Consider the following 57,671-nt stretch of genomic DNA (forward strand, 5'->3'; position numbering starts at 1 on the left):
CGTACGGGTCCGCACCGAGCAGCTCGCACAGGTCCATGAACTCGTGCGTGCCGAACGCGTTGTCCTCCACCACGTCGCCCCAGTGCGAGTTGACCATCCGCGGGCGGTTCTCGCGCGGGCCGATGCCGTCACGCCAGTGGTAATCGTCGGCGAAGCAGCCGCCCGGCCAACGCAGGTTCGGGATCGAAATCGCCCGCAACGCCTCGACCACGTCCGACCGGATGCCCCGCACGTTCGCGATCGGCGAGTCCTCACCCACCCAGAACCCGCCGTAGATGCAGCGCCCCAGGTGCTCGGCGAAGTGCCCGTACAAATGCCGGCTGATCGTGGCGCCGGGGAGGTCGAGATCGATCACTGCGGTCGTGGTTGTCGTCATTGTCTTCCCATCAATTGCGTGTTCCGTCATTGCAGGCCTCCAAGTACCTGCGCTCTCCCGTCAGCCGGTACAGCTCCACCAGGGCCGTTTCGATCTCGGAGCTGGCGGAAGTTGTCGAGGGCACCGGAGACCTCCAGCTGCTCGATGCAGTGCGGAATGGTGGCCTCGCCGTTGCGCTGCTGCCAGGCTGCCGGCGGACCACCGACAAGGCTCACGGACGGGATCGGCAGCGGCCGTGCCCGCATCCCGGCGATCGGGGATGCGGGCACGGCCCGCAAGGCGGACGTGCGCGCAGGGGCGTTCACAGCGTGGTCTCCTTCGACCGATTCGGGCTGGAGGGGCGCGGCGTTCCGCGCGCGAGCGCACGGCCCTACGCGCCACCGCGGGTGGAGCCACGCACCACGAGACGGACGGGCGCGACGACGTGCTCGGCCGGGCCTGTCCAGCCCTCCATCTGCCGGCGCAGCAGACCCACCGCGGTCTCGGCGACACCTTCATGGTTCGCATCAACGGAGGTGAGGCCGGGCGGGACGAAGCTCGCCATGTCGAGGTTGTCGAACCCGGCGAGCTGGACATCGACGGGCACACGAAGCCCGCTCTCTGCCAGGGCCGCGACGGCGCCGAGCGCGATGATGTCGGTGACGGCGAAGACGCCGTCGAAGGGCAGACCGGACGCGATGACGTCGAGCAGGGCATAGCGTGCATCCGCCGACGTGTAGTCGGAGACGGGCACCACATAGCGTGCGTCGACGTCTAGGCCGGCATCGCGAAGTGCGCGCTCCCAGCCAATGCGGCGGTCCGACGTCATCATGTGCGCGGTGTCGAACGTGCAGCCCAGCGCAAGGATGCGCCGCGAGCCGTGCTCGATCATGTGCGCCGTCGCGAGGCGGGCGCCCTCTTCGTTCGCCAGCCGCACATGGTTGAAGCGGTCGGGCACGTCACGCTCGCCGAGCAGCACGATCGGCTTGGACGTGCGCACGCGGTCCAGCTGGTCGCGGTCGAGGCCGGCGACCGACAGCAGGACGCCGTCGTAGAACCGGAGTCGCGCGACGCTCAGCGCCGCCATCTCATTCTCCGGGCTGGCGCTCGTCCGCTCAAGGACGAGGTGCCGCCCCCCGGCCTCGATCAGCGGCGCGATCTTGTCGGCGATCTCACCGAAGTAGTCGTGGAAGCTGGGCACGATGAAGGCGACGGTGTCGGTCCGTCCCGCGCGCAGGTGTCGCGCAGCTAGGTTGACCTCGTACCCCAGAGCCTCGACGGCGGCCATGACACGGGCACGCGTCGGTTTGCCGACCGGGAGGCGCTCGTTGAGGACGTTCGACACGGTCATGACCGAGACGCCCGCCTCACGGGCGACGTCCGCCATCGTCACCATGTGCATCATCCTTTCCGCGAGGTTCTGCCAGCCCAGCAACCTCTGACTAGAGGCTCGCGGCCAGGCCACACCGCGGGGTGCCGTCATATTATCGATAAAATACGGCTTGGCAAGTGAGGCCAACCAGCCTGACGGGGCGAGCGAAGGTACCCAGCCGGGTACGGCTGAACGTACCCAGCTTCTGCATGATCCAGAGTCGACTGCCGTGACGCTGGGTGGGGCATGCCCGCCTGTCGGCGTCGGGTAGCTCGTCGTCCGTCGGAAGAGTCGGGCGGCGGGCTCGAACCAGCGCGGCTGGCCGGCCGCTTCGCGCACGCCGCGCCGGGCAGCTGTCAGGTCCCTGGACCTGGCCGCCATCGAGGTACGGCCCGGGGGCCTGCTGTCACCGGCTGACTATGCCCGCTCTGGAAGGCCGACGACGGCGTATCCCTCGATCGAGCCCATCCCCTTTCGCCGTGACCTCGGCCTACCACCGCCACCGCCGAAGTGGCCAAAGTGAACGGGCAGTCACGCAGCGTGTCCACGCCAACCTGTACGCCGACAGGGCGTCGTTCTGGAGGGTGTGGGCGCATGCGGCTCCTTGCGTGTGGACCGGGACGTCACGGCGGAGTCTCGGTTCGTGCGCGGGGCTTGACGGAACCCGATCGCCTCTTTATTTTATCGCTAAAATTTATCGCTAAAATCACGCCGGGATTAAGACGTGAGCCGAATTCGCGTCCGCAGCGCACAGCTTCCGGTCAAACATTCGCCCGGACAGTTTTCTCACAGCAGAGACGTCCGGACAGGTCTCGTAAGGAGATACATGAAGCGCACCCTTAGACTCGGCGACCTGCGCCGGGCCGGGCGGCGGCTCACCGTGGCCGCCACGGCCATGGCACTGATCGCCCTGGCTGCCTGCACGGAGACCGAGAGCGCGGACAAGTCGGACCCGCTGAGCCCCAGCAACCCGACGACGCTCTCGGTCTGGATCACGTCGGCCCAGCAGGCCCCGGCACCCGACAACAAGATCACCAAGCTGCTCAAGGACAAGCTTGGTGTCACCCTCACGTACGAGATCGTCACGCCGGACAACGAGGACCAGAAGATCGGTGTCATGCTCGCGGGCGGTCAGTACCCCGACCTCATCGGCACCGGCGACCTGAAGCAGCGTTTCCTGGAGGGCGGCGCTCTCCGGCGCTTGGACGACATGCTGAAGACTGGGGCCTACCCCAACCTCGCCGCGCACGTCAAGGACGACATCAAGAAGATGAGTTACTCGGGCGATGAGGTGGACAAGGGCCTGTACATCTTCCCGAACTACAACCGCTTCTACGGCGACGTCACCGGCGGCACCTACTACGGTCCCGCGTTCTGGATCCAGAAGCGTGTGCTCGCGGACGCCGGCTACCCGGACCTCGGCAACATGACGCTCGACCGCTACTTCCAGCTCATTTCGAACTACAAGGCGAAGTACCCCCAGACCAACGGCGCCCCGACCGTCGGCTTCGAGATTCTGGCGTCCAAGGGCCGTGAGTGGGGCATGACCAACCCGCCGGCGCTGCTGGCAGGCTCCCCGAACAACGGTGGCGTCATCGTCGACGGCAACAACCACGCGTCGATCTACGCCGACAAGGACATATCGAAGAACTTCTACAAGGTCCTCAACCAGCAGTACAACGCAGGTCTCGTCGACCCCGAGTCCTTCACCCTGACGTACGACCAGTACACCGCGAAGCTGGCCGGCGGCGCCGTCCTCGGCATGCACGACCAGGGCTGGGACTTCGGGACCGCCACCCAGTCGCTCCAGAGCGCCCACAAGGACGAGCACACCTACGTGCCCGTCATGCCCGTCTACGACGGGGTGACGGCCTGGTTCGCCGACCGCCCCGTCATGAACATCAACCAGGGGTTTGGCGTCTCGGTCTCCAGCAAGCAGCCGCAGAAGGCACTGAAGTTCCTCGACACCATGCTCAGCGAGGAGTGGCAGAAGACGCTCTCCTGGGGCATCGCCGGCGAGGACTACCAGGTCGGCGCCGACGGCGTCTTCTCCCGCACGGATGAGCAGCGCAAGAACTACAAGGACATCACCTGGCGTTCCCACAACCGTCTCGACGCGCTGCTCGACATGCTGCCCAAGCACCAGGGCAAGTTCTCCGACGGCAACGCCTACAGCCCCGACGACCAGCCCGCCGAGTTCTACGCGACGCTGAGCGACTACGACAAGAACTTCATGGCGAAGTACGGCAAGAAGACCTGGCTTGACTTCATGAACAAGGCGCCGGAGAACCCCAAGTACTACCCGGCGTGGAACATCAAGCTCTCCGACAACGCCAGCCAGGTCAACCAGCAGCTGACCGACACCAGCGTGCAGAACCTGCCGAAGATCATCGCCGGCAAGCCCGCCGACTTCGACAAGAACTGGCAGGCCTACGTCGACTCCATCCACAAGGTCGACGTCAAGGTGTACGAGGACGCAGTCAACGCTGGCGTCAAGAACCGTCTGGCCAACTGGTAACAGTCTGCGAGCAGTCGTGGTGGGCGGCGTGCGCCCCCCACCACGACGCGTTCTCGATTACCACCCACTGCTCCTGACGAGGTTGGACAGATGACGGACACCACGGTCAGCACCCCTGTGACCGCCACCGGGCTCGAACCGGCCCTGGAGCCCGCGAGCAGCTCGCGTGCCCAGAAGCGCAAGGCCCGAAAGAAGGCGGCGAAGGATCCCAAGCGCAAGATCACCTGGGACAGGGTCTGGGCGCAGCGAGCCCTGCTCGCGATGTCCGTCCCGCTGCTGATGTACCAGATCCTGTTCAAGTACGTCCCGGTCTACGGCTGGGCGATCGCCTTCCAGCGCTACAAGCCGGGTCGCGGCAGCATCTGGAACCAGCAGTGGGTGGGCCTCCAAAACTTCCACAACCTGTTCACCGGTGTGAACGGTGAGCGGTTCCGCCAGGTCGTGGTCAACACGATGGGACAGTCGGTCCTGACCCTGATCGTCGGGACCTTCGGGGCCATCGTCCTGGCGCTGCTGCTGAACGAGGTCAAGAACCTGCCGTTCAAGCGGATCCTGCAGAACATCACGTACATGCCCCACTTCCTCAGCTGGGTGATCGTGGCGAGCCTGGCATCGGTGGCGCTCTCGCTGCCCTCCTCCGGCGGGTTCATCAACCAGGGCCTCATGAGCCTGCACCTCGTCGACCATCCGGTCCTGTTCCTGACCCAGCCGAACTACTTCTGGGAGATCGTCGCCGGGACGAACCTGTGGAAGGAGCTGGGCTGGAACACCATCCTCTACCTGGCCGCGATCACTGCTATCGACCCGGGCCTGTACGAGGCCGCCGAGGTCGACGGAGCAGGCCGCTATCGCAAGATGTTCAGCATCACGCTCCCGAGCATCAAGCCCACGATCGTCGTGCTGCTCATCATCAACAGCGGCTGGATCCTGTCCACGAACTTCGAGCTGCCGTACTTCCTCGGCAACGGCCTGGTGTCCGAGAAGTCCGAGACCATCGACGTCTTCGTGCTGCGCTATGGCTACCAGCTGGGCAACTACAGCCTCGCCGTCGTCGCGGGCATCTTCAAGACCATCGTCGCCGTCATCCTGGTGGGCTCGGCGAACCTAGCGGCCAAGCGCCTCAACCAAGAGACGCTGGTCTAGGAGGACTTCATGTCACTCACCACTGTCGCGAAGCCTCTGGCGCGGCGCGCATCACGAGGCGGGTCACGGCGTCGCAAGCGGACGGTCGAGCAGATCATCTTCACGACGCTCAACACGACCTTCCTGCTGGCCCTCGCGGCGCTCATGATCTACCCGCTGCTGAACACGCTCGCCATCTCCCTGAACGACGGCAACGACGCCGTCCGTGGCGGGATCGGCATCTGGCCTCGGGTCTTCTCGCTGCAGAACTACAACGTCGTGTTCAACATGACCACGATCTACCAGGCGTTCTTCATGAGCGTCCTGAAGACGGTAGTGGTGGTGGCGACAAACCTGTTCTTCACCTCAATGCTCGCCTACGTGCTCAGCCGCAATGAGTTCATCTTCCGCCGCTCGATCACCCTGATCTTCGTGCTGACGCTGTACTTCGACGCCGGGCTGATCCCCAACTACCTGCTCATCAGGGACCTGGGCATGCTGAACAGCTTCCAGGCCTACTGGGTGCCGACGATCATCAGCGCGTTCAACCTGATCGTCCTGCGCACGTACATGAAGTCGATCCCCGACGAGATCATCGAGTCGGCACGGACCGACGGCGCGGGCGACTTCCGCATGTGGTGGCAGATCGTGATGCCGCTGTGCAAGCCCGCGCTGGCCGTGGTGGGTCTGTTCGTGGCCGTGGGCAGCTGGAACTCCTGGCTGGACACCCTGCTCTACAACTCGGGCGATCAGGCGTTGTCCACCCTGCAGTACGAGTTGCAGAAGCTACTGGCGAGCTCGATGAACGCCGGCATGAACTCCGTGGCCGCCACGGGCAACGCGCAGTCTGGCGGGCAGGTCACCACACCGATCGCGCTGCGGTCGACGATCACCATGGTGGCGGCCGTCCCCATCCTGTTCGTCTACCCGTTCCTGCAGAAGCACTTCGTGTCCGGTCTCGTGATCGGCTCCGTGAAGGGCTGATGGCGCCGACCTCCCGCCCACCGCGGCAGGCCGACCCCGTCCTCAGCGACCCACAACTCCGCACACTGAAAGGGCCCGACCATCTTCCGTTACAACCCCGCGTCGCAACTGTGGCGCATCCTGGACTCGCTCGGCTCCGTCATCTTGATCAGCCTGTTCTGGCTCGTGAGCCTCGGCCTTGTCGTGACGGCGGGAGCGGGAACGGTGGTCGCCTACGAGGTGTGCCGCCGGTACGTCCTGGGCAAGGACGCGGGCCCCTGGGCCATCGCCACGAAGGCCTTGCGGCAGAGCTGGAGGCAGGCGACCGTCATCGGCCTGCTGGCCGTCCCGGTCGCGGCCGTGGGCATCCTCACGCTCTCCTACCTGCCCACTCTCGGGCTGGCCGAGGTCTGGGTGCCGCTCATTGTCGTCGGACTTTTCCTCCTGCTCCTGGTCTTCTGGTGCCTCCCCCTCGCAGCCCGCTTCACCAACCCCACCTGGCGCCAGGTGCGCAACGGGCTCACGTTGGGGCTGACGACGCCCAGCCTGACGTTCCTGCTCGGGATCGCCGTAGTCCTCGGGGGCGTCGCCATCTGGAACTTCATGCCCGCGGTGTTCGTGGCGCCCGGCCTGATCCTCCTGTGGTGGTGCTACCTGCTCGAGCGGTTCTTCGTCGCCCGGGGGTACGTGCAACCGGAGCCGAAGGAGGCGGAGGTCTGACGCTCTCCAGCCATGGACCTAAGTTGTCTCGGGGCGAGGCTCCGTCCTCTTCCCGCAGTCGCACTTCCTGTTCATCTACCCGTTCGTGCACCGGCACTTCGTGTCGGGAGTGATGCTCGGCTCCGTCAAGGGGTAACCGTAGGCGCGGACAGCCGTGCGGCAGTCCGTCGTTGGCCTTCGTGCGCTCAATCGCGGCCACCGCTGGGTGCTACTTCGACAGGGTCTTTGAAAGGAGTAGTTGTGGAGGTCCTGAAGGATTACGTCCAGCGGAACGGAGGCACTGTCGCCACGCTCACCCTCCGATAGAAACCTTTAGAAATCGAGATCATCAATGGCCAGCAGCGCTCTTACTCTCCCCGTCCCCGAGGCTGAGGTTACCGGCGTGGAGCTGCACGTCGCGAAGTCTGGTTCCGACACCGCCGCCGGAACCGCGCGGGCCCCCCTGCTCACGATCGGTGCTGCCGCGGCGCTGGCTCAGCCGGGGGACACCGTCGTCGTGCACGAAGGCGTGTACCGCGAGTGGGTGAACCCGCCGCGCGGCGGTACGGCTGCTGCGCCGATCACCTACCAGGCTGCGCTGGGCGCGGATGGCCTGTTCGAGAAGGTGACGATCTCGGGTGCTGAGGTGATCGCCGACTGGCATCCGCACGCCGGCTCGGCTGGCCGGGTCTGGGTGGCGACAGTGCCGAACTCCCTGTTCGGGTCGCGCAACCCCTACCTCGAGCGCATCGGTGGGGACTGGTTCTTCGACCAGGTCAACACCTGGCACACGGGCGAGGTGTATCTCGACGGCAAGTCGTTGTACGAGTCGCTGACCATGGCCGGCGTCGAGCACCCCGAGGTCACCGTGGACTCGTTCGACCAGGCGGGCTCGCTGCTGACCTGGTACTGCGAGGTGGGCGACGACGTCACCACGATCTGGGCGAACTTCGGGGGCGCCGACCCGGCGGGGCACCAGATCGAGATCAACGCGCGCAAGTTCGTCTTCTGGCCCGCCGCCACGGGCATTGACTACATTACGGTGCGCGGCTTCACCTTGACGAAGGCCGCCACACAGTGGGCCCCGCCCACGGCGCTGCAAGAGGGCCTGATCGGCCCGCACTGGTCGAAGGGCTGGGTGATCGAGGACAACACGATCACCGACTCGAAGAACGTCGGCGTCTCGCTGGGCAAAGAGGCCAGCACCGGGCAGAACGAGGCCGCCGCAGGGCCGAAGGGCGCCAAGGGCGGCACACAGCGCGAGCGCGAGGTGATCCAGCGGGCGCTCGCCCTGCGCGGACCCGCCGCGGGCGAGCCGCACCCGTGGGACCGGGATCACGTCGGCTCCCACACGGTGCGCCGCAACACGATCCGGGACTGCGAGCAGGCCGGCATCGTCGGGCACCTGGGGGCGGCGTTCTCGACCATCAGCGACAACCACATCTCCCGCATCCACGTGAAGCGTCAGTGGCACGGCGCCGAGGTGGCCGGCATCAAGCTGCATGCCGCGATCGACACCGTGATCAGCGGGAACACCATCCATCACACGCACCGTGCCCTGTGGCTCGACTGGCAGGCCCAGGGCACCCTGGTGCGGCGCAATGTCTTCTACGCCTCCACCGCCGAAGACTTCATGGTCGAGGTCTGCCACGGCCCGTACCTCGTGGACTCGAACCTGTTCCTGTCACCGTGGGCGGTCAAGGACATGTCCAGCGGCGGCGCCTACGTGCACAACTACATCGCCGGTCGCATCGCGAACTGTACCGAGCACCAGCGGTACACCCCGTACCACCTCCCGCACTCCACGGCCGTCTACGGAGTCTCGAACATCCTCGGTGGAGACAACCGGTTCTACAACAACGTCTTCGTCGGCGACGGCGCGTGCGCCGAGCACACCGAACCGCAGTCGGAACCGACGCTCGCGAGCTTCTGGTCCGGCGCGATCGACATGGACGGCGTGCCCGGGCAGGCCACCTTCATGCCCACCCCGGTGGGCACCTCGCAGTACGACGCCTACCCGACGGCGCAGGAGTACCCGAACGAGCACGGCAGCGCGCTGGCCGGGCCACGCCTCCCGGTCTGGATCGAGGGCAACCTCTACGCGGAGGGCGCCGAGCCGTTCCGCGCGGAACCCACGGCCATCATCACAGGCGCATCACCCGTGCGAGTCGAGGTGCTCGACACCGCAGCCGGCACCCTCCGCGTCGAGGTGACCCACCCGGGCACCCACGTGGTCGCCCCGGTGACCAGCGAGCGCCTCGGGACCAGCTACCAAGCCGAGATGGGCTATACCAACCCCGACGGGTCTGACCTGGACCTGAGCGCCGACCTCTGTGGGATCCTCCGAGGTGAGGTTGTGCCCGGGCCTTTCGCCGCATCGGCGCCCGTCACCCGGATACTCGCCGCGCCAGAACCGGCGGGCCGGCGCTAGGCAGGTCAGAGCTGCTGTGTGGCGCCTCTCGCGGCTGGTTCGAGCGAGGGGCGCCCTTGCTCGATGGCGCACCCTGTGGCGTGAGCTGCATGCTCGGGCGGTGGCGCCAGCCGATGTGGACTTCCGTTGGGACGGCCGACCGGGCGAGGTGTGGGCCGAGACCTCGGTGGTAGCCGAACGACAGGATCATGACCGAAGGCATGCCGCCAGCCATCGATCTCAGGCCGGACAAAGACGACACATCAGCACCTGTAACCGAGTTTCGGAACGGTACATGGCCGATCGTCAGATCGACGCGGCGGGACCCGGCAGCGGAGCGAGGATGAATTGCATTCTCTTTACCCAGACAATTGAGATCCTCCAGGTCAGTTCTCGAACCCGGAATGGAAATCCAACTCTTCTTCTGGGACGTCGAGACCTCGCAGCTCGAACTCGGCCAACGCGGTTCCAGCGAGGCGTGGAAGAAATTCGCCATTGACATTCCCCGTGACGGCGGAATCGCCGACCTCCTTGCTGGGCATACCGCTGATCGCCGCCGATGAACCCATCATCCGCTCCGGTCGGACCGGCAAGATTGAGCGGAACGCTGCCCTGACACTGTTGCGGCGGACGAAGCAGGGCGTCGCCGAGTGTTACGTGCTGGAAATGCTGGAGAAGTCCCGCAACGGCATAGAGATTCATACCGGCCAAGGATTCAACGTTGGCAAGCCTTGCTACGGCTACATCGCCGAGAAAATCAAGCATCCCGTCCCGGCGAAGCGGGCACAAGGCAAGCACAAGACAAAGCTGACCCCCGACCCGATCCGCTGGCGAACCGTGCCCCAGATCTTCGACCTGCGATTGAAGGACGTCCTGTCGTACCGAGCCATCGCCGGATACCTGAACCAGGACTTGGAAACTTGGCCACCACCACAGCCGGTCGATCCCGAGCGCGCCGTCGGACGCTGGACACCTGGTGCTGTACGCGAAATCCTTGTAAACCCCAAATACACCGGCTTTATGGTCTGGAACCGCCGTGCTACCAAAGATAAACGCCACCCCGGCAAGAACAATCCCAAAGACCAATGGGTCATCTCAGGTGTTCCTACACATCCAGCCCGCGTGAACGTGGCACCTTCCGCGCCGCGCAGGAACTCATGGCAAGACGCATAGCCGCAGGCATCAGGGAACGGCACCGCTCTGACCTTGACGTCATGGCACCCAACCCGCGGCTCGCCCTTGCCAAGGCCAGCCTGCCCAATGCGAACGACTTCGTCCGCGCCGAGCACCTCAAAGCCGAAGCCGAGATCCGGCGCGAGCTGACCGAGCTCGACAAAAACATGGACAACCTCATGCGAGTGCTGCAACGCGACAACGACCCTCAGGGTCAGCTCTACCGGCGTGCCAAGAAGCGGATGCTCGAACTCGAGCAGAGCTACGCCGCAGTCGAGGCCTGGCTACGGCGTCATGCGGCTTCTACGCCACCAGAGCAAGAAGGCAACGCCGGCCTGCTCGACCATCTTCCGATGATGGCGGTAGACCTCAATATGCTGCCTGCGGATCGGCTACGACGGTTCCTGGAGGCGTTCCGAGTAGAGATCCACTACGACATCCGGACAGGACGCGCCACCTTCAAGGCACACATCAGTGGAGAAACCTGCGCTAAACCGCCCGCAACGTGATCTCGGTGATCTCACTGGGCGCGAAGACGCGCAGCGGCGGGCCCCAGAAACCCGTTCCCCGGCTGGTGTAGAGCTGGGTGCGCGCGCCGTGGCGGCTCAGCCCTTGCACCACCGGCTGGTCGATCCGGACCAGGAAATTGAACGGCCAGATCTGCCCGCCGTGGGTGTGCCCGGAGATCTGCAGGTCGACCCCGGCCGCGACCGCGGCATCGATCTGCTTGGGCTGGTGGGCCAGCAGCAGCACGGGCAGCTTCGGGTCGGCTCCGGCCAGTGCGGTGTCCAGGTCGGCGCGGTGCGCGGGCAGTCCGGAGTGGGCCGCCGTGGCGTCGTCGACCCCGGCCAGCACCAGCTGGTCGCCGCCACGCTGCACGATCAGGTGGCGATTGTGCAGCGGCTCCCAGCCCAGCCGCTGCATGTGGTCGAGCCAGCCCTGGGCCTCGCCGAAGTATTCGTGGTTGCCGGTCACATAGGTGCGGGCCAGCTTGGCTCGGATGTCGCCGAGCGGGGCGGCCTGTTCCCGGCGCTGCGCCACCGTTCCGTCGGCGATGTCGCCGGTGTGGCAGACGATGTCGGGCGAAAGCTCGTTGACCGCCTCGGTGACCCGAGCCGACCAGCGAGCCCGGTCGATCGGGCCGTAGTGGGTGTCGGTCAGCAGCACCACCCGCAGCCCGTCGAGCCCCCGGCCCAGTCGCGGGATGGTGACCTGGACCCGCCTGACCCGCGGCACCCGCATGGCCTCGTAGTAGCCCCAGACAACCAGGACCGCCGACACCCCGAGCACGCTGAGCGCGACGACCCGTGAGCGCAGCGGGTCTGCCACCCCGGCGACGCTCAGGCCCAGGCGCAGGACGTTGCCCAGGATCGCCCAGACGAACAGCACCCAGATGACGCCGAGCATGGTGTCGCCGGAGCGGGCGGCCCAGTCCATGCGCCGGCCGTGACCGAGGTACATCAGCACCGGGAAGGCGAGCAACGCTGCCACGATCAGCACCGTGCCGACGGCCACCACCGGGGAAGGCCATTGCGCCGCGCTCGTGGTCAGCGTCCACCACGGCACCCCGAACAGCAGCGCCAGCACCATCATCAGGGTGATGCTGAAGAACACCGGGCGCAGCGATCGCCTCGCCGGCTTCGCTTGCACCGCCTCGCCAACCGACATATCTACGGGCTCCTCTTCGACGATCAGGCCAGTCACCGTTGTCAGCTCGTGGCCGGGAGCGGGTATTCCACCCCGGTGATTTCTTCAGACAACTTCCAGAGTCGCGCGGCGGTCTGGGGGTCCTTGGCCGATTCGACCGGCTGCACCACCTTCGGATAGCCCTTCTGCTCGCCCATGCCGTCGGGGCCGTAGAACTCGCCGCTGCGCGCGGCGGGATCGGTCGCGGCGTAGAGCTGTGGCAGCGCGCCCATCTCCATGCTCTGCGCGAACAGGCTGTTGCCGAAGCGCATCAGGAAGGCCAGCACTCCGGTCGGGCCGGTGCTCTGCAGGTTGGTGGCGGCGTAGCCGGGATGGGCCAGCAGGCTGCGCACGGGCAGCCCGGCGGCACGCAACCGGCGGTCGAGCTCTAGTCCAAATAGGACATTGGCGAACTTGGACTGCGAGTAGTAACCGGTCGGCGAGTATTTGCGCTCGCCGGTCAGGTCGTCGAAGTGGATCCGGCCGCGCTTGTGCAGGCCCGAGCTGACGGTCACCACCCGCGGGTCCTCACCCTTGGCGATGATGGGAAACAGCAGACCGGTCAGGGCGAAATGCCCGAGATGATTGGCGGCGAACTGGCTCTCGTGCCCCTGCGGGCTCAGCGAACGCGGCGGCATCATGATGCCCGCGTTGTTCACCAGCACATCGACCGGAACTCCCTCACCGGCGATGCCGTCGGCAAGACGGTGCACCGACTCGAGATCGCCGAGATCTACCCGGCGCAGCTCGAGGCTGGCCTGCGGCAGCTCGGCCTGGATCGTCTTGAGGGCGGCGTGCCCCTTCTGCTCGTTGCGCACCGCCATGATCACGTGAGCGCCATGCCGCGCCAGCTCACGGGAGGTCACATAGCCAAGGCCGCTGTTGGCGCCGGTGACCAGGAAGGTCTTACCGGTCTGAGCGGGAATCCGCTCGGAGGTCCATCGATCCATACAACACAGCATGCCTCCGATGGCACTGAGTGTCAAACATGACCTCGTGTGATGAAAACGGCACCGGGCGGGGTATGATCCTCAAATGACCCTGGCCGAGCGCAAACGACAGCTGGTCCGCGATGAGCTGACCGAAGCTGCGCTCAAACTACTCGCCTCGCAGGGTTTTGAAGAGACCACCATCGATCAGATCGTCGCCGCGGCGGGCGTGTCCCGGCGCACCTTCTTCCGCTACTTCCGGTCGAAGGAAGACGTCATCATCGAGTTCCTGGGGCACCTGGGCACCAAGCTCCGCGATGCCCTGGCCGCCCGGCCCGCCGCCGAGACCCCCGCCCGGGCGCTGCGCGAGGCGTTCGCGGTGTTCACCGACACTTACCACCACAACCCCGAAAAATCGATCCGGCTGGCCCGGCTGACCCTGGGCAGCCCCGCGCTGATGGCGCGCTACCTGGAACGGCAGACCCAATGGCGGGCCGACGCGGGCGCCGAGCTGGCCCGGCGGATGAAGGTCGACCCGGCCACCGACCTGCGGCCGCGATTGACCGCCGCGGTCGGCTTCGCCGCCTTCGACACCGCGCTGACCTGCTGGGTCGACGGCGACGGCGACCAGGACCTCAACACCTGGCTGGACAAGGCTTTCCGCATCGTGTTCGGCGAGACGGGTCTTTAGTCCCGCCGGGTTCGGGTCCGCCGGTCCTGGCGCCGACTGGGTAGGCCAGGTGCACTAAGGACATGCGAGAGACGCGCACCTGCCTTGTCCTCAACCAGCTGCACGAATACCCGTTCCTGGACGAGCTGCCCGACCCGTGGCTCGATCTCCTCGCCGATCTGGGGCAGCCCGTCGAGTACCCAGCAAAGCATCGGATCTTCTCCGAAGGAGACCGCGCCGAGCACTTCTGGCTGATCGGCGACGGAGCGGTGACCCTCGATGTGCACGACCCGGAACGCGGCGACATCGCCATCGAGACCATCGCCGCCGGTTCCGCGCTGGGCTGGTCCTGGATGTTCCCGCCCTATCGCTGGCATTTCGGCGCGGTCACCACCCGGGCCACCCGCGCGCTGCGCTTCCGTGGCCGCGATGTCCTGCTGATGTGCCGGGCCAACCCGGTCGCCGGGATGGATCTGATGCAGCGCTTCGTGGGGGTGACCCTGGAACGCTTGCAGGCCACGCGTTTCCGCCTGCTCAACCGGTAACCAGCCTGCACTCATACATGTACCATTCGGAATCAATCGCCGAATGGGAGCCCGACTTGGCCGAGCCGATCGTTGTGCGCCTCCTGGGCCCGATCGAGGTGATCGGGCCGCAGGGCGCGGCGATTCTCGTCGGTGCGCGGCAGCGAAGCCTGGTGGCGTTGCTGGCGCTGCAACCGGGCAAGGCGATGGGTTCCGAGCGGATCATCGACGGGCTCTGGGGCGAAGAGGCGCCGCGCACCGCTTTGCGCACCCTGCAGAGCCATCTCGCCCGCATCCGCCATGCGCTGGCGCAGGCGGGTTTGCCCAACGTGCTCCTCAGCGGCCCGGCCGGACACGTGTTACAGCTGCCTGCGCTGGCCGTCGATGCACACGTCTTCGCGGACCGGGTGCGGCACGCTCGGGCGTGCCTGGCGGCCGGCGCGCTGCACGAAGCGGTGACCGCGTTTCAGGAGGGGCTTGGCCTGTGGCGTGGCGAAGCCTTCCAGGACGGTGAGGCCAACGGGCAAGCCAGCGCGGAAGTTGGTGTGCTGCATGACATGCGATCGTCGGCTGTGGAGGACCTCGGCGACGCACGGCTCAGGCTGGGCGATCATGCCAGGGTCATCGGGGATCTGCAGCAGCTGCTGGCCGAGCACCCGTACCGGGAAAAGCCGGCCGGGCTGCTGATGCTGGCCCTTTACCGGGCGGGCCGCGGCGCCGAGGCGCTCACCATCTACCAGCGGCTGCGCGCCGACCTGGCCGAGGGGCTCGGGGCGGACCCGGGTCCGGAGCTGCAGCAGCTGCACGCGGCGATCCTGCGCCAGGACCCGGCCCTGGAAATCAAGGCGGCGCAACCGATCAGCGGGCCGGCCGAGCTGCCGCCGCGGGTCGGCTATTTCACCGGGCGGGTCGACGAGTTCGCCGATCTGGACAAGCTCCTCGCGGTCAGGGAGGTCGAGACCGACCACAAGATCGTCCTCGTCTCCGGCGCGGCGGGGATGGGCAAATCCGCGCTCGCCGTGGAGTGGGCGCACCATGTGGCGCGCAGGTTTCCCGACGGCCAGCTCTTCGTCGATCTGCTCGGGCACGATCCACAAACGACATTGGGCCCGGCCGCTGTGGTCAGCCGCCTGCTGCGCGGGCTCGGGGTGCCGGCCGAACGCGTTCCGGACGAGCTCAGCGAGCAGGCCAGCCTCTACCGTTCCCTGATCCACGATCGCCGGTACCTGATCCTGCTCGACAATGCCCGCAGCGTCGAGCAGCTCCTGCCCGCTGTTCCAGCCACCCGGACCAGCCTGCTCGTCATCACCAGCCGCCAGGAGCTGTCGGCGCTCGCGGTAAGGCAACCGGTCCACTTCGTCCAGATGGGTGCCCTCGACCGTGACACCGGGCTCAGCCTGCTGCGGCGCGCTGTCGACACGGAGCGGATAGAGGGCGACCGCGCGGCAGCCGCCGAGCTGGTCGACTTCTGCGGCGGGATGCCGCTGGCGATCCGGATCACGGCGGCCAGGCTGGCCAGCCGCCCCGCCCTGACCATCGCCGATCTGGTCGGTGACATCAGGCTGCGCGAGCTCGACGCGCTCGCGGTGCCCGGCGACGCGGCGGGCATCCGGGCCGTCTTCGCCAGCGCCTACCAGAGCCTGAGCGCACCGGTCCGGCGTACCTTCGCGCTGCTGTCGCTGCATCCGGGCCCGTCGTTCTCGGTGCATCTCGCCGCGGCGGCCACCGGCGGCACCACGGCCCAGACCGAAGCCCATCTGGCCGAGCTGGCCGGGACGAGCCTGGTCATCCAGGAGGGCGACCGGTACAGGTTCCACGATCTCATCCGGCTCTACGCGGCCGAGTGCGCCAAGGCACAGGAGGCGGCAGCCGGCGCGCAAGCGCGGATCTGCGACTGGTACCTGGGTATAGCCCACGCCGCCAACCGTGTGCTCGATCCCGGGCGCAACCGGGTCGCCATCGCCGCCGAGCCCGCGCAGGTGCCGTTCGGGCTGACCCATCAGGAGACCATCGAGTTCCTCGAAGGCGAACAGCCGAGCCTGGGTCCGGTGGTGCGCTGGGCCGCCGCGACCGATCACAACGTCGCCGCGTGGCAGCTCACCTACCTGGTCGCCGGTTTCTACGACTCCCGCGGCCGGCACGATCGCCTGGAGATGTGCGGCGCGGGCTTGCGGGCCGCGCAGGAGCTGGGCCACGCCGAGGCAGAGGTCTTGATGCGCAACCTTTACGCCGCGACCTGTGTCCAGATGAGACGGTTCACCGAGGCGCTGGAGCAGCTCGACGCGGCACTCAACCTGGCGCTTCGGTTGCCCGACGCGTGGTACAGGGCGACGACCTACACCAACAAAGCCGTGGCCAACACCTGGTTGCGGCGTTTCGACGCGGCGCAGGACGCCTTCGAGCGTGCGCTGGAAATCCACGCCACCATCAGCAAGCCGCACGACATCGCGCTGTGCCTGAACAACCTCGGCGATGTGCAACGGCGAGCGGGCAAGGGTGATGAGGCGCTGGCCTACCTGCAACGGGCGCTCGACATCGCCGCCACGTTGGCGATGCCCCGGCTGGAGGCGATCATCCGGCACAGCAAAGGCCAAGCGCACCAAGCACTCGGCGCGCACGCCCTGGCGCTCGCCGAGTTCGGCCAGGCGCTCGTGTTGCGACGCCAGATCGGGGATCGGCGCGGCGAGGCGAGCGCGCTTGAGGATATCGGCGCGATTCACTTTGAGCTGCAGCAGACCTCGCAGGCCATCGCCGCCTACCAGGAGGCGCTTGAGCTGAGCCGCCTGCTCGAAAACACCCATCTGGAAAGCGTGCTGCTGGACCGGATAGGAGAAGCGCTTCTGCAGGAGGGCGACCTGCCCGCTGCCGCGACAGCGCTTCAGCACAGTCTTCGATTGCGCCGTCAGATACCCGATCTCCACGAGGAGGAGCGCCTGCAGCGCAATCTGGACAAGCTCGGCCAACCGCGAGGCTAGGATCTGGCCAGGGTGTAGTTGCCGGAAGCGGCGTTGTTGACCACCACCACACCGAAGGTCCGTCCGGGTTCGGCCGACCCAACCGTGATGGCGACCGTCTCCGGGGTCAGGCCCGGATTGTTCGACTGGGCAATCGATTGGCTCCGGGACCGGGCCGCTGTGTTCGGCGCCGCGCCCAGCGAGTCGACGACCGCCAGATCGGCGTCCCCAGCGGTCAGCCGCAACGTGATGACGGCAGTGGTGCCGCTGGCCACATAGACGTCGCGGACGACGGCCGGGGTGTCCCGCAGGTTCAGCGACTCCGGGAATCCAACGCGCAGCGGCAGACCGCCGGTCGAATACTCGAGGGCGAACTGGCCGGTGACACTTCCCGCCCGCGTGACGGTGGCGTAGAGCGTACGGCTTGTTCCCGGCGGCGCTGTCCACGCCGCGTTGCCGTCCACCGCCACAAAGTCGACCGCCGCCCCGGATTGCGTGCTGGTCACCAGCGGCTCATCCTCACACCGCCCAAGCGCCAGGTCGTAGTCGACGCCGGGCCCGCCCTTCACCGCGATCGCTGACCACTTCGGCTTTGCCACCTCCAGCGATAGCCGTAGCGGGTTCGCCGGGCCGATGTCGTCCCTCTTGTATGTCACGTTGGGAAGCATCAGCGGAGGCGGTGAGGCGATCGAGTAGCGGCACTCGACGTTGGCCAACGCCTGCGTCGGCAAACCCAGGCCCGCCACGGTTGTCGATACAGCAATCAGCAGAGCCAACACGTTTCGTTTCATGACCTCTCCTCGATCCGGTCCAGCAGGTGTTCGATCGCTTTGCGGAGCAACTTGTCGCGAAGGTGCCCGAAGCCGAGCACCAGAGCCGGCGGCTCGCTGACGCCGTAGCAGCCGAGCGTTTCGACCCTGATTCCGTTGTCGTGCAACCGGTTGGCGATCGCTTCGGCGTCCGGGTGTCGCATCAGGACGGTCCCCGCCTCGGCCGGGGCGAAGCGCGCCGCGGGCAGCAGAGCCCGTTTTGACGCGTAGAGATGGGTCAGCCGGTGCATCTGGCGCACCATGGTTCCGTCGTTGAGCAGCCGGGCGACGGCGAGCTGGGTGAGATCGGGCGGCTGCAGCCCGCGCTCGTGCACGAGCTGGCCGATCCGTGCCGCCAAGTCCTTGGGCACCACCGCATAGCCGAGCTTGAGGGTGGGCGTCAGCACCTCGCCGAAGCCGCCGACAAGGACCGTCTGCGCTCCCGGCTCCAGCAGCCGCGGCAACCCGGCCACCTCCGGCCTGAAGACGGCATCGCGATTGAGCGAGATGAGCGTCCCGCCGCAGCGCGCCCACGCCAGCGCCTCAGCCCGCCGCTGCGCGGACATCACCATGCCCAGCGGACGGTTGCCGTCCGGGCACACCACCGCTATCGGGACGTCGCTGGGAAAGCCGTTCAGGGGGTCGGTCGCCAGCCGCAGCAACGCCGGCGGCATGGGCCGCTCCATCGCCACCCGGTGCCCGGCCATCGCTTCCAGCACCAGCCGCAGCCCGGCCACGGTGCCCGAGGTGATCACCACCTCGTGCTCGGCGGCCACGATCCCGCGGGTCTGGGCAAGGTGATCGGCTATCGCCCGGCGCAGCTCCGGCATCCCGAGCGCGGGCGGGTCGGCCGCTGCCGGCACCTCGTAGCTGGCATGCCGCCAGGCAGCCCGCCAAGCCCGGATCGGAAAGGCCTCGCCGCAGAGCTGGCCGGGCCTGAAATCAAATATCCATCGCCTGGTACCAGAGACAGCCCCCCGCGGCCGAGAAGCCACCGGCTCCTCGGGCCGCACGAAGGTCCCCGACCCGGGCCGGACCGTCAGGTAACCGCGGGAGTGCAGTATGTCGTAGGCCTCGTCGACCACTCCCCGGGAAACCCCGAGCAGGTCGGCGAGAGTTCGGGTGGACGGGATCCGTGCTCCCCGCCGCGCTGTGCCAGTCTCGACCGCGGCTGCGATCTGGTCGGCGATCTGCTCGTGCAGTGGCTGTGCCGCTTCCCGTCGCAGGGCGATCGGGAAGGTGAGGATCTCCCGATAACGCATGCCTTCTTTGTACGGCCCACGCGTTGTGGAGATGTTGTGGAGCCGCTGTCACGACAGTGCGATGACGTCGGTGAAGACGTGGCGCTCCCCGCCGGGCCAGCGCTCGCTTTCCTGGATGACCAGGCGAAACTCTGACGAGTGGGGTGCCGGGAGGCTGACCTTCCCGGTCCACATTGTCTTATTTCCGTCTTTGACCCAGGCCACGCCGGGGGTCAGCTGGGTGGTGCCGGCCGCCGACCAGCCCAGCTCCGCCGAGTCGATGCCAGGGTCGCGGCGCTCCACGGTCACCACCACGTTGCCGCCTCTCATTGAGCTGCTGTAGGTACCCAGATAGGAATGACCGACAACGGTCACGTCGACCTCGGTGGGGCTCGGATAGGCAAGGCTGACCCAGCGGTCGGGTGCGAGCTGAGCGAAGTCGGCCAGCCGCACCGGCGACATCTCTATCCCGGCCATCGAGTGAGGCTGGTATCGGCACAGGGCCAGCCGGATGAACGGGAAGTAGGCGCTGCCGGAGGCGAATTCGATGTCGCTGTAGTAAAGCTGACGCTGCCCGTCCCAGAGGGGCGTGAGCTGAACGACCCGCACCTGCTTGCTCGCCGGGGCCATCCCCGGCAGCTCAGCCAGCACCACCGGCCCGGACACGACCGGGTTGGACAGCACGTGGAAGGGTTGGGGAACTGGGGCCGGCAGCGAGCCGTCGGCGACCGCCGGATCGCCGGCCCAGGCGGTCACGTAGGGACGCAGGTGTTCGAGGATGCCCGGGGCGTTGGCGAAGACGACACCGAGCTTCTCGCCTTCGCCGCTGGAGTGCCAAGGCGGCGCGTAGTAGATCCGCAAGCCGTTGCCGCTGCGCCGGGAGAGCACCGCGCCCGGGAGATCGGGATCGCTCGATGGGGTCTGTGTCTGCCAGCCGAAGGTGGGCAGCACCTGCACCGGGACCGGCGCGGCCGGCCGGGAACGGGAGTTCACCCAGGTGGAGAGGGTGTCGCTGCGCGTGATGCTGGGCAGGAAGTCGACGTTGACCTGGCCCGAGATCGGGCTGCCCGGCTTGCGAGCGAGGGTGCCGGTCTCGTAGTTCACGACGTAGTCCTGATTCCTCACGAAGGTCGTGCCGCCATTGGGCGCAGTCACGATCTCCGAGTCTTCGGCGATGCCCCGCGAGTTGACGACGATCGGGGTCTCGCCGACCGGCGTCACCTCTTTGGCGGCTCGCTCGGTAAAGTATTCGGCGAAGCGGCTCTTGGCCCGGGTCCGGTAGGCGACCCAGTGCGCCTTGGTGTCGTGGAAGTCCGAGCGCACTCCCCCACCGGCCAATGTGGACAGATCCAGCTCTCCCTCGGGCTGTGCCGGATCGACCGGCACCTCCCCCAGATCGGCGCTCTTCGCTGTGATCTGGGTTTCCCACTTGGTGCCTGTCCACACGTCGGCGATGTCCGACCACGACGCCGTCATGTCCAGCGACACAGTGCTTTTGCGGCTGCACGCCACCTTCCAGGCAAGCGTCACGTGGTTCTGGCCTTGCTGGTGAACGATGTCGGCGCTGCCCAAGCTCGCGGGCGCCAGCAGCGGCTGCCGCACCGCGCAGATCAGGCGCAGCAACCGTTTCGGGGTGAGCATGGCGATCAGACCAGCCTTTGCCCAGTCCACGTAATAGCCGTAGGGGTCCGTCGCGCTCTTCTTGTGTTGAGGATTGCCCGCGGTGATTTCCTTGAACCAGCGCCAGATCTGCAGGTTGTCCAGATGGTCGGCGGACAGGCAAGAACTAAGCGGGAACTCGACCACGTCACCCTTGCCGAGCTTGAGCAGCAGCCCGTTCACGCCAGGCAGCGGCTCCGGAAGGCCGCTGCCCTCGATCAGTCTGATTTGGACACCCTTGACGGTTTGCCAGTTCTCCGAGTCCGCGGCGTAACCGAAGTCGATGGTGTGGAACCCGCTGAGCGACACGCCACGGGCGTAGACGTCCGGAAGCCATGGCACGTCGAGGTTGGTGTCGCTGGGATAGGTCTGCTGCGACAGCACCCCATTGGCGCGCTGCGCCAGGATCGGGTAGATATTGGGTTTGAAACCGGTGTCGGTGTCGAACATGCCCAGCTGCTCGGCGAAAAGCTGAGCTGCCTTGGGCGGCAACAGATGCCGCGCGCAGACCTGGGCGGGGTCGGGCGCGCTGTCGTATTCGGTGCGGATGACCAGATCGGTGATGGTCTCCCCCGGGGTCGGTGGCGCGCACATCACCACCTCCGGCGCTGGGACAGGCTCAGCCCGCGCATACCGGCCCACGCCTGTGGCGTAGGTGAAATCCGACGAGGTGTCGCCGCGCTGGAAGGGCACCCCCGCGCCGCCGAGGTAGCTGGCGAGCGCCCGGAGCCGGTAGTCGCGCCCGAATCTGAGCACCGGCAGCCCTTGCGACGCGGGCCGGGTGGTGACTTTGAGCTGCGGGTCGGTCGGCTTCTGCGGACCCGGGTCGGGATCGCCGAGCGGCTGTCCCGGCTCCAGCAGGGACAGCCCGGGGCGCGGCGCGGCCAGGTTCTCGCCGTGCCAGCGCGCGAGATACTCCGCCAGATACAGGTCGTCGGTGCCGTCGTTGACGCGCTGGGTCGTGGCCGCGGTGACCGCGCCCTCTTCACGCAACGTGCTGTCCTTCGCCGGGACATACGCGCCTGGTGTGTCGCCCAGGGCCAGGAAGTGGTACATGACATCGCGTTCGCAGAGCGAGAACCAGCGCTGGGCGGCCACGTCATAGGCCTGCCAGCGCAGCCCGTGCAGCAGCGAGGCGGCGTTGAGCACCACGTTGCCGCCGCCGACGATGGTGGCGTTGTCCTGCTTGGCCTGGCCGAATTTGGTGTTGTAGAGCCAGGCGTTGCCCTTTCTCGCCACGGCCAGCCCGGCCGAACGCAGTGACGGCAGGAACTGCTCGTCGCCGGTCTGCACGTGTTTCATGTTGTCGGCGAACTGGCGCAGCTTGATGGCCGCGCCGTCGACGTCGATCGTCACCACGGAGAAAGCCGCGCCCGATAGGGCCAGCCGGTTGTCGGCAATGTCCCCGGCCGCCTTCGGCCAGAACGAGCCCGTGCCGAAGGTGGCGGCCGTGGTCGGGGTGAGATGACCGGCGCTGGGCGGCACCACTTTCACGGTGGTGTCTCCGGGCAGGAGGCTTCCCACCGGTACCAAGAAATCCAGAACCAGACCAAGGTGCCGTTGCAGAATCGGGTACTCCATGAGCAGCGACACCACCTGGTGGAAGTCAAGCGTGTCGTCGGCGAAGGCCTTCTGCGGCACGGCTTGCGCGGCTGCGGGCGTCCAGTGGAAGCGAAGCACCTGAAGGAAATCGGTCAGCGGCTGCGGCGCGGCGGGCGGCAAAGCCCTCTTGCCGCCGGCATAGAGCCCGTTGACCGTGGCGAGAATCGTCCGCTCGCTGTTGCGCGGCAGCTGCAGATCGCGCACCAGGCTTCGATTCTCCGACCACGCCCGCCCGTGCGGGCCTTGGTCTTCGGGCCGCTCATTGGTCATGTCCGAGTAGAGCTTGCGGATCGCCTCGACGACATTGCCCACCGGGTACGACCGGATCAGCTTGCCGGTCAGGTCCGCCACCTTGAACGGCCGCACCAGCATGCTTCCCGGAAACAAGGCAGGCCAAAGATTTGGCTTCAACACCGTTTTGTCGGGTACCAGATTCGCGTGCGTAACCCCGCCAACCTGAAGGGACAGGGCGAAGGCGGGGGCCGCCACATACGCCGTCCACTGTGGCCAGTTGGCGTAAACGCCAAGGGTTTGATTGGTTTCGGGAAGGCTCGACAGCCGCGGTGAGACCACGCAGCGCACCTTCAGCTTGCCGGTCGCGGTGTCGATGCCGTTGGGGACCGCGGTCCACATCACGGTCTGCACGATGGCCATTGGTCTGCTCCTGAGGCGAAAATGTCGTTAGAAGGCTGCGGTGTCATACAGGTCGGCATACTGCGCCCACTGGGTGAGCGAGGTCATTTCGGCGAAGGTCTTGGGGGTGCTGCTCATGAGCGCCATGCCTTGGTTGTCGCCACCACCTGCGAAGGTCTTCTTGATAGGCCCGAGGGTCACCGAGGCGCTGAAGAACAGCACCTCGATCTCCACGGTCACCTTCGCCTCGCCGTAGCAGGACTCCGGGCTTTCGATATAGGTGAAGGCCAAATAGAACTCGATCGCCATCGAGACGATGCCGAGGATGTCCAGTTCCCCGTTGAGGCGCAGGTAGCCGGTGAGCCGGGCGCCGTCGTCGTTGCCGTCCCCGTCGTTGTCCCCGATGGCCAGGTAGATGCCGGCCATCGCGCTGATGCTGCCGCTGGCCACCCCGATGTCCAGGGCCAGCTTGGCCCCGAATTCGAGGGTCATCTCGAACAGCTCGAAGTCATCGAGCCCGAGCGTGACGGCGACCGAGCCGCCGCCGCCGAAACACATCACGGTCAGCACGAAGGGGCGGTTACGGTCGGCGAAGTTGAAGCGCATCCGCATCGGGCGGCCGTCGAAGAACAGGTCCACCCGAGCGCCGAAGCTGATGTTTTCCAGCAGCAGCACGCCGCACGGCACCGGCGGCAGGGTCAGGTTGTAGCCGGCCGCCACCCCGGACGGGCTGACATTGACGTAGCCGCCGTTGGCCGGTGCTTCACTGATGGACAGCCCTTGGGCCCCGCTGCCACCCATGAATTTGCGAAGCACGTTGACGAATTCGAGTGCCCCGACGAACACAACGTCATCGATGCTCACTTGAATGTCGGGTTTGCTGCCGGGCTTGGAAACGAAGCCGAACTTGTCGAACAGAATGTTCATCACCTTCAGCGGCCCGACCGCGGCCACGGTGAAGTTGGTCAGCTCGCCCGCCACCTGTCCGGCTTCGGCCCGCAGCATGAGCTTCGCGGGAGTGCCGTTCTTGTTGTCCAGGAACAGGTCCGGGATGCTGACCACGCCGGTCTCCCAGACGAGCGCGGTGTGCGGGCCGTCCGGTTCCTGGGTCGTCACCAGGCGCGGGATGGGGCTGAGCGCGGCGGTGGACATCGCCCCCGGGCCGGGAAAGTCGACCTCGGCAAGAATGTCGGTGAGGCTGATGCTGCCGAGCACCTTGGCACTGGTGACGTCGAAGAAGTCCAGCGGCTTGAATTTGGTCGGCACTATCGTGCCGATGTTCGGCGCGTCGATCGGTCCGGTGCTCGCCGAAAGCGCGCTGATCGCCATGTTCGGGGTGGCCACCCCGCCGGAAGCATTGGCGGCATAGGAGAGGCTCACCGGCGTCTTCAGCGCGGCGAAGACACGTCCCGGGTTCACCGCGCCGGAGTCGCCGTCGGAAATCCACTGTGGATGCAGCTTGATCTCCTGCGGCGATCCGGCCGCACCCCCACGGATGCGGTCCACCGCGTCGAGCCGCGCGGAGGCGGCCTTCAGGTACGGGGTGAAGTCCCAGGGGGCATGCTGTCCGGGCAGTGGCACGGCGGCCTCGAACACGTTCACGCCGAACTCGAACACCGTCAAGGGATACGTGGTCTCGCCCGGTTTACCTCCCCCGAACTTCGCCAGCGCCACCCGCTGGCCGCCCAGATCGGCCTGGCGTCGTGCTTGCAGCGGATCGCTTTCGTAGTAGTCCTTCAGGTAGTCCACGGTCGGTGACGCGCCGAAGGTTTCTGACACGTAGATCAGCGGCATCTGGAAACGGGTCTTCCGGCCCTCGTAGTCCTCGGCTTCCAGATCCCAGAGAAAGTCCGCCCAGTTGCTGGGCGCGCCCACCCGGGGCCAGAAGGCCTCCTTGCCGAAGTAGCCGCTGTTGTCGGGATACGGGACCTTGGTTTCCGGCTCGGCCCCGGCTTCGTAGGGCGCGAGATTCGGCGTCACCGGCGTCAGCACCCGGATCTTCTTGAACGGCAGGTCCCGCAAACCGTTGGGTGCGAAGGGAATGTCCCCGTCCTGGTAGGTGCGCACCCGCTCGCGTGGCACGATGAACTTCCGCTGGCGCAGCACCGCCATCGGTTTGCCGTTGACGATTTCGAACTTGCGCTCGGAGATCTTTATCAGGTCGACCCGGTGTCCGATTCCCCAGAGCCGCCCGGCATCGACGGTCATCACGAAATGGTCCCGGCCCATCGTGGCCAGGTGCACCCACTGCTTGAGGTCCACGCCGTCCGGGCGCACGTTCCAGATCTTGGATGCCTTCAGCCATGCGCCCAGCGAGCTGAGCGCAAGCTGGTCCACGTCGACCGGTTGCGGGACATAGTTCTGCCCGCCTGAGGACTGGTCCCATCGTGCGGTCAGCTTGACGAGCTTGTTGCGCTCAACCGGGGTCAGCGACGTGACACCCGGAGGGGTCGGGTCAATCGCGTTCGGGACATCCGGGTCAGGCGTCCAGACCACCCGCACCTTCGCGTCGTTGTCGAGCCTGGCGTGCCAAAGGGGATGACGATCCGCCGATCCCGTCGTCACCTCCATCGCGTGGCTCCACCCGGCGGTCTGACCCGGCGACAGCACCACCTTCCACGGCACCTCGATCGAGGTCTCGGTCGGCAGCGGCGCACGCACCGTCGCGTTGCCGATCGCGTGCGGGACGAGACTGGGCTGGAAATCCTTCCACGCCATGAGGGTGCCGAAGCTGTAGAGGATCGGCGTCGCCGGCGCCTTGAACGCCAGCCTGCTCGCACCGGCCAGCATCGACGCGATGGGAGCGGCGGTGACCGGCTCCGGCGGAGTCTCCTGATAGGCGTGCTCGGCCAGATGCTGCGGCCCGAAGTCGACGACGATGAAGGCGTCGATGGCGGGATCCACTTTGACCAGCCGTGCCGTTTGCCCATCGCCGGGGCCGGACTGGCCCTTCTTGAGCAGCTTGAGGTTGTAGAACTCAAGCCGCACCGAAAGCTGATCGGCGCGCCGGTAAATAGCTTTGGTGAAGGTGGGTGTCGGGCGCACGGTGAGCTTCGGGTTTCCGGCTACCGGCTCTGCGTCCCAGGGCAGAACGGTCTGCGCGTCCTCCAGCCCCAGCACGAGGCCGACGGCCCCGGCGAGCGCGCCCGCCCGCAGGATGGCCCGGCGGCTGACCTTCGGCTGCTCTCCCATGGTCGCTACCTCTTCCTAAGACTTGCGGGTCACGGTGTAGGCGCCGCTACCCAACTTGTTGATCAGGACGATCGCGCAGTAGCCGGGCGCGATGGCGGGGGCGGTCCACAGCAGCGTTTCCGTCCCGCCGGCGAGCGCGGGAGCCGTCGCGGAGGCGGCGCTGCGGCTGCGTACCCAGCTCGACGCTGAGGTGGTGGAGCAGAAGAGGAAAAGCTCGGCGTCCTGCCCCGCAGCCTGGGTGACCTCGATCTTCACCTGGGCGCTGGCGGCGACCGTGGTCTCCCAGATCGAGACCGGGACGGCCGAACTGCTCACCGACTGTCCGATCGCGACATTGCTGGAAGCCTGCACGAACCTGGCGTCGTACTGGCCGGACCCGGTGCTCGCGGAATAGCGGTAAACCTGCGGATAGTAGGTGCCCAATGGGTGCTTGCTCAGATTGGAGTCGATGACGATGAAGTCGGAAGCGGCGCTGCCGGCGGCACTGGTCACCAGCGGGCTGCCGGCCATGGCCTCGTCGGCGAAGAGCTTCAGGTCGTAGTCGGCTGTCGGCGCGGCGGCCTGCGGCGGCCGGATCGCCATCACCGACCAGTAGCGGGTCGTCGTCGAGTACCGGAAGTTGTGTGGTGGCAACGGAGTGCGCCGGACGACGGCCGCGCCGTTGCTCAGCGGGTCGCGCAACCCATAGTCGATGGTGTTCTGGTAGAGGGTGGCCAAAGCGTTGTCGCCGCTGAATCCGAGGTCGGCCAGAGCCCGATAGCGCTGACCGGGGGTCCACGAGTGAGTGAGCACCTTGCTCCACAGCGGAGTCGGGCCTTGGGCGAGCCGGTCCCACGGCGTCTCATTCGTGGCATCCGACAGATCGATCAGCGCGCCGGCCACCCGCGCTTCGACCGCGTCGCCGTAGCCCCAGCCGGGGGTCTCCCAGCCCGGCGTCTCCAGATTCTCGTGGAAGACCTGCGCACCGATCTGCCAGTCGAGCACCGGATCCGCGTAGACCTGAGTGGCGACCCAGTCGGCGAACCCCTCCGCCCACGCGCAGGACGCCGAGGTCACCTTGCCGATCAAGGTGCGATCGCCACACGCCGACGGGTCCGGGTAGTCGTCCTCGAAAATGTCATCCATGACGGCCTTGGCTGCCTCTCGTACGACCGAGTCGCGCCACTTGAAGTCCACGGCCGCCAGATGGACACGGTTGAGCGCGGAGTCGTAGAAGCCTCGCGTCGACGAGTCCGGCCGCCACTCGATGGCCACCTGGCGACATTTGCTGTAGTCGCTGGGCTGCTTGTCCGCGCTGTCCCAGCAGTCGTTGGCCTGTTGCGCTCCGGTCCACGCCCACAGCCGATCCACCGCGTTGAAGATTTGCAGCGCGCCGGCCTGCGGCGTGCCCGCGCCGGGCTTGGTCGCTCCATAGTGGACGGTTGTCCCCGCTGCCACGTTGGGCCACAAGGCAAGGCTGAACTGATAGGCCTGGACGTCGTCCACCCGCCAGAAGCCGTTCTCGGTGACCACGCGAACGTAGATGTCCAGGCCATTGTTGGCGCTGTCATCCAAGTCGTCTGTGGCCGAGCAGAGCAGGAACGCCCCAGAGGCCGCGGTCAGATTGGCGTCGAGCAGATCGTCGGCGGAGCTGCTGTCCTGATCCCAGAGCTGCACCTGCAGGTTCCCAAGCGCTACACCGGCCGCGCCACCGACCTCGTCGTGCGACAGCGTCCCATCGGCACACGTCTGCGCAACCATGGGCGCAACGGCTTGCTGGGCCACCACGCTGACCGGAAGCGTCGCGGGCCGGTGAACATGGTGCGCCGGGCCGGATCCCTCACCCAGGTCGCTGTTTTCCGTGGCCGTGGTCTGCGGCGTGACCGGCGTCGAGGTGACCGCCAGGCCCAACACCACCAGCAGGATCAGTCGTCGAAGCATGCCCGTAGCATCGGCGCGGGCACCGCGCCGCGGACAGAGCCACATTGGTCCGGTTTTCACGCGATAGCGGCCCTGTGCCGAGGCGATGTTGACCATGCTTGGTGGCGGCGGGCCGACCTGCGGCGTCGGGAGCGCTGCCAAACAGTCACGTCCGCGCCATAGTCACACCGAGCATGCGAGGCGTAGCGTTGGGTCTCCGGGCGTGCGCAAAGGTGAGGTGTACGGTGGTGATCAATCCCGTTCTGCAGCAAGCTACAGCGGCCCTACGTCGCGCAAACAGCCTTGAACAGGTCCATGAGGTGGTGTGCATGAGCGCCCGCCAGCTGGTGGAGGCCGACGGCGCCACCTTCGTGGCGCTGGACGGCGAGAAGTGCTTCTACGCCGACGAAGACTCGATCAGTCCGCTTTGGAAGGGCGAGCGTTTCCCCGTCGAGCACTGCATCGGCGGCTGGGCGATGACGCACCAGCAGACCGCGGTCGTCCCCGACATCCGCCTCGACGATCGCATCACCCAATCGTTCTACGCCCGCACCTTCGTGCGCAGTCTGGTCATGGTGCCGATCGACGTGCCGGCCCCGGTCAGCGCCGTCGGCGTCTACTGGTCTCGGGTGCGCCGGGCCACTGACGAGGAGGTCACCAGGCTGATCCGGCTGGCCGAGGCCGCCGGCCAAGCCCTGCACCGGATTGCGCCTCCTCGGGAGGGTTCATAGATCTCCAAGCCCCGATATGATCCGCGGCGTGACCCCGACCAAGCCCACGGCGCTGCTGGATACGGCTGCCGCCCACGCCACGGCGGCCGTGCCGATCGCGCGGCCCGACGACACCGCCGACATGGTTCTCAAAGCCATGCAGGGCAAGACTTTTGACTGCGCCTCGGTGATCGCGGTATGCAACGCCGATCGGCTGGCGGGCCTGGTCACCGTGGAAAGGCTGCTGGCGGCCGATCCGCAGACCCCGGTGCGCCGGATCATGGATGCCAAGCCGCCGAAGGTCTCGTCCGGCACAGACCAGGAGCATGCGGCCTGGCTGGCGGTTCAGCACGGCGAGCCGGGCCTGGCCGTCGTCGACGCGCGGGGCCGGTTCGTCGGCGTGATCCCGCCCCAGCAGCTGCTGCGGGTCCTGCTCGAGGAACACGACGAGGACATGGCCCGCCTCGGCGGCTACCTGCGCCGCAGTGCGATGGCGCGGGAGGCCAGCGAGGAGAACGTGCCCGCCCGGCTGTGGCACCGCCTGCCCTGGCTGGGCATTGGCCTGCTCGGCGTGCTGGGATCGGCGGGCTTGCTCGCCGCCTCCGAGGCGCGTCTGAGCGCCAACCTCGCGGTGGCCTTCTTCCTGCCGGGCATCGTCTACCTGGCGGCGGCGGTGGGCAACCAGACTCAGACCCTGGTGATCCGCGGGCTCTCGGTGGGCGTGGGCATCCGGCGCGTCGCCGGGCGGGAGGCGCTGACCGGTCTGCTGGTGGGCGCGCTGCTGGCGGTCGCCATGTATGGCGTCGTCGCCGTCGGCTGGCGTGACCTGACCCTGGCCACCGCGGTCGGCCTGGCCGTGGTCGCCGCCAGCACGGTGGCCACCCTGGTCGCGATGGCGCTGCCGTGGCTGCTGCAACGGGCCGGCAAGGACCCCGCCTTCGGTTCCGGCCCGGTCGCCACGATCATCCAGGATCTCATGTCCATATCCATTTATCTGGGTACCGTGACACTGCTGCTCTCCTAGGCTAGAGGCGATGCAGACGGGGGGCAGGTGATGGCGGAAGAGGCTGCGCAAAACCCACCCTCGAGCGCCCGCATGGAGCTCATCCTCACCGTGATCATGGCGTTCGCCGCGGTGGGCACGGCCTGGGCCGGTTTCCAGAGCACCAAGTGGAGCGGCGTGCAGGCCGACTCGTACGCGGTCGCCTCGGCCAAGCGCGTGCAGTCGACCCAGCAGGCGACCCTGGCCGGACAGCAGCGAATCGTAGACATAGTCAGCTTCACCCAGTGGCTCGATGCCCTCAACGAGGAAAGCGACGTCGACGAGTCCGGTCAGCTGACCAGCGCCTACCAGCCCACGAAGGACACCCTCTCCGGCTTCCTGTTCGAGCGTTTCCGGGCCGAGTTCGAGCCAGCGGTCTACGCCTGGCTCAAGACCGACCCGGTGAACAATCCCGATGCCCCGCCCACGCCCTTCGCCATGCCCGAATATCAGATCGCCGCACAAGCCGAGTCGGACCGGCTGGCCACGATGGCCGACGACGCCGTCGCGGAGGCCCGCGACGCCAACCAGCTGGCCGACAACTACGTGTTCGTGGCCGTCTTCTTCGCCCTCGTGCTCTTCTTCGCCGCGGTGGCCGGGCGCACCAACCGCCCGCTGGCCCGCAACCTGCTGCTGTGGCTGGCGGTGATCGGGGTGTTGGCGGCCACGATTCTCATGGCCACCTTCCCCATCGAGCTCTAGCGCAGATGCTGGACCCGCTCCAGACCGGGGTCATGCCCGACGTCGACGCCCGCCTGGCCCTCGGCCCATCGCGGCGCCAGCGCTTTGATCCGGTCGGCGGCATCGCTGTGTGAGTCGGCGTAGAAGTGCAGGGTGCGCCGGCCCTTGACGGTCTCGTGCGCGACCAGGGCCGCGTCTGCCCCGGCCGCCTCGGTCAGGCTGTCCTCCAACGCGCGCAACGCTTGCAGCGATTCGTCGGCCGGCAGACCCACCTCGGTCAGGCGCTGGTAGGGCAAGGTGACTGCGACATGCTGATCGAAGCGCGGCCACCGCGCCGAACGCAGCGGCTGGCTGACCAAAGCCATGTGCGGCAGACCATCACGCCCCTGCGCGCTCATCACCGCCCAGCTGTCATCGGCTGTTATGGCGTCCACCGCGTACCGAAGATCGCTGGGCGTGCGCGGCGCGAAGAGCGCGGCCGCGCTCCACTCGATCGTCCCCAGCCAGATCTCGACCTGCTCCTCGCCGAGCAGCCAGTCCAGTGACAGGAAGGAAACCTGGCCCTGCACCTCATCGGGCAGGTTCACGAATTCGGGATGGTGGCAGACCACGTTGACGCAGCGGCGGTCCTTTTCCACGGTGACGGCATAGACCATCTGCTCCATGTCCAGCATTGCCCCGCCGATGCCGAGCTTGCTGGAGAACACCGCCGGGCTGGCCGGGCGCGCCGCGTGGTATTCCCAGGTGCCGTCGGCGGGAGGCGCCGCCGCGAGCCATCGGTAGGCGGCCGCCCGCAGCTTCGGGTCACCGGCCGCGGTGACGACCAGGCCGTGGCTGGCGGCCGTGCCCTTGGTCAGCTCCCACGACAGGTCACGGTGGATCGCCGCCACGCGGGGGCTGATCGCCCGGGCCTGCTGCTCCGCTTTCCCGTTGGAGATCGACGCCGTGATCTCACCTCTGGCCTGGCTCCACCACTGCCAGAAGTCCGCGATCGCGCCAGCCTGCTGAGCCTTCGGATCGCTCTTGCGAAATAGCCCCATGGCCGCGCAGTATGCCACCGCCGCCGCGGTTTCGTTACCCGCCCGGCTCGGGTAGACAGTGCGCCATGGATCGCCACTTCGCCAAGGCCCTGCTCTTCGCGTGGAACAAGCCCGCCTTTCGGGAGGGGCTGCAGCACCTGATCGACCTCGACGAGGTGACCTCGCTGCTGGCGACCCTGGCCGGCGACTCCCCGCACGGCGAAGCGCAGCAGCGCGGGTTGCAGCTGCTGCGATCCGCGCTGGAAAGCGACGAGATCCGGCGGGCCGTGCTCCTGCTCATCGACGACGCTTCGATCAGAGAGGCGATCGGGCAGGGCCTGTTGGCGGAGATGGCGGACCGGCCCGGCTTGGCCGGCGCCGTTCGCTCCGCATTGGACGACCCCGCGGTGCGGCGGGAAATCCATGCGGCGCTTGAGTCCCCGCGGGTGCGCTCGATCATCTGGGCGGCCGCCGACAGCCAGCTGCGGGATCGAAAGTGGACACTTGCCCGGTACCTCATCGGGCTGATGCGCCACCGCAGCTTCCGCCGGCTGGTGCGCGGGGTCGCCCGGCACGGAGTGCTTCGCGAGGCGTGGCGTGATTGGCGCCGAAGCGATTCAGCGCGTAGACATTGAGTCATGACACCACTGGCCGTGACCGGATCGACCGGTCAGCTCGGCGGCAGGATCGCTCGCCGGCTCGCCGTCGCCGCACTGCCACAGCGCCTGCTGGTGCGCGACCCGTCCCGCGCACCGCAATTGGCGCAGGCGACCGTGATGAGGGCCGAGTACGCCGACCTGCAAGCCGTTCGCGATGCCCTAACCGGCGTGCGCACAGCGCTGATGGTCTCCGCGTCGGAAAGCCTCGATCGCGTGGAGCAGCACCGCACCTTCATCGACGCCGCGGCCGAGGCGGGGGTTCAGCATCTGGTGTACACCTCGTTCTACGGCGCGGCGCCCGACGCCACCTTCACCCTGGCGCGCGACCACTGGGCCACCGAGCAATACATCCGCGCCAGCGGTTTGGCCTTCACCTTCCTGCGCGACAATCTCTACGCCGACTTCCTGGCCTTCATGGTCGGCGAGGACGGCGTGATCCGCGGGCCGGCGGGCGGAGGCCGCGTGGCGGCCGTGGCACAGGACGACATCGCCGACGTGGCCACCGAGGTGTTACGCGCGCCCGATGCGCATGTGGGCCAGACCTACGACCTGACCGGGCCACAGGCGCTGACCCTCGCCGAGATCGCCGCCACCATCGCGGAGCACACCGGCCGCGCGGTCAGCTATCGGGCGGAAACGCTGGAGGAGGCCTACGCCTCGCGGGCTGGCTACGGCGCTCCGGATTGGCAGGTGGACGCCTGGGTCTCCACCTATACCGCGATCGCGGCCGGCGAGATGAGCGGGGTGAGCGACGCCGTCGCCCGGGTCACCGGGCATGCGCCGAGGTCGCTGGCTGAGCTGTTGAGAACGTCGCTGGCTGAGCACTTGAGAGCCCAGCCCGGCTCGTGAGGAAGGAAGGCCACGAGCCGGGCCAGGCCGGTTCCCAGTGGTTAAGGACTGGTACAGGTGAAGGCCGTCGGAAGCACGGTGCTGCCGTTGGGCCGGGTTGCCTGGAAGCCCCACGACGCGGTCTGTCCGGGCGCAAGCGTTCCGTTCCACGCCTGGTTCCGCTCGGTGATGTTCTGCCCGCTGATGGTCGCGGTCGTCGGCCACGAGCCGGTGTGCGAGTGGCCCGAAGGCAGCGTCACGGTCGACGTCCAGCCGTTCAGGGTGGTGCTGCCGGTGTTGGTGACCGTCATCTGCATGACGTAACCGTTGTTCCACTGGCTCTGCGGCACACCTGAGGTGGTGCACGCCGCGCCACCGCCACCACCGGTGGTGGTCGCGTTGACGATGCCCGAGTAGGCGGAGGTGCCGGCCGAGTTGCTGGCCCTGACCCGATAGCGGTACGTGGTGTTGGCGGCCAGGCCGGAATCGTTGAACGAAGCCGATCCCGACGTCCCGATCTGGCTGAAGGCGGTGCTCGTCGCACCGGTCGCCCGCTCGATCAGATAGCTGGTCACCGTTCCCGACGACGCGCTCCAGCTAAGCGACAGCGAGCTGGCGGTCACGTTGGAGGCAGTCGGATTGCCCGGGGTGCCGGGCGGCTGGGTGCCCGTCGACGTCGTGGTGACGTTGACGATGTTCGAATACCCCGAGTTTCCGGCCGAGTTGCTGGCCCTGACCCGATAGCGATACGTGGTGTTGGCGGCCAGGCCGGAATCGTTGAACGAGGTCGATCCCGACGTCCCGATCTGGCTGAAGCTGGTGCTGGAGGCACCGGTCGCCCGCTCGATCAGGTAGTTGGAGACCGTCCCTGACGAGGCACTCCAGTTGAGCGACAGCGAGCTGCCCGTCACGTTGGACGCCGACGGGGTGCCCGGGGTGCCGGGCGGCTGGGTCTGACCGCCGCCGATGGTGGCGGAGAACGAGTTGACCGCTAGGCCGACGCCGCCGATCCAGGGCTCGAATCCGGCTTGCATGCTGGTCAGGAACCAGGACGTGTTGCCGTACTGGGAGCCGCGGCTGAACGTGTCGAGAATGAAGTCCCGCGCGTTGAAGCTCAGGCTGGTGAGAGGCGAACCAGACACATAGGACACGACATTGTTCTGGCCGTTGTTCCCGGTCCAGACCGCCCAGCTGCGCCCGGCGAGGGTCACGGTGGCGGTCTGCGATCCGATCGGCTGGATGCTTCCTTGGCGATTCATCCAGATCATGATCTCGGTGTCCTGCACGCCGGTCACATTGGTGTCGGCGTTGAGCCAGATGTCGTACGCGGCGTCATAGGTCCCACTGCCGGGATAGCTGAGGGTGATGCTGCTGTTGGCGTTGCCCATTGTGCTGATCTGGGCAGGCAGCGGCGAGCCGGGGCTGCAATTGCTGTAGTGGCAGCCGAGGTAGATGGCCGGATAGGAAACCGGCGCGCCGGACAGGTTCCCCATGCCATCCTGTTGCGTGATGCTGAAGCCGTTACTCGTCGTGCTGATGCATTGCGGCGAGTTGCTTCCCCAGCGGTTGTTCATGATGACGTAGTTGCCGGCTGTGGTGGTGCCGAATTGCTCGCAGATCACGACCGCACTCGCCGGCTGGGCGGCCAGCAAACTTGCAGCGGAAGTGCCGATCGTGAGCAACACTGCTGCGACGATCGATGATGGTCGACGGCGTTTGCTCGTCGTGGTGTCCATAAATCGCTCCTTGGGCGTGGAGTGATCGGAAATGGGAGCAGGTACCTTACTTGGGAGCGTTCCCACGAGCAACCATAGGCCACCGTCGAACGGTCTGTAAACAGCAGGAAAAATCTTGAAACGGTTTGTCGAACCACACCCCGTCCACTCGACGAGTAGTTGAACACGTCGACAAGCAGACAGGGAGCAAGCCGATGAGCAAGGTTTACACCGGTGCGAGCATGTCGCTGGACGGCTACATTGCCGGCCCGGGCGAATCCGGCTTCGAGCACCTTTTCGAGTGGTACGGCAACGGCGAGGTGGTGATGCCCACCAAGATGCCCGACCTGACGTTCAAGCTGTCCCCGGTCAGCGCCAAGTATCTGCAGGCCCACCTGGCCCAGACCGGCTCGCTTATCGTGGGGCGCAAGCTTTTTGACGTCACCAAAGGCTGGGGCGGCGAGCATCCGATGGGCCGCACCGTGGTGGTGCTGACCCACAACCCGCCGCAGGGCTGGGCGGACAACCCCAACTTCGTCTTCGTCACCGAGGGCATCGAAGCCGCCGTCGACACGGCGAAACAGATCGCGGGCGACCGGATCGTCGGCGTCAACGGTGGTGTCATCGCCCGCCAGTGCCTCAACGCCGGCCTACTCGACGAGATCTGGGTCGACCTGATCCCGGTGCTGCTCGGCGGGGGGACACCCTTCTTCGACCAGCTGAGCGACGCCCCGGTTTCGCTGGACGGCCCGCTGTCGGTAGTGGAAGGCGACCGGGTCACCCACCTTCGCTACCGCGTGCGCAAGTAGCACGATGCCGCACAACGGGTTCGGGCTCGCCGAACCCGTTGTGCGGCAATGGTTCAGAGCACAGACATGCCGTAGACGCTCAGCGCCTCGGTCACCGGCTGGTAGAACGTCGTTCCCCCGACCCGGCAGTCGCCGCTTCCACCGGAGGTCAGCCCGAGCGCGATGCTCGCGTCGTAAAGCGGCCCACCGCTGTCGCCCGGCTCGGCGCAGACGTTGGTACGGATCATCCCGGTGACCGTGTCGCCGCCGACATAATGGACGGTGGCGTTCAGACCCGTCACTGTGCCGCTCTTGGTCCCGGTCGTGCTTCCGGTACGGCGCACCGGCTCCCCGACATAGGCGTCGCCCGCCGACACGATGTCCTGCGCGCCAGCGGTGCCGCTGACGGTGATCGAAGTGTTGGTGTAGGCCACGATGCCGTAATCGTTTCCAGGGAAACTGGTTCCGGTACGGTTGCCGAGCTTGGTGGCGTGGCCGCTGTCAGCGAACCACTCCGCCGCCTCGTTCGTGCAATGCCCCGCGGTGAGAAACGAATTCGCGCTTCCGCTGTGCACGTTGAACCCGAGCGAGCACCGGAACTGCCCGCCGTAGATGGCATCGCCACCGCCGATCAGGTCCCGGAAACTACCGGCCACGCGCTGGACACGGGCCGCCCCGGCGGCCTTCACCACGGCGGCGTTGACGGTGGCCCAGGCCGAACCGGTGACGGTGGAGTCGACGTCGACCACCACCTGGTTGGTGGCAATGTCGACCGACCACGCCGTCCCGGCCACACCCGGGTCGAGAGTGGTCACGACTCCGTTGAGCTGGCGCAGGCTGTGGCGCACCAGGCGGGTGGAGGCACCGGCCGCGCGGAACTCGTCCGCGGCGGCTCGGTCAATGACGTTGGCGATGAGGGTGCCGTTGGAGTCAAGGTAGTAGCCGGCGCTACGGCTGTCGTCATAGGAGGCCGCAAGCGTGGCGACACGGGTGAGCACTTCGGCCGAAGGCGCGGCCTGAGCCGGGGTGACCCAGAAGGCAGTGGCGGCGACGGCGGTGAGCACGGTGATGAACGGGCGAGCCGATCTGGTGGATAGCACGTCTTCCTCTCGGAGGTTGAGCGCGACCCCCGGGCGAGGTGCGCGCAGGAAAGCTTGACGTGCCTATTCTTCCGGGCATTTGCCCAGGTCAGCGGCCTTGCGTCAGCGACACTCCGAAGCAGACGATCATCTTTCCGGGCCCAGCGCAAAAAGCGCAGCCCGCTCGCGCCAGCGGCGCGGCCATCGCCGGCAGGTGCCAGCGCACAAAGCGCGACCCCGCTCGCGCCAGCGGCGCGGTCATCGCCGGCAGGTGCCAGCGCACAAAGCGCGACCCGCTCGCGCCAGCGGCGCGGCCATCTTCTTGTGCGCCGCCGCCCAAAGCGCGACCCGCTCGCGCCAGCGGCGCGGGCCATCGCCAGCGGGTGCCAGCGCACAAGGGCGCAATCCGCTCGCGATCGCGGTGTGGCCGGCGGGGCCTGTGCTTAGGCTGCGGCCTGGTTGCTGCGGGGGGTGCCGAGGTGGCCGGCTTGGGTCTGCTCGGCCGGACCGCTGGAGGCGACCACGCCGAACTTCGCCTTGTCCAATCGCCGCAACGCCTGCTGCACCTTGCTTTCCTGTGCCTGCTGCTCGGCCAGAGCCGCGCACAGCGCGGAACTTTCGCGCTGGCGGCCTTCGAGCTTGAGTTGCTTGGCACGCGCGGCGGCCTTGCGGGCCACCTCGCGGGCGCCGGACACCACCGCGCCGTCGGGGTTGACCTGCCTGGCGTCAATCTCGGCCAGGACCGATCGCGTCGCCTGCTGACGCGAGCGGGTCTTGCGCCGCCGGGCGGCCGCCAGCTGGGTGGGCGAAGCCAGCGGCTTGCCGCCCTCGTCGCACCAGGACGACAGCATGTTCAGCACCGCGCGCCGGGTCAGCTCGGGCGGGTCGCTGGTGGACGGGACCGAGCGGAACGCGCTGCCGTCGGGGTCGAAGTCGAGGGCGTGCACGATGTCTTGCGGGGTCCAGCCGCAGTCGAAGAACGCGCTGGTGCGCCGGCGCAGCTCGGTCATGGGCAGCGTGCGCAGGCTGACCAGCTCATAGACCAGCCAGCGGGTGGCCTGCTCCTGCTCGGCGCGGCCGGCCGGCGCCCGCGACGGGTCGATCGAGTGATGACCGAAGGCCCAATAGGGATGGCAGTCTGGGCAGCGACGCTCGAGATCGCCAAGGTTGAAGCGGCGCGTGCGCTCATCACACGCACCGCACCAGGTGGGCATATCCATCGCCATGACGACAACAATAGAACCCCTGTACGACAATTTCCGCCGATGCGTGCGCAGGGGTAGGTCCGGCAGACTGTAGCGGTGACGCTCTATATGGTGCTGGCGGCCGGATACGGCGTGCTTCAGCTGGCCGCTTTGGGCTGGCTAGCTGGGCGTTCGGTCCGGATCAGCACGGCCGCGCTGTGCATCGCGGTGGGCATGTACGGGTGCGGCGTCGCCACCCTCATCCTGCAAGCGATCTACACCAGAGGCGTGGCGGAGCTTACCGGGGAACGGATGGCCGATGTGGTTCGCGTCGCGAGCTACACGGTGGACCCGTTCTTCGAAGAGATCGTCAAGGTGACCCCGCTGCTGTTGGTCGGGATGCATTTGCGCACCCGGTTCCAGCTCGGCCTGACCGACTACCTCGTGCTCGGTGGCGCGCTGGGAGCCGGGTTTGGCCTGCTTGAGGCGATCCTGCGGTTCAGTCATCTGGCCGGGCGGGCGATCGCCGTACCCGACGGATGGATTGTCCCTTCCGGATTGTCGGCGACCTACGTGCCTGACGCAGGCGCCATAGCCGGATCATGGCTGCCCGCTCCCGCCAGCTCCGGCCTGCTCGTTTTCGTCGGCGGCCCGGACACCTTCCTGCATCTGGCGTGGAGCGCGATCGGCGGCCTCGGGGTCGGGGTGCTGCTGCGCGGCCGCGGTCTGGCCCGCGTGGCCGGCCCGTTGGCGATCATCTTCGTCGCGGCCCAGCATGCCGCCGTCAACTACGACCTGGCCCTGCTCGGCAAGACCGGCTTCGGCGACGCGCTGGCCGCCCCGTTTCTCGCCGCGAACCGGCTGCTGTGGCTGCTTCCCCTGCTCGGCTTGATGATCGCCGGATTTTTCGATCGGCGCGACGTGACCCGCCTGGGCACGGCGCTGCCCGCCGCCCCGTCCGAATTCGCCCTGCTGGGTCTGCCGTGGACATTGCTGGTCGCGTTGCGTTTCAGCAGGTTGCGCCGGTCGCTGGCCTACGCCCGGGCGCGCGGGCCGGAGCCGTCCACCGCGGCGCTCTATCACGCGCTGGCGACTATCCGCTGGCTCATCGACCGGGCCAACTCCCGCACGGCCTGGCGTCACGCCCCCGGCCTCAACGGCGACCCACCGCGACGGCTGATCACGGCCGCGGTGCGCAATTGGCAGGTCTGGGTATGGCTGGGGCTGCTCCTGCCATCGCTGCTCTACTTCGTGGCTGGCGGGTTCCCCGCCACCGCCTCGCTTCAAAAGGCGCTGGCCTCCCCCGCGCTGTCCTGGCTGCTCATCGTGTTCCTCGCCGGGGGCCTGCTCTGGCTGATGTGGCAGTCCACGGTGCACCTGCGGCTGCTTTCCAAAGCGCTGGGCCAGCCCCATGCCGAGTCGGCCACCCGGTCTCGGCTGCAGCTGATGTCGGCGGCGGGAGCCCTGGTGGGCGGCGCGTTCGGGCTCTACCTGCTGCTCACCGGAACTCCGATGTGGCAACAGGCGATCACCTCGTTCCACGTGCTGGCCGCCCTCGCCGGCGCGATCGTGGCGGTGCTGGTGGTGCTGACGATCGCGGCCCTGTTCACCATGTTCCCGCCGGGCGGGCTGGCCCTGGCCGGCGGGCTGGGCACACTGGCGCCCGGTTTGGCCATCTCCAGCTCGATGCTGCTGGAGGCCGGGCTGGTCGGCGCGATCACCGGCGTGGTGCTGATGGAGGCGGCGGACTCCGGGGGCGGCGGGGACGGCGGCGGTAGTGGCAGCCGCCCGCGCGGGCCCAACGAAGACCGCTTTCCCGAGGACGATTTCGACGGCACCGGCTCGTCAATGGATGAGCTGGCCGAGCTGACCTACCGCCACACCGGGGCCGGCGACATGCACATCGGCGGCAGCGCGGCCCGGCCGACCCAGGCGGAGATCCTCGATACCCTGGGCAGCGGCACCCGCTCGGAGCTGACGGGACAGAACGCGGTGCAGTATGTCCGCGATGGCGTCAAGGTCATCATCAACCGGGACATGCCTTGGCGCAGCACGGCTTACTACATCGGAGGATGAGATGGAAGGCTACCCGTTCGGGCTCTCCGATGACCTGACCGAGGCCGACACGGCCACCATGGAGGCGACGCCGGTCGATCTCGGCCACGGCCGTTCGCGTTCGGTGGCGGATCTGGTGGTCAGCTGGGCCGGGCATGTCAACCGGCTGCACGCCGAGCAGTATCTGCGCCCCGGCGAGGACAACGAGGCGTGGACGGCGCACGACTACGTCGCGGCGCTGATCATCCGCGACTTCGTGGAACGCGCGCTGCGGCTGCTGCCCCGCACCGCCGAGGATCACGCTTTCACCGCTGTCACCAAACACGACGAGCTGCTTCGCTCGTTCACCGAGCCGGACGCGACAGGGGTTCTGCAACGCTTCGCGCCGGACGAGTGGAACGCCGGCTGGTGGTGGCAACGCCTGCCCCAGTCCGGGCCGGTGCGCCAGGAGCTCGACGCGTTCGCGGCCCGGACCTAGGCATCCGATCAGGGGGTGGGGCTAGGGAAGATCGGGATGGTGCCACAGTTGCGAAGCCCCGGGATCGGCTGGTAGTTGCCGCCGCCGGAAATCTTCGTCGCGGGGAACCAGCCCCAGCCGTGCTTGGAGTTGGTGCTGGTGTCGGCCTGCGTGTAGAGCCAGTAGTTGTTGCGGGCGCTGCCGACATGCGGGTTCTCGTAGCCGACCCATTGCTCCTGGCAGACGAACCAGCTGTTGCCGGCGTTGAGGTAGCCGGAGGAGACCCCGCCGGCCATGACATTTCCACCGGTGTACGCGTTGCACCACGCTGTGCCGTAGGTGTTGCCCAGATAGTCCTGGTGTGCGCCACCGCTGCCCCAGCAGCCGTCGTAGGCGATTGCGGGCGCCTGTACCGCGGCGGTGATGGCCATCGTCGCCATCAGCGCAGCCGCCGCCAGCCTTGCGGTTGTGCGTAGTCGAGGCATGCACATGCTCCTTCTGCCGCTTTCGCGGCGATGCGGACGTCGCTGGCCGAAACGCTAGGCACCGCCTCTTCCCGCTCGCTTAACGGCAACCAACACGGCAACTGCCGCCTGGAGTTGACACCACCTGCCCCATAATCAACCATCGGTCCCCATGGGGGACGTGCACGCTTTTCGATCTTCGAGACTTGATCTTGGTTTGTCCCAGGCGACGGTCGCGAAACGTGCCGGGCTCAGCCTTCGCGCGCTGCGCAACATAGAGACGGGAAAATCATCGCCGCGCCGGGGCTCGGCCGAGCGGATCCTGCGTGCGCTGCGCACCGAGCTTCCCGATCCACCATTGTGGATCGGCGTGCTGGGCCCGCTGAAAGTACGCCGCGGAGCCGACCGCGTTGAGCTGACCTCCGCGTCACGGCGCAATCTGCTCGGATTCCTTGCCCTTCACTACGATCGGGTGGTCACCAGCTCCGACCTCGCCGACGTGCTGTGGCCGGGCCGCCCGCCGTCCTCCTGGCGCAACCTCATCCACGTGCACATCAATCGCCTTCGCGCCGTTCTGGAGCCGCACCGGCGGCCCCGCATCCCGAGCGCCACCATCACCTCCACCGGCGGCGGGTACCAGATGATCGTCGACGAGAACAGCCTCGACCTCGCCAGGTTCGTGAAGCTGACCGACCTGGGCCGGGCCGCGGCGGCGTCACGCGACCACGCCTTGGCGCAGCGCCACTTCGAGCAGGCGCTGGCCTGCTGGCGCGGCCCCGTCCTGGCCGACAGCGGCGACGCCATCACCCAGCGCGCCACCGCCTCGTCGTTGCACCACCATCGCCTGTCGATCGCGCTGGCCTACGCCGACCTCGCGCTGGCGGCCGGCAAATTCGAACAGGTCGGATTGCTGCTCAAGGAAATCGCCGAAGTCGAGCCGTGGCACGAAAGGGTTCACGCGCTGCTGATGCGGGCCCTGGCCGGAAACGGGCAACAGGCGGCCGCGATCGGCGTCTACCACCGCCTCGCCGGCCGTCTCGCCACCGAGCTGGGCGTCGATCCGGGACCTGCGCTGCGGCAGGCATATCTAGCCACCCTGCAACCGGCCGCCGCGGGTTAGCCGGCCACGAAACGCACGGCGTCGGCGATCACGTACCCGTTGGTGTTCTCGGTGCGCAGCAGCACGCTGCCCGCGCTGCCGGCCGAGAAGCTATAGCTGCCAAGGGAAACCCACTGCCCACCGGAGACCCGCTGATCGACTGTACGGGTGGTGATGCCACCGCTGTGCACCACGTCTACGGGAACATTGCTGGCCCGGTTGGTGTGCGAAGTCCACCGCAGGTAGACCGTATAGGCGCCGGCCGCGGGAAGCGCGGGCGTGAAACGCAACCGGTTGACGCCCTTGGCGGTGTTGTTGTCGTGCTCATAGTCGGGGCCGTAGAAGCCGCTGATGGACGTGCTGGAAAGCCAAGTGCCGGCCCGGGTCACCCCAGACGAGGCGGCGTTGTCGAGGATCACCTCGCCCGGCGTGGGAATCGGCCATTGCAGGATCTGCCCGTCGGCGCGCAGCCGGGCCGCCAGCGCGGGATAGCTCAGCTGCTGCAAGGAAACCGCCGCGTCGGTGGCGAGGATGGCGGCGGTGGCCGCGGACTGGGCCAGGATCATGAACACCGGTTCCATCCGGATGGAGCCGTAGGCGATGTGGCTGGCCGACAGGCACACCGGCACCGCCAGGTTGGTGCACTGGCCGGAGCTCGGCACGATCGAGCGGTAGCTGATCGGGTAAGCGCCGGGAATCCCGATCTGCACGTCGCCCTCGTTCTTGACCAGGCCGTCGACGACCACGCGCTGACAGTTGTGTGAGTCCATGGTGTAACTGGCCATGCCCACCGGGTCGGCCGCGGTCACGTTCCGGCGGCAGTCGTGCTCGGTCATCACATAAGCCGACACCATCCTGCGGGCTTCCCTAACGTAGAGCTGTGGCGGCCAGCCGCCGGTGGTGGTGAACTCGTCGGCAGCCAAACCCCACGACGCGGTCGCGGAACGGATCGCGGCCGGGAGCCGGGAATCGTTGGCCAGGAACCACATCAGGCCCTGCTGATAGCGGCGGTGCTCGGCGAAGATGGCGTCGCGGGCGGCATAGCTCGCGGTCGGGTAGCTGTAGTTGCCACCGATGTGGTCGGTGGAGAAAGCGCCGTTGTTGTTCGAGTCGGTCTTGCCGCCGCCCACACTGTGCGTGGTGAAGAACGGCCCGGTGTAGCCGGCCTGGATGTAGCGCCACAACAGCTCGTAGTCGGCAGCGTCGTAACCGGCCGGGCGCGGGAACGGGATGCGCCCGGCCGCCTGGGTCAGGCACATCCGGAAGTTGTAGGCCTGGATCCTTGTGTCGGCCGTGCCGTTGGGGGCCACCGTGGCCGCGATGCCGGGCAGCAGGCCCGACGCGGGGTCACCGGCCGTGCGGTAGGGCGAGACCGGCAGCGTGAACTGATGCTTGTCGCGCAGCTGCACACCGTTGATGGTCTCGCCGTAGGCCGAATTCGCCTCGCGCCCGGAGGTCCAGGCCACCCCGGCCCTGTCCATCAGGTCGCCTTCATAACTGCAGTCCATGAACATGGGCGCCCGGAACACCTGGCCGTTGTCGGCGGCGACCTCGGTGATGCGGCTCCCGGCCCGGGTCACCGTGCTCAACCGGATCGAGTAGTAGACCGGTACCCCGGCGGCTGACAGCAGATCGTCGAAGACCGCCCGGGCGACGTGGGGCTCGAAGGTGAACCGGGCCGGCGAGGTTGGCGTCACCGGGGTTCCGGCGTATTTCGCGTGGATCCTTCGGTAGAACTCCCCCGCTATCCCGCCAATGCTTTCCTTCACCCCGGAATCGGTCATCCCCAGCCCGCCGGTGCTCAGCCCGCCCAGATGGGTGCCGGGCTCGATGACGACCGCGGTGCGGCCCATCCGCCGGGCCTGCACCGCCGCGACGATCCCGGCGGAGGTGGCTCCGTAGACGACCAGATCCACCTCCACGACGGCGGCGGCATAGCTCGCCGCCGGGATCCCGGTCAGGATCAGGGTGGCCCCGCCCAGACTAAGCACGTGGCGGCGGCTCAACGGATGTGCCATGACCGACTCTCCTTGGCGGGCAACGGAATGAATCGACATATGTCAAGAATAGGGGCGGCGGCCCCCTGGGAGTTGGGCCGCCGCCGGCTTGTGGCACTAGTCGTAGTCGTTGACCTGGATTGTCACCCGATGCTGCGCCGAAGGCCAGTTCGGCACATTGACAAGTTCGAGACCGCCGGTACGCGATTTCACCGCAACGAACGCGATCCCCAAGTTAGCGGGCGCGGCCGGCACATAGACGTCCATTCCGGTAATGAAGGTCTGGGCGAAGAACGCTGGAATCGGCGCGGTCAGATCGGTGGCCCGGTCGACAAAGCGGTCGTAGGCGAAAATCCCGATGGCCCGCTTGACCCGCGGCGTGTTCGCGGCGTTGAGGATGTTCTGGCCGTTGACATACAGGGCGTCGCTGCCCTCGCCCTGGTCGCCCCACCATTCCTTGTTGCGCGAGATGACCAGGTTGGTGTGTGCTTCGCTCTTCTCGGTCAGCGCATCGAGCCCCTGACCGGGGATCCCGGCGAGCAGCCGGATGAGCCGATCCGAGCGCACCGACGGCTGGAAGTAGAAATGGTGGGTGGCCGCGCCTTCACGCACCAGAGCGAATTCGTAGCGCCGGAAGCCGAGTGCGCGGAACGGCCCGAACGATCCATCTTCAGGCAGCACAAAGGTTTCCAAGGGCGGGCCGGGCCGCCTGGCCCCGGTCAGCGGATTGATCGCGTAGACCTGAAGGGTGGCCCCGGCCACCCCGACGTTGGTCGGAAAGAGCACCGCCCGCCCGGACAGGGTCAGCCGGCCCGGCGGCTCGGGCAGCAGCTGTGTCGTACGTGGACCCGCGCCGGTGAAGAAGCGGTAGACCTGGACGAAGGTTTCCGGCGAGGTGACGACCTGGGTGTGCGACTGGTCGCTGAAGTAGACGTTGGTGGCGCCGATGATGGTGCGCTCGGTACTGCCCTCGCCCCAGACCGCGAGGGTCGGCACGCCTCCAGGAAGCGCGGTGGCCGTACGGCCGTCCAGGTTGACGTAGTGCGCCACCGTGGCGGCCCGCAGCGGGCTGGCCAGATAGCTCTGTGCCATGAAGGTGCCAAGCGAGTGACCCAGCAGGTCCACTTTGTCGGCCCCGGTCTGGGCCAGCAGCCGGGCGATGCGCTGGTCCAGCCGGGCGAAGATCTGGTCGGGTGTTTCCGTGGCGAAGGTGGAGTCGTAGTCGTGCGCCTCGATGATCTCGGCCGGGTAGCCGTTGCTCGCGAGGCGCTTGGCCTGGGTCTGGAATTGCATGGCGGAACCAGCGCTGCCGTGGACGAAGACCACGGGACGCCTGGCTGGTGTCGAGGGCTCGGCCTGGGCCGAGGAGACCGGGAGGGCGGTCGCTAGAAGCGCTACGGCCGCGAGGACGAAGACCTTACGTCGCATGCGTTGCCTCCGTGCGGGGGGACGGTTAACTACCACTGATAGTTTTCAGCATCGTAGCTCCCCGACACGTTGACAACATCACCCGCGGGCCAATACGTTTAACACATTGGTTAAGTGAAGGGGGCTTCGATGGCTGGCACCGATCAGCTCAGCGCGGTGTTCTCGGCGCTGGCCGACCCGACTCGACGGGGGATCCTCGCCGAGCTGGCTACACGCGACGCCACCGTCACCGAGCTCACCGCTCCTTTGTCGATCTCGATGCCGGCGGTGTCACGGCACCTCAAAGTGCTCGAGCGCGCCGAGCTCATCTCACGGTCACGGTCGGGCAAGTGGCGCGCGAGCCGCCTCGAAGCTGCCCCGCTGCGCGAGGCGGCGGTCTGGATCGAGCGCTACCGGCGGTTCTGGGACTCGTCCCTCAGCCGCCTCGATGCCCACCTCGCCGCGGTGCAGGCCGCCGCACGGGCAACGGACCGGATGGCCGGCGACCCCAAGGAGCTCGCATGAAAACGGAAACTCCGCAGATCGTCATCACGCGTGTGTGCGACGCGCCGCGGGAGCTCGTCTACCGGGCCTTCACCGATCCCGACCACCTGGCGTCGTGGTGGGGTCCGATCGGCAACACCATTCCGCGCGACGAGATGGAGTTCGACGTGCGTCCCGGCGGCTTTCAACGGTGGACGGAGGTCTTTGCGGCGCAACCCGAGCTTCGCGTGCACATCCACGTTGACCTCACCGACGTCGTCGACGGCGAGCTACTCGAAGGCGTCTTTCACGTCAGCGGCCGGCTGCCGGAGGGCATCGAGCCGCATGCGACGAGGCTGCGGGTCGAGTTCTACGACGAGGCTGATGGACGCACGCGCCTGGAGATCCGCCAGTGGTTCCCCGAACATCTGGCGCACCACGCCGAGGAGGGCTGGCGCCAAGCGTTCACCAAGCTGGACGCACTAATCATCGAGAGGTAGAGGTATGGCAAAGCTGATTTACGCGACGAACGTGTCGCTTGACGGCTACATCGAGGACGAACGCGGCGCGTTCGACTGGTTCCCCATCGGCGACGAGATGTTCGCGTCCTACACCGACCTCCTGCGGTCTGTGGGCACGTTTCTCTACGGGCGGCGCCTTTACGAGGCGATGGCCGTCTGGGAGACCGATGCCGCTCTGGCCGCGCAGTCCGACCTCATGGCCGACTTCGCGAGCGCCTGGCAGGCGGCGAGCAAAGTCGTTTACTCCACGACCCTTTCCGCGGTGTCCACTGCCCACACCCGCATCGAACGCCGTTTCGACCCCGCCGCGGTAAGCGAACTGAAGGCCACGGCCAGCAGTGATCTGACCGTAGGAGGCGCCAGCCTCGCGACGGAGGCTTTCAAGGCCGGGCTGGTCGACGAGTGCCAGCTGGCCGTCCTGCCCGTTGTCGTCGGCGGGGGCAAGCCAGGGCTGCCGACCGGCATGCGCACCGACCTTGAGCTCATCGATGAGCGCCGGTTCCGAAACGGCGTCGTACATCTGCGCTACCGCGTTCTCGGGCAGTGAACGGCAGCCCCTCACGGCTCCACTATGGAGATGCCTTCCGCGAAGCGGATCAGGTCGTCATCGTCAGCCGCGGCCCGTAGGCGAAGCGCAGCAGATCCGGCCGCGGATCTGTTTACGGGTTTCGCCGGGCAAACCATCGATGCGAATATATTCAAATGCGTTTATTATTTTCAGCGGCCATCGCGATCACGCTACTAACTTTCGCGCCGCCCGCCGCGGCCGACGTCTCGATCATGGCCACCACCGCTCCGGCCCTGGTCATCGGCAGTGATTTCGCCGACCCCGACATCTCCAAATTCGACGGAACCTACTACGCCTACTCGACCAACAACGGCTTCGGCAACGTACCGGTGGCGTCGGCCACCTCGATCACCGGGCCGTGGACGCGGCGCGGGAACGCCTTGCCGGCCCTGGGGGCGTGGGCCAGCGGCGGGCTGACCTGGGCGCCCGACGTGTCGCGTCTTGCCGATGGCCGCTACCTGCTCTACTACACCGCGCGCAGCGTCGCCGCCGGACGGCAGTGCCTCGGCGCGGCCTATGCCACCTCCCCGCTCGGGCCGTTCACACCCGTTGGCACGCAACCGTTGGTGTGCAACGGCGGCGAGGGCGGCGACATCGACGCGTCAAGCTTTGTCGACAGCACCGGCCTGCGTTACCTGCTCTACAAGGACGACGGCAACGCCATCGGGCAGCCGACAAGCCTTTGGCTGCAACAGGTTGCCGCCAACGGCGTGACCCTGGTGGGTGCCCGCGTGGAGCTGCTGCGCAGCGGAGCGCCCGAGGAAGCGGGCATCATCGAAGCCCCCGTGCTGACCAAATCCGGTTCGCAATACGTGCTTTTCTATTCTCTAGGCGGGTACGGAGGCGACGGCTACCAAACCAGCTACGCCACCTCGACCGCTCTCACCGGCCCCTACACCAAGGCGTTCCGCTCGCTGATGACCACCGCGAGCGTCAACAGCGCCGTGCGCGGGCCGGGCGGGGCCGACGTCATCCGCGAGGCCACCGGCGATCACCTCGTCTTCCACGGCTGGATCAACAACTACACCGCCCGCGGCATGTACGTGGCCGCCCTCGGCTGGGCCGGCAACTTCCCCGTCGTGCGCGGAAGCCGGGTGCGTACCGAACTCGAACGCGGCACCCTCAGCCACTGCTCGATCCGCAACACCGGCACCGCTTCGCAGGGCCAGGTCGTGGCCTACATCGACTTCGCGGACAGCTGGGTGCAGGTCTCCGTCTTCGCCCCCAGAACCGGCGGCTACACCGCCTGGATCGCCTACGCCGCAGGCCTTGGCGACGCCCAGCACACGCTGAGCGTGAACGGCGGCGCGGGCATCGTGGTGAACTATCCCAACACCGGCTGGGAAACCTGGCGGCAAGCCGCCGTCAATGTCAACCTCAACGCCGGCTGGAACACCCTGCGCCTCACCTTCCGCACCCGCTGGGCCGAGCTGGATTACGTCGAAGTCGCCTGAGGCGACGTGGCCTGGTGCAGGGAACGCAAGTAGGCCAGGTTGGCCCGGGTGCGTTCGGCGAGCGGCTGGGTGGTGGAGAAGTCTTCCACGGTCACCCAGCCGTCGTAGCCGTGCGCGATGAGCGCGTGCAGGTAGGCGTCGAGGTCGGCTTGGCCTTCCCAGAGCGGGGCCCAATCCTGCGCCCAGACCACGGTGCCGCCGGGGGTGGTGCCGGCTGGGCGCCAGGCCACGTTCTTGACATGGACGTGAGCCAGGTAGGGCCCGAGCATCTGGAAGGCGGCCAGCGGGTCCTCGTGACCCTCGATCACCAGGTTGCCGATGTCGTGGATGACGCCGACCCGGGCCGGGTCGAGCCCGTCGACGAGGCGCATGGCGGCCGACGCCGACGCGACGATGGTGCGGTGGTGCAGCTCGACCAGGACGGTGACGCCGTGTTCGGACGCGCGTTGCGCCGCCCACGCCAGATCGTCGCGGGTGCGGGCCAGCAGGTCGCGATAGTGCCCCTCCCCCAGCGCCGGCATGGTCACCCGCACCCGCCCGGCCCCGAGCGCGGCCGTCGCGGCCAGCATTCGCTCCACATTGGACCGATCGTCGGCGCGGGTGTAGCCGCCCAGGCCCGAGAACTGCAGGCCCGCCCCGTGGGTTATCCGGGCGATCTCGGCGAGGTGCTCCTCCAGGCCGGTCAGCGGCCAGGTGGCGAGATTGCCCGCCCAGAAGCCGGGCTCGGCCGCCTCAGCCTGATCGGTGATGCGCCACTCGATGCCTTCCCAGCCTTGCGCGGCAAGGGTTTGCGCCGCCTGTGGCGGAGTCCACTGCGGGGTCGAGGCGGTGAATACAGAAAACCTCATAGCTCTTCCATCCGAACCGGCCGCCCGAGCTGCGCCGAGCGGTAGACGCCGACCACCACGGCGAGCGACATCAGGCTTTCCTGCGCGCCTATCGCCGCCGCGCGACCCTCGTCTATCGCGTTGATGATGTCTTGGTACTGCCGCACGTGCCCCATCAGAAAACCGTCGGCTTCCTTTTCCGCGGGCGGCGCCTGATTCACGCCGCCGGGCGCGCCCGCGACGTGGAGGAATTCCAGCTGATCGTCCTGGATGATCGCCGAGCCGCGGGAGCCGTGGATCTGCAGCCGGGCCGCCAGCCCCGGATAGGCGGCCGTGCTCGCGTGCAGCACGGCGAGCGCGCCGGAGCGGAAGCGGACACAGGCCACGGCCACATCTTCGACCTCGACCCGTTCGTGGGCCAGCAAACCCGTGTAGGCGAACACCTCCACCGGCTCGCCGAGCAGCCAGACAAGCAGGTCGATGGTGTGGATGGCCTGGTTCATGGTCACGCCGCCGTCCAGCGCCTTGGTGCCGCGCCATCCGGCGGAGTCGTAGTAGGACTGTTCCCGCCACCAGGGCACCGAGGCCACCGCCGAGGTGATCCGGCCCAGCTCGCCCTGTGCCACCGCCCGGTAGACGGCGGCGCTGGCCGGGTCGAACCGATGCTGGCTGATCACCGAGCAGACCTGCCCGCGTTTTTGCGCCTGCGTCGCCAGCTCGGCCACCTGGCGGGCCCGATCGAGCGAGACGTCGAGCGGCTTCTCGATGACCACGTGCTTGCCCGCGGCGAGGGCCTCCTGCGCGGCGCCGGCATGCATTCCGCTCGGGGTGCAGATCACCACCAGGTCCAGCTCCCGGTCGGCGAGCGCCGCCCCCAGCGACTCGTAACAACCCGGCTCGCCCGGCGCTGCGGAAGCCCCCGCCGGTGCCCGGTCTGCCGCGGCCCGATCGGCCGAAGCCCCCGCCGGTGCCCGGTCTGCCGCGGCCCGATCGGCCGAAGCCCCCGCCGGCGCTCCGTTTGCCGCGCGGGTGCTGGCGATAAGGGCGGCCAGGGCTTGGGCGGCTTGCGGCACGGCATCGATGACGGCGTCGACGCGCAGCCGGGGCAGCCGCGCCATCGCCTCGCCGTGATGGCGGCCGATGATCCCGCTGCCCAATATGGCGGCCCGGATGGGTGTTTCGCCCTGCTGTGTCATTTGACCCCGCCCGCGGTCAAGCCGCTTATCAGGTACCGCTGAAAAATGAGGTAAAGCACCACCACTGGCAGCGCGCAGACCAGGGCGGCCGCCATCATCTGGCCGTAGACGGGGATCGCCCCGCCCTCCTGGGTGGCCCCGAAAACCTGCAGCGCCACGGCTGCGGTGCGGCTCTCCGGATTGGTCATGACCGAGGCGAAGAGGACGTCGTTCCAGCCGAGCAGGAAGGCGAAGATTCCCGAGACGATCAGGCCGGGCCAGCTCAGCGGCACCACGATGCGGGTCAGCACGCCCCACGACGAAGCGCCGTCGATGCGGGCCGCCTCGTCGAGCTCGCGCGGCAGTCCGCGCAGATAGGTGACCATGACCCAGGTGGAGAAGGGCAGCGCGAAGGTGAGGTAGGTGACCACCAGCGCCCACCGCGTGCCGATCACCTGTACCCCGAAGACCGTGGCCAGGCTGGCGAAGAGCACGAAGACCGGCAGCAGCATCAGAGTGCCGGGAATGCTTTGCAGCGCAAGCAATCCGCGTAGGAAAGCCAGCCGGCCCAGAAAGCTGAAGCGCACCAGCACATAGGCCGTCAGGGTGGCTAAGAGGGCGGACGCGACCGCCACCGCGCCCGCCACGATCAAACTGTTGACCAGGCCGCCGCCGAGCTCGACGGTCGACCAGATCCGCAGATAGTTCCCGAAATCGAGCTGCTGTGGCCAGAACTCGCCCGCCGCCACCGACAGGTCTGAGTTGACCGAGGCGAAGAACATGTAGCACAAAGGAATCAGCACCGATGCCAGCAACACCGCGATGACCGCCAGCCGCAGCGGGCGGGGCAGCAGCTGGTGGACTGAGGAGTCGCGTTTCACGCCTGCCCCACATCCAGCCGCACCGCGCGCAGGTAGGCCGCGAGTGGGATGGCGATGAGCACCACCGAGAACACGGCCATCGCCGCGCTCACCCCGAAGCGGAAGTTCTGGAAGCCCTCCACGTACGTCAAGACCGGCAGCACCTCCACATCACGTGGGCTGGGCACGCCGAACAGGACGAACGGCAGCGTGAAATTGTTGACGTTGTGCAGGAAGGCGATCAGCATCGCGAGCGTCACCGGCCCGCGCAGGAACGGGAAGATGACGTAGCGCAGCTTGCTCCACCAGCCGGTGCCGTCGAGTGCGGCCGCCTCATGCATGGTGTGGTCGATGCTTTGCAGCCCGGCCAGCGCCAGCAGGTAGACCAGCGGCCAGCTGGCCCAGATCTGCACGATGACCAGAGCCCAGAAACTTCGCGGGCCGTTGAGCCACAGGTCTTCGCTGACCCCGAAGCGGCTCAGCGTGTGCTCCGCGATGCCGTCGGGCTGCAGGATGATCCGCCATACCGTGCCGACCACGAAAGCCGGCAGCACGTAGGGGATCAGGAAGATCGAGCGGACCAGGCCCCGGCCACGGAATCTGTTCTGCGTCGCCAGCGCGGCGGCCAGCCCGATGGGCAGCGTCGCCAGCGTGACGATGGTGGCATAGCCGACGCTGATCCGGATCGAGTGCAGCAAATTAGATCGCTGGATCGCCTCGGAGTAGTTGCCGAGCCTGATGAACGGCGCGTGCACCCACTGCCGGAACGTGTACTGGTCGAGGTCGAGCAGGGAGACGTAGAGCGCCACCGCCAGCGGCACGACGATGACGACGAACATGAGCACACCCCCGGGGGCGAGCATCCACAGTGGACGCCCGCTCCCGGAGGCTTGACGCTTGCTCACCCGCTACTCACTTGGCCTTGTCCAGCGCCGACTGGGCCGCGGTCTGAGCCTGCGCCACCAGGGACTTCAGCTGCGCCTGGTCCACCTTTCCGGCGGCCAGGTTGGGCACCGACTGCACCACGACGTTGACCAGCGCCAGCTGAATCTGGCTCCACGCACCGGAAAACGGGGTGCCGGAGGCCTTGCCGGAGGAGTCGACGATCGCCGCCAGCGCCGGATCGGACTGCAGCGTCTTGGCGTATTCGGCGTTGGTGGGCAGCTCGCCGAAGGTCTTGTAATAGGTCTCCTGCGCCTCCGCGCTGGTGAGCATCTTCACCAGTGACAGCGCGAGATCCTTGTTCTTGGAATACTTCGCGACGACAAGGTTGTCGCCGGAAAGGATGCTCGTGGCGGCCACTCCCCCGGCGGGCAGCGAGGTCGCGCCGGGCGGGATGGTCGGCATGATGGCGTAGGAGTATTTACCCGCCACCGACGACTTGTCGAGCGTCACCTTGGAGGTGGCCGAAACCATGGGCAGGAAGGCCGCCTTGCCCGCCCCGAAGGCGGCGATCGCCTGGGCGTTCTTCCACCCGGCCGCGGCCGGATCGACGACCTTGTCGGTCGCCAGCCAGCCCAGGTAGGTCTGGTAGGCCTTCAGGGTGCTCTCCTGGTCGAGCTGTGCTTTGCCGCCGTTGACAAGCGGGTTGCCCGCCTGCACGCTCATCGCCCAGATGAACTTCCACGGGTCGAAGCTGTCGCCGTAGGCCACGGCCAGACCGAAGTTGCCGCCGGTGGTCAGCGTCTTGGCCTGAGCGAGCAGGCCGTCCCAGGTGTCGGCGGGCTTGGCGATGCCGGCCGCCTTGAGCATCTCGGTGTTGTAGGCCATGACGAACGGGCGGCTGGTGAACGGGATGCCGACCTCGTGTTGCTTGTCGGGGCCGGAGATGCCCAGCGTCGCGGGCAGGAACCGGTCGCGTCCGCCGACCTTGGCCCAGTCGTCGGCGGTCAGCTCGACGAACGCCCCCGTGGCGTAGGCCGTCGGGGTGAAGGTGGTGCCCAGCGAGTAGACATCGGGACCCTGGCTCGACAGGACGGAGGTCTGAATCTTTGTCAGCTCATCGTTTGGCGAGGCGAAGGTCTCGAAGGTGACGCTCGCCCCGGTCTGGGTCTTGAACTTCGCCGAAACGTCGTCGAACCACTGCTTCTGCTGCGTCGGGTAGATGGAGTTGGCCGACACCAACACGTTGAGCGTCTTGCCGACCCCGGGCAGGCCGGGCTCGGCCGCCGGCTCGGCGGTGCAGGCCGACAGGGGTGTTGCCATAACAATCGCGCACGCCAGCGCGAACAAAAAGCGTTTCGCTGTCATCTTTACTCCTCTTTGGAGCGATGTGGCGGCCAACGTATCAACGCGGAAATGTGCTGGCAACCGTTTGCCAACTTTTGCCAACTGTGGTTGCCTGGCCCGATGGAAGAGCTCCCTTCCGCCAAGCGGGCCCGCCCGGTCACCATCAATGACATAGCGGCACTGACTGGCGTAGCCCCGTCCACCGTGTCGCGTGCGCTGAGCAAACCCGGGCGGGTCAACCACGCCACCCGCGAGCGCATCGAGGCCGCCGCCCGCGAGCTGAACTACGTGCCCAACACCCAGGCGCGGGCGCTGAGCTCGGGCCGCACCGGCACCATCGCGGTGCTCGTTTCCGCGATCACCAACCCGTTCTACTTCGGCATCATCCGTGGTACCCAGCAACAGCTGAAGGCGGCGGGCTACGCCCAGCTGCTCATCGACACCGAGGACTCCGGCGAGCTGGAAGCGGCCATGCTGCACAAGATGCGCCGTTCCCTGGACGGCGCGATCCTTGCCGCGTCACGGCTTTCCGACCGGGCCCTGGCCGCGCTGGCCACCGAGATCCCGCTGGTGACCATCAACCGCAACGTGCGCGGGGTGCAGAGCGTCATCATCGACACGCCCGCCGGGATAGGCCAGGCGGTCGAGCATCTGGTGTCGCTGGGCCACCGCGACCTCATCTACGTCTCCGGACCCCAGTCGTCGTGGCCCAACGAGGCCCGCTGGCAAGCGCTGCGCAGCAGCGCGGCGCGCCATGGCGTGCAGGCCCGCCGGGCCGGGCCGTTCCCGGCCGAGCGCCCCTCGGGTTCGGCCGCCGCCGACGCCGTCGTCAACACCAAGGCCACCGCGTGCATCGTCTTCAACGACCTGCTCGCGATCGGCATGCTCACCCGGCTGCGCGAGCGTGGGGTCCGGGTACCCGGCGATATCAGCATCGTGGGCTGTGACGACATCTTCGGCGCCGACTTCTGCCACCCCACCCTGACCACGCTGACCGCTCCGATCGAGCAGGCCGGCCGGGTGTCGGTGTCGATGTTGCTGTCGCTGCTGACCGACCGGCTGCCCGACCAGAACCAGCGCCGGTGCGTGGTGCTGCCGACCCACCTCACGGTGAGGGAGTCAAGCGGGCCGATAGCCTAAGCATTGACATCCGTCGCCTTCCCGGTCACAGTGATGGGAGAGCGCTCTCCGTCAATGTCCTCAAGCGCCCGGCAGCCGTCAACGGCGGCACGGCTTCCGCGCGCACCGCTCCCCTCAGCTAGGAGCCACTATGCAATCAATCCGCCGTAGACATCGCACCACCGCCCTCGTGGCCGCGATGTTGCTCACCACCACCACCGTGCTCGTCTCGGCCGGCCCGGCCGCGGCGGCCGATGTCAATCTGTCCCAAGGCCACACGGCCACCGCCTCGTCCACCGAGAACGGCGGCAGCCCGGCTTCCAACGCGGTCGACGGCAACGGCGGCACGCGCTGGTCGAGCCAGTTCAGCAACCCGCAATGGATTCGGGTCGACCTCGGCGCGACCGCTCAGGTCAACCGCGTCTTCCTCGACTGGGAAGCCGCTTACGCAACCGCCTTCCAGATCCAGATCTCCGGCGGCGCCGACGGCCCGTGGACCACCCTCTACTCCACGACGACCGCGACCGGCGTCGACCAGAACCTGACCGTCAACGGCTCCGGACGCTACATCCGCCTGAACGCCACCGCCCGCGCCACCCAATACGGTGTCTCGCTGTGGGAGTTCCAGGCTTGGGGCACCGGCGGTGCACCGGGTGGCGGCGGTGGCGGTGGCGGCCCGATCGTTCGGGTTTCCGAATTCCTGGCCGACTGCCCGCTGTCACACCGGCTTCCCGACGACCCGATCGTCTTCCCCGCCCTGCCCGGCGGGTCGCACATGCACGACTTCATGGGCAACACGAGCACCAACGCCTTCTCCACGCTCGCCAGCCTGACCGCCGGCGGGACCAACTGCGCGCCCAGCACCGACCTGTCCTCCTACTGGGTGCCTACCCTGTACGTGAACAACGTCGCGGTAGCGCCATCCATCACCACGTTCTACTACCTCGGTGAGGGCGTGCGCCCGGACATCACCGCGGTGATCCAGGCCTTCCCACTCGGTCTTCGCATAGTCGCCGGCAACTCCAAAGCGACCGGGCCGAACGACAGCATCGCGCGCTGGTCCTGCCTGCACCACGGCGAGGTCCCACCGGGCAAGGACTTCGTGACCTGCCCGGCCGGCTCGATGATGGAGTCCTATCTGGACTTCCCGCAATGCTGGAACGGCCGTGACCTCGACTCGGCAGATCACAAGAGTCACATGGCCTATCCGGTGAACCAGGCCTGCCCGGCCTCGCACCCGGTGCCCGTTCCCAAGCTGCGCCAGGTTTTGCGCTACCCGGCCAACGGCAACCCGGCCGCGTTCCGGCTCTCCTCAGGTCCCGGCTACACGATGCACGGCGACTTCTTCAACGCCTGGCCCGTCGCCGAGCTGGAGCGCCGCGTCCGCGACTGTATCCGGCCGATCATCAAGTGCGGAGTGAACGGCACTCCATGAGTTATCGCCGAACCATGATGCTGGTGGCCCTGCTGGCCGGGGGCTGCTCCGCCCCGGCGGCGGCGCCCCCGGTCAGCGCCGGGCCAAGTCCCAGCATCATGGTCGCGGTGACCACCGACGTGGCGTGGACCCAGCTGGTGCTGGCGCTCGACGAGCGCATCCTCACCGTCCTGGATCTCACGCCCACCCACAGCCGCGATGCCGGCGTAATTGCGCTCTCCGCCGACATCGCGGCCCAGCACCGCTCCGAGATCGAGCTGCTGCGCGGCAACCTTTTCGCCATGGGCGCCAAGGACGACAACCCGCACGCCGAGCACGAGATGCCGGGCATGGTCACCGCCACCACTTTCGCGGAACTGAAGCAGGCCAACGGTTCCAGCTTCGACCAGCTGCTCTCGGCCAGCCTGCGCGCACACCTCACCCAATGCGTATCGCTCGCCCAATCCGAACTCAAAGCCGGCACCCACGCGGCGACCCGAGCGCTGGCTGCAGCCGTGCAGGAAAGCCGTGAGCGCGACCTCTCCCGCCTGCCCGGCTAGCCTGCGGCGCTCGGGACAAGGCTTCCATCAGGGTCAATGGATGGGCGATGGGTGGGGTTCGCATAGCGGTCCCGGGCAGAGTCTGCGCCTATGACGGATTCCAACGTGGAATTTTCGCGCATCGCTTCACGCCGCGCGCTGCTGGGGGCCGCCGCCATGGGCGCGGTCGGGGCGGTGGTCGGCCAGGGCGCGCCGGCCGCCGCACACGGGACCACGGTGCACACCAACACCATCACCAGCGTGCTGCCGGTGCCACTGTGGTACGTCGGCAGCTCTGAGCCGGGCACCAACTTCGCCCAGGACTTCAATGCCACCTACTACGCCCGGCTCCAGAACTGGATCTCCTTCTACTACGCCAACACCCCGTCCAACTGGATCGGGCCGTTGCGCCTCAACCACCTTGGCGTGCACGGCGACGACGATTCGACCAGCATGCACTACTACGGCCGTGCCGTTGACATCAGCCGGTTCCTCTTCACCGATGCCAACACCGGAAGCACCTTCGCGGGGTTCGACACCCGCTACAACATCTGGCGGAGCTGGACAGGTTCGTCGCTGACCACCGTGCGCCAGCGCTACTGGGCAGGGGTGGCCGGACTGCAGTACCACCTACAGCACGTGCTGCACTATCTCTTCAACGCCGAGCACTGGAACCACGTGCACGCCGACAACCAGATCTCCGGCAGCGGCAACTCCACCTTCAACCAGGCGAGCGCCCAGGTGCACGGAGTCCAGGCCTGCCTCGTCTACATCTGGGGCTTCACCACCACCGAGTGCCCGATCGACGGGCTTTGGGGTACCAAGACCGACACGTGCTCCCGGAAGGTGCTGACCCGGATCGGGCGCACCGGCGGGCTGACCAGCTCG

Annotated in this window: 49 protein-coding genes (1 of these 49 running past the window's edge); 27 read left to right on the forward strand and 22 right to left on the reverse strand. The window is 67.4% G+C overall.

All coding sequences use genetic code 11. The features are described 5' to 3' along the window. The 3 genes from Rhe02_RS00005 to Rhe02_RS00015 form a co-directional block, all read right to left on the reverse strand. Positions 1 to 355 (reverse strand): alpha-L-arabinofuranosidase family protein (locus Rhe02_RS00005; protein WP_505973672.1); only part of this gene is annotated, 355 nt, incomplete at its 3' end. A 47-nt stretch (positions 356 to 402) separates the two neighbouring features. After that, positions 403 to 681, reverse strand: coding sequence for a hypothetical protein (locus Rhe02_RS00010; protein ID WP_203905897.1), 279 nt, complete (start codon positions 679 to 681; stop codon positions 403 to 405). 65 nt (positions 682 to 746) lie between these two features. Beyond that, a complete protein-coding gene (locus tag Rhe02_RS00015; protein WP_239123104.1) occupies positions 747 to 1,790 on the reverse strand; it encodes a LacI family DNA-binding transcriptional regulator in 1,044 nt (347 codons plus the stop codon). 763 nt (positions 1,791 to 2,553) lie between these two features. Here Rhe02_RS00015 and Rhe02_RS00020 point away from each other — a divergent pair. The 7 genes from Rhe02_RS00020 (at position 2,554) to Rhe02_RS00050 (ending at position 11,121) form a co-directional block, all read left to right on the forward strand. Beyond that, positions 2,554 to 4,245, forward strand: a complete 1,692-nt coding sequence (locus Rhe02_RS00020; protein ID WP_239123105.1) for a type 2 periplasmic-binding domain-containing protein — start codon at positions 2,554 to 2,556, stop codon at positions 4,243 to 4,245. A 90-nt stretch (positions 4,246 to 4,335) separates the two neighbouring features. Next, positions 4,336 to 5,388: an ABC transporter permease gene (locus Rhe02_RS00025; protein ID WP_203905898.1), complete on the forward strand. Its 1,053-nt coding sequence runs from the start codon at positions 4,336 to 4,338 to the stop codon at positions 5,386 to 5,388. A 9-nt stretch (positions 5,389 to 5,397) separates the two neighbouring features. Further along, positions 5,398 to 6,351, forward strand: coding sequence for a carbohydrate ABC transporter permease (locus Rhe02_RS00030; RefSeq protein ID WP_203905899.1), 954 nt, complete (start codon positions 5,398 to 5,400; stop codon positions 6,349 to 6,351). Positions 6,352 to 6,495: 144 nt separating this feature from the next. Then, positions 6,496 to 7,050 carry a DUF624 domain-containing protein gene (locus Rhe02_RS00035; protein WP_203905900.1) on the forward strand — a complete coding sequence of 185 codons (555 nt, stop codon included), beginning with the start codon at positions 6,496 to 6,498 and terminating at the stop codon, positions 7,048 to 7,050. Positions 7,051 to 7,432: 382 nt separating this feature from the next. Then, positions 7,433 to 9,460 (forward strand): right-handed parallel beta-helix repeat-containing protein, encoded by a 2,028-nt coding sequence (locus Rhe02_RS00040; protein ID WP_203905901.1) that lies wholly within the window; start codon positions 7,433 to 7,435, stop codon positions 9,458 to 9,460. A gap of 474 nt (positions 9,461 to 9,934) precedes the next feature. After that, positions 9,935 to 10,612, forward strand: a complete 678-nt coding sequence (locus Rhe02_RS00045) for a recombinase family protein (protein ID WP_203905902.1) — start codon at positions 9,935 to 9,937, stop codon at positions 10,610 to 10,612. Between the two features lie 41 nt (positions 10,613 to 10,653). Beyond that, positions 10,654 to 11,121 carry a hypothetical protein gene (locus tag Rhe02_RS00050; protein WP_203905903.1) on the forward strand — a complete coding sequence of 156 codons (468 nt, stop codon included), beginning with the start codon at positions 10,654 to 10,656 and terminating at the stop codon, positions 11,119 to 11,121. On the opposite strand, the gene Rhe02_RS00055 is transcribed toward Rhe02_RS00050, so the two are convergent. After that, a complete protein-coding gene (locus Rhe02_RS00055) occupies positions 11,102 to 12,280 on the reverse strand; it encodes a metallophosphoesterase (protein WP_203906221.1) in 1,179 nt (392 codons plus the stop codon). The genes Rhe02_RS00050 and Rhe02_RS00055 overlap by 20 nt on opposite strands. A 41-nt stretch (positions 12,281 to 12,321) precedes the next feature. Further along, a complete protein-coding gene (locus tag Rhe02_RS00060) occupies positions 12,322 to 13,248 on the reverse strand; it encodes an oxidoreductase (protein WP_203905904.1) in 927 nt (308 codons plus the stop codon). An 85-nt stretch (positions 13,249 to 13,333) separates the two neighbouring features. Here Rhe02_RS00060 and Rhe02_RS00065 point away from each other — a divergent pair, with 85 nt between their 5' ends. The 3 genes from Rhe02_RS00065 to Rhe02_RS00075 all read left to right on the forward strand — a co-directional run bounded on the left by Rhe02_RS00065 (position 13,334) and on the right by Rhe02_RS00075 (position 17,396). Beyond that, positions 13,334 to 13,918 carry a TetR family transcriptional regulator gene (locus Rhe02_RS00065; protein WP_203905905.1) on the forward strand — a complete coding sequence of 195 codons (585 nt, stop codon included), beginning with the start codon at positions 13,334 to 13,336 and terminating at the stop codon, positions 13,916 to 13,918. A gap of 62 nt (positions 13,919 to 13,980) precedes the next feature. Next, positions 13,981 to 14,442 carry a cyclic nucleotide-binding domain-containing protein gene (locus Rhe02_RS00070; protein WP_203905906.1) on the forward strand — a complete coding sequence of 154 codons (462 nt, stop codon included), beginning with the start codon at positions 13,981 to 13,983 and terminating at the stop codon, positions 14,440 to 14,442. A 56-nt stretch (positions 14,443 to 14,498) separates the two neighbouring features. Beyond that, positions 14,499 to 17,396, forward strand: a complete 2,898-nt coding sequence (locus tag Rhe02_RS00075; RefSeq protein ID WP_203905907.1) for an AfsR/SARP family transcriptional regulator — start codon at positions 14,499 to 14,501, stop codon at positions 17,394 to 17,396. Here the strand turns inward: Rhe02_RS00075 and Rhe02_RS00080 are convergent. Genes Rhe02_RS00080 through Rhe02_RS00100 form a run of 5 tightly spaced genes read right to left on the reverse strand, consistent with a single transcriptional unit; the run spans position 17,393 to position 28,431 of the window. Then, complete coding sequence (locus Rhe02_RS00080) at positions 17,393 to 18,166, reverse strand: hypothetical protein (protein ID WP_203905908.1); 774 nt, start codon at positions 18,164 to 18,166, stop codon at positions 17,393 to 17,395. The genes Rhe02_RS00075 and Rhe02_RS00080 overlap by 4 nt on opposite strands. Continuing rightward, positions 18,163 to 19,446 carry an aminotransferase-like domain-containing protein gene (locus Rhe02_RS00085; RefSeq protein WP_203905909.1) on the reverse strand — a complete coding sequence of 428 codons (1,284 nt, stop codon included), beginning with the start codon at positions 19,444 to 19,446 and terminating at the stop codon, positions 18,163 to 18,165. The genes Rhe02_RS00080 and Rhe02_RS00085 overlap by 4 nt, the downstream gene beginning before the upstream one ends. A 48-nt stretch (positions 19,447 to 19,494) precedes the next feature. Further along, the gene (locus Rhe02_RS00090) at positions 19,495 to 23,340 is read right to left on the reverse strand and encodes a hypothetical protein (protein ID WP_203905910.1); all 3,846 of its coding nucleotides are present in this window, start codon (positions 23,338 to 23,340) and stop codon (positions 19,495 to 19,497) included. Between the two features lie 27 nt (positions 23,341 to 23,367). Beyond that, positions 23,368 to 26,511, reverse strand: a complete 3,144-nt coding sequence (locus Rhe02_RS00095; RefSeq protein ID WP_203905911.1) for a hypothetical protein — start codon at positions 26,509 to 26,511, stop codon at positions 23,368 to 23,370. 15 nt (positions 26,512 to 26,526) lie between these two features. Beyond that, entirely contained in the window at positions 26,527 to 28,431 is a 1,905-nt protein-coding gene (locus Rhe02_RS00100; protein WP_203905912.1) for a transthyretin-like family protein, read from the reverse strand. 173 nt (positions 28,432 to 28,604) lie between these two features. Here Rhe02_RS00100 and Rhe02_RS00105 point away from each other — a divergent pair, with 173 nt between their 5' ends. Genes Rhe02_RS00105 through Rhe02_RS00115 form a run of 3 tightly spaced genes read left to right on the forward strand, consistent with a single transcriptional unit; the run spans position 28,605 to position 30,864 of the window. Further along, positions 28,605 to 29,141: a GAF domain-containing protein gene (locus Rhe02_RS00105; protein ID WP_373320561.1), complete on the forward strand. Its 537-nt coding sequence runs from the start codon at positions 28,605 to 28,607 to the stop codon at positions 29,139 to 29,141. 28 nt (positions 29,142 to 29,169) lie between these two features. Then, positions 29,170 to 30,144: a magnesium transporter gene (locus Rhe02_RS00110; protein ID WP_239123110.1), complete on the forward strand. Its 975-nt coding sequence runs from the start codon at positions 29,170 to 29,172 to the stop codon at positions 30,142 to 30,144. Positions 30,145 to 30,174: 30 nt separating this feature from the next. Then, the gene (locus tag Rhe02_RS00115; RefSeq protein ID WP_203905915.1) at positions 30,175 to 30,864 is read left to right on the forward strand and encodes a hypothetical protein; all 690 of its coding nucleotides are present in this window, start codon (positions 30,175 to 30,177) and stop codon (positions 30,862 to 30,864) included. Here the strand turns inward: Rhe02_RS00115 and Rhe02_RS00120 are convergent. Next, entirely contained in the window at positions 30,861 to 31,883 is a 1,023-nt protein-coding gene (locus tag Rhe02_RS00120) for a DUF695 domain-containing protein (protein WP_203905916.1), read from the reverse strand. The genes Rhe02_RS00115 and Rhe02_RS00120 overlap by 4 nt on opposite strands. A 65-nt stretch (positions 31,884 to 31,948) precedes the next feature. Here Rhe02_RS00120 and Rhe02_RS00125 point away from each other — a divergent pair, with 65 nt between their 5' ends. Further along, positions 31,949 to 32,497: a hypothetical protein gene (locus Rhe02_RS00125; RefSeq protein ID WP_203905917.1), complete on the forward strand. Its 549-nt coding sequence runs from the start codon at positions 31,949 to 31,951 to the stop codon at positions 32,495 to 32,497. Positions 32,498 to 32,500: 3 nt separating this feature from the next. Next, on the forward strand, positions 32,501 to 33,370 hold the full coding sequence (locus Rhe02_RS00130) for an SDR family oxidoreductase (RefSeq protein ID WP_203905918.1): 870 nt from the start codon (positions 32,501 to 32,503) through the stop codon (positions 33,368 to 33,370). Positions 33,371 to 33,411: 41 nt separating this feature from the next. On the opposite strand, the gene Rhe02_RS00135 is transcribed toward Rhe02_RS00130, so the two are convergent. Further along, the gene (locus tag Rhe02_RS00135) at positions 33,412 to 35,085 is read right to left on the reverse strand and encodes a GH12 family glycosyl hydrolase domain-containing protein (RefSeq protein WP_203905919.1); all 1,674 of its coding nucleotides are present in this window, start codon (positions 35,083 to 35,085) and stop codon (positions 33,412 to 33,414) included. 194 nt (positions 35,086 to 35,279) lie between these two features. Between Rhe02_RS00135 and Rhe02_RS00140 the strand changes: the two genes are divergently transcribed. Next, the gene (locus Rhe02_RS00140; RefSeq protein WP_203905920.1) at positions 35,280 to 35,873 is read left to right on the forward strand and encodes a dihydrofolate reductase family protein; all 594 of its coding nucleotides are present in this window, start codon (positions 35,280 to 35,282) and stop codon (positions 35,871 to 35,873) included. Positions 35,874 to 35,926: 53 nt separating this feature from the next. On the opposite strand, the gene Rhe02_RS00145 is transcribed toward Rhe02_RS00140, so the two are convergent. Both Rhe02_RS00145 and Rhe02_RS00150 read right to left on the reverse strand, forming a co-directional pair. Then, the gene (locus Rhe02_RS00145; RefSeq protein WP_239123112.1) at positions 35,927 to 36,952 is read right to left on the reverse strand and encodes a S1 family peptidase; all 1,026 of its coding nucleotides are present in this window, start codon (positions 36,950 to 36,952) and stop codon (positions 35,927 to 35,929) included. 422 nt (positions 36,953 to 37,374) lie between these two features. Then, positions 37,375 to 38,157, reverse strand: a complete 783-nt coding sequence (locus Rhe02_RS00150) for a hypothetical protein (RefSeq protein ID WP_203905921.1) — start codon at positions 38,155 to 38,157, stop codon at positions 37,375 to 37,377. A 75-nt stretch (positions 38,158 to 38,232) separates the two neighbouring features. On the opposite strand from Rhe02_RS00150, the gene Rhe02_RS00155 reads away from it, so the two are divergent. Next, positions 38,233 to 40,191 carry a hypothetical protein gene (locus tag Rhe02_RS00155; protein WP_203905922.1) on the forward strand — a complete coding sequence of 653 codons (1,959 nt, stop codon included), beginning with the start codon at positions 38,233 to 38,235 and terminating at the stop codon, positions 40,189 to 40,191. 1 nt (position 40,192) lies between these two features. Continuing rightward, positions 40,193 to 40,648, forward strand: a complete 456-nt coding sequence (locus Rhe02_RS00160; protein ID WP_203905923.1) for a hypothetical protein — start codon at positions 40,193 to 40,195, stop codon at positions 40,646 to 40,648. Between the two features lie 8 nt (positions 40,649 to 40,656). Here Rhe02_RS00160 and Rhe02_RS00165 read toward each other — a convergent pair whose 3' ends face one another. After that, entirely contained in the window at positions 40,657 to 41,112 is a 456-nt protein-coding gene (locus tag Rhe02_RS00165) for a hypothetical protein (protein ID WP_203905924.1), read from the reverse strand. Positions 41,113 to 41,263: 151 nt separating this feature from the next. Here Rhe02_RS00165 and Rhe02_RS00170 point away from each other — a divergent pair, with 151 nt between their 5' ends. Next, positions 41,264 to 42,211 (forward strand): BTAD domain-containing putative transcriptional regulator, encoded by a 948-nt coding sequence (locus tag Rhe02_RS00170; protein ID WP_275411021.1) that lies wholly within the window; start codon positions 41,264 to 41,266, stop codon positions 42,209 to 42,211. On the opposite strand, the gene Rhe02_RS00175 is transcribed toward Rhe02_RS00170, so the two are convergent. Next, positions 42,208 to 44,208, reverse strand: a complete 2,001-nt coding sequence (locus tag Rhe02_RS00175; RefSeq protein ID WP_203905926.1) for an FAD-dependent oxidoreductase — start codon at positions 44,206 to 44,208, stop codon at positions 42,208 to 42,210. The genes Rhe02_RS00170 and Rhe02_RS00175 overlap by 4 nt on opposite strands. Before the next feature lie 96 nt (positions 44,209 to 44,304). Next, positions 44,305 to 45,615: an alpha/beta fold hydrolase gene (locus Rhe02_RS00180; protein WP_203905927.1), complete on the reverse strand. Its 1,311-nt coding sequence runs from the start codon at positions 45,613 to 45,615 to the stop codon at positions 44,305 to 44,307. Positions 45,616 to 45,744: 129 nt separating this feature from the next. On the opposite strand from Rhe02_RS00180, the gene Rhe02_RS00185 reads away from it, so the two are divergent. From Rhe02_RS00185 to Rhe02_RS00200, 4 genes are all read left to right on the forward strand, one after another. Then, complete coding sequence (locus tag Rhe02_RS00185; protein WP_203905928.1) at positions 45,745 to 46,119, forward strand: ArsR/SmtB family transcription factor; 375 nt, start codon at positions 45,745 to 45,747, stop codon at positions 46,117 to 46,119. Beyond that, positions 46,116 to 46,577, forward strand: a complete 462-nt coding sequence (locus Rhe02_RS00190; RefSeq protein WP_203905929.1) for an SRPBCC domain-containing protein — start codon at positions 46,116 to 46,118, stop codon at positions 46,575 to 46,577. Before Rhe02_RS00185 ends, Rhe02_RS00190 begins: the two co-directional genes overlap by 4 nt. 4 nt (positions 46,578 to 46,581) lie before the next feature. Then, complete coding sequence (locus Rhe02_RS00195; protein ID WP_203905930.1) at positions 46,582 to 47,145, forward strand: dihydrofolate reductase family protein; 564 nt, start codon at positions 46,582 to 46,584, stop codon at positions 47,143 to 47,145. 155 nt (positions 47,146 to 47,300) lie between these two features. Next, on the forward strand, positions 47,301 to 48,620 hold the full coding sequence (locus Rhe02_RS00200; RefSeq protein ID WP_239123113.1) for a family 43 glycosylhydrolase: 1,320 nt from the start codon (positions 47,301 to 47,303) through the stop codon (positions 48,618 to 48,620). On the opposite strand, the gene Rhe02_RS00205 is transcribed toward Rhe02_RS00200, so the two are convergent. Genes Rhe02_RS00205 through Rhe02_RS00225 form a run of 5 tightly spaced genes read right to left on the reverse strand, consistent with a single transcriptional unit; the run spans position 48,602 to position 53,732 of the window. Next, positions 48,602 to 49,468, reverse strand: a complete 867-nt coding sequence (locus tag Rhe02_RS00205; protein ID WP_203905931.1) for a sugar phosphate isomerase/epimerase family protein — start codon at positions 49,466 to 49,468, stop codon at positions 48,602 to 48,604. The genes Rhe02_RS00200 and Rhe02_RS00205 overlap by 19 nt on opposite strands. After that, positions 49,465 to 50,643, reverse strand: coding sequence for a Gfo/Idh/MocA family protein (locus Rhe02_RS00210; protein ID WP_203905932.1), 1,179 nt, complete (start codon positions 50,641 to 50,643; stop codon positions 49,465 to 49,467). The genes Rhe02_RS00205 and Rhe02_RS00210 overlap by 4 nt, the downstream gene beginning before the upstream one ends. Continuing rightward, positions 50,640 to 51,503: a carbohydrate ABC transporter permease gene (locus Rhe02_RS00215; protein WP_239123114.1), complete on the reverse strand. Its 864-nt coding sequence runs from the start codon at positions 51,501 to 51,503 to the stop codon at positions 50,640 to 50,642. Before Rhe02_RS00215 ends, Rhe02_RS00210 begins: the two co-directional genes overlap by 4 nt. Beyond that, complete coding sequence (locus Rhe02_RS00220) at positions 51,500 to 52,387, reverse strand: carbohydrate ABC transporter permease (RefSeq protein WP_239123116.1); 888 nt, start codon at positions 52,385 to 52,387, stop codon at positions 51,500 to 51,502. Before Rhe02_RS00220 ends, Rhe02_RS00215 begins: the two co-directional genes overlap by 4 nt. Positions 52,388 to 52,394: 7 nt before the next feature. Next, positions 52,395 to 53,732 carry a sugar ABC transporter substrate-binding protein gene (locus tag Rhe02_RS00225; protein ID WP_203905933.1) on the reverse strand — a complete coding sequence of 446 codons (1,338 nt, stop codon included), beginning with the start codon at positions 53,730 to 53,732 and terminating at the stop codon, positions 52,395 to 52,397. A gap of 99 nt (positions 53,733 to 53,831) precedes the next feature. Between Rhe02_RS00225 and Rhe02_RS00230 the strand changes: the two genes are divergently transcribed. The 4 genes from Rhe02_RS00230 to Rhe02_RS00245 form a co-directional block, all read left to right on the forward strand. Next, entirely contained in the window at positions 53,832 to 54,851 is a 1,020-nt protein-coding gene (locus tag Rhe02_RS00230) for a LacI family DNA-binding transcriptional regulator (protein ID WP_203905934.1), read from the forward strand. A 130-nt stretch (positions 54,852 to 54,981) separates the two neighbouring features. After that, positions 54,982 to 56,265 carry a DUF1996 domain-containing protein gene (locus Rhe02_RS00235; RefSeq protein ID WP_239123118.1) on the forward strand — a complete coding sequence of 428 codons (1,284 nt, stop codon included), beginning with the start codon at positions 54,982 to 54,984 and terminating at the stop codon, positions 56,263 to 56,265. Then, the gene (locus Rhe02_RS00240; RefSeq protein ID WP_203905935.1) at positions 56,262 to 56,804 is read left to right on the forward strand and encodes a DUF305 domain-containing protein; all 543 of its coding nucleotides are present in this window, start codon (positions 56,262 to 56,264) and stop codon (positions 56,802 to 56,804) included. The genes Rhe02_RS00235 and Rhe02_RS00240 overlap by 4 nt, the downstream gene beginning before the upstream one ends. A gap of 90 nt (positions 56,805 to 56,894) precedes the next feature. After that, positions 56,895 to 57,671, forward strand: the 5' portion of a protein-coding gene (locus tag Rhe02_RS00245) for a hypothetical protein (protein ID WP_203905936.1). The gene runs 66 nt beyond the window's last position; the window shows 777 of its 843 coding nt (coding positions 1–777); the start codon lies at positions 56,895 to 56,897; the stop codon falls past the right edge of the window.

It is taken from the genome of Rhizocola hellebori, from assembly GCF_016862955.1.
Classification (GTDB): Bacteria; Actinomycetota; Actinomycetes; order Mycobacteriales; family Micromonosporaceae; genus Rhizocola; species Rhizocola hellebori.

Coding starts and splice junctions, on each gene's coding strand:
- Rhe02_RS00020 (WP_239123105.1), top strand. CDS start 2,554: ATGAAGCGCACCCTTAGACTCGGCGACCTGCGCCGGGCCGGGCGGCGG.
- Rhe02_RS00025 (WP_203905898.1), top strand. CDS start 4,336: ATGACGGACACCACGGTCAGCACCCCTGTGACCGCCACCGGGCTCGAA.
- Rhe02_RS00030 (WP_203905899.1), top strand. CDS start 5,398: ATGTCACTCACCACTGTCGCGAAGCCTCTGGCGCGGCGCGCATCACGA.
- Rhe02_RS00050 (WP_203905903.1), top strand. CDS start 10,654: ATGGCACCCAACCCGCGGCTCGCCCTTGCCAAGGCCAGCCTGCCCAAT.
- Rhe02_RS00055 (WP_203906221.1), bottom strand. CDS start 12,280: ATGTCGGTTGGCGAGGCGGTGCAAGCGAAGCCGGCGAGGCGATCGCTG.
- Rhe02_RS00060 (WP_203905904.1), bottom strand. CDS start 13,248: ATGGATCGATGGACCTCCGAGCGGATTCCCGCTCAGACCGGTAAGACC.
- Rhe02_RS00065 (WP_203905905.1), top strand. CDS start 13,334: ATGACCCTGGCCGAGCGCAAACGACAGCTGGTCCGCGATGAGCTGACC.
- Rhe02_RS00070 (WP_203905906.1), top strand. CDS start 13,981: ATGCGAGAGACGCGCACCTGCCTTGTCCTCAACCAGCTGCACGAATAC.
- Rhe02_RS00080 (WP_203905908.1), bottom strand. CDS start 18,166: ATGAAACGAAACGTGTTGGCTCTGCTGATTGCTGTATCGACAACCGTG.
- Rhe02_RS00085 (WP_203905909.1), bottom strand. CDS start 19,446: ATGCGTTATCGGGAGATCCTCACCTTCCCGATCGCCCTGCGACGGGAA.
- Rhe02_RS00090 (WP_203905910.1), bottom strand. CDS start 23,340: ATGGCCATCGTGCAGACCGTGATGTGGACCGCGGTCCCCAACGGCATC.
- Rhe02_RS00095 (WP_203905911.1), bottom strand. CDS start 26,511: ATGGGAGAGCAGCCGAAGGTCAGCCGCCGGGCCATCCTGCGGGCGGGC.
- Rhe02_RS00100 (WP_203905912.1), bottom strand. CDS start 28,431: ATGCTTCGACGACTGATCCTGCTGGTGGTGTTGGGCCTGGCGGTCACC.
- Rhe02_RS00105 (WP_373320561.1), top strand. CDS start 28,605: ATGCGAGGCGTAGCGTTGGGTCTCCGGGCGTGCGCAAAGGTGAGGTGT.
- Rhe02_RS00115 (WP_203905915.1), top strand. CDS start 30,175: ATGGCGGAAGAGGCTGCGCAAAACCCACCCTCGAGCGCCCGCATGGAG.
- Rhe02_RS00120 (WP_203905916.1), bottom strand. CDS start 31,883: ATGGGGCTATTTCGCAAGAGCGATCCGAAGGCTCAGCAGGCTGGCGCG.
- Rhe02_RS00125 (WP_203905917.1), top strand. CDS start 31,949: ATGGATCGCCACTTCGCCAAGGCCCTGCTCTTCGCGTGGAACAAGCCC.
- Rhe02_RS00130 (WP_203905918.1), top strand. CDS start 32,501: ATGACACCACTGGCCGTGACCGGATCGACCGGTCAGCTCGGCGGCAGG.
- Rhe02_RS00135 (WP_203905919.1), bottom strand. CDS start 35,085: ATGGACACCACGACGAGCAAACGCCGTCGACCATCATCGATCGTCGCA.
- Rhe02_RS00140 (WP_203905920.1), top strand. CDS start 35,280: ATGAGCAAGGTTTACACCGGTGCGAGCATGTCGCTGGACGGCTACATT.
- Rhe02_RS00150 (WP_203905921.1), bottom strand. CDS start 38,157: ATGGCGATGGATATGCCCACCTGGTGCGGTGCGTGTGATGAGCGCACG.
- Rhe02_RS00160 (WP_203905923.1), top strand. CDS start 40,193: ATGGAAGGCTACCCGTTCGGGCTCTCCGATGACCTGACCGAGGCCGAC.
- Rhe02_RS00165 (WP_203905924.1), bottom strand. CDS start 41,112: ATGCCTCGACTACGCACAACCGCAAGGCTGGCGGCGGCTGCGCTGATG.
- Rhe02_RS00170 (WP_275411021.1), top strand. CDS start 41,264: ATGGGGGACGTGCACGCTTTTCGATCTTCGAGACTTGATCTTGGTTTG.
- Rhe02_RS00175 (WP_203905926.1), bottom strand. CDS start 44,208: ATGGCACATCCGTTGAGCCGCCGCCACGTGCTTAGTCTGGGCGGGGCC.
- Rhe02_RS00180 (WP_203905927.1), bottom strand. CDS start 45,615: ATGCGACGTAAGGTCTTCGTCCTCGCGGCCGTAGCGCTTCTAGCGACC.
- Rhe02_RS00185 (WP_203905928.1), top strand. CDS start 45,745: ATGGCTGGCACCGATCAGCTCAGCGCGGTGTTCTCGGCGCTGGCCGAC.
- Rhe02_RS00190 (WP_203905929.1), top strand. CDS start 46,116: ATGAAAACGGAAACTCCGCAGATCGTCATCACGCGTGTGTGCGACGCG.
- Rhe02_RS00195 (WP_203905930.1), top strand. CDS start 46,582: ATGGCAAAGCTGATTTACGCGACGAACGTGTCGCTTGACGGCTACATC.
- Rhe02_RS00200 (WP_239123113.1), top strand. CDS start 47,301: ATGCGTTTATTATTTTCAGCGGCCATCGCGATCACGCTACTAACTTTC.
- Rhe02_RS00205 (WP_203905931.1), bottom strand. CDS start 49,468: ATGAGGTTTTCTGTATTCACCGCCTCGACCCCGCAGTGGACTCCGCCA.
- Rhe02_RS00210 (WP_203905932.1), bottom strand. CDS start 50,643: ATGACACAGCAGGGCGAAACACCCATCCGGGCCGCCATATTGGGCAGC.
- Rhe02_RS00225 (WP_203905933.1), bottom strand. CDS start 53,732: ATGACAGCGAAACGCTTTTTGTTCGCGCTGGCGTGCGCGATTGTTATG.
- Rhe02_RS00230 (WP_203905934.1), top strand. CDS start 53,832: ATGGAAGAGCTCCCTTCCGCCAAGCGGGCCCGCCCGGTCACCATCAAT.
- Rhe02_RS00235 (WP_239123118.1), top strand. CDS start 54,982: ATGCAATCAATCCGCCGTAGACATCGCACCACCGCCCTCGTGGCCGCG.
- Rhe02_RS00240 (WP_203905935.1), top strand. CDS start 56,262: ATGAGTTATCGCCGAACCATGATGCTGGTGGCCCTGCTGGCCGGGGGC.